This is a genomic window from Vibrio sp. 10N.222.47.A9, assembly GCF_963872585.1.
GTDB lineage: Bacteria > Pseudomonadota > Gammaproteobacteria > Enterobacterales > Vibrionaceae > Vibrio > Vibrio splendidus.
This window is the reverse complement of the sequence record NZ_CAWNBB010000030.1, coordinates 56907-103113: the sequence shown is the minus strand read 5'-3', so window position 1 is coordinate 103113 and position 46207 is coordinate 56907. Positions and strand designations below refer to the sequence as shown.

41 protein-coding genes and 3 pseudogenes (1 of these 44 running past the window's edge) are annotated in these 46207 nt (G+C 45.6%); all 44 read right to left on the bottom strand.

The genetic code is table 11. The features are described 5' to 3' along the window. Positions 1-168 (bottom strand): annotated as a pseudogene (locus AACT19_RS08860) (chemotaxis protein CheW); the annotation flags it as partial. Continuing rightward, positions 155-937 carry a ParA family protein gene (locus AACT19_RS08855; RefSeq protein WP_017076808.1) on the bottom strand — a complete coding sequence of 261 codons (783 nt, stop codon included), beginning with the start codon at positions 935-937 and terminating at the stop codon, positions 155-157. The pseudogene AACT19_RS08860 and the gene AACT19_RS08855, both read right to left, overlap by 14 nt. Before the next feature lie 10 nt (positions 938-947). Next, positions 948-2069 (bottom strand): protein-glutamate methylesterase/protein-glutamine glutaminase, encoded by a 1122-nt coding sequence (locus AACT19_RS08850; RefSeq protein WP_017076809.1) that lies wholly within the window; start codon positions 2067-2069, stop codon positions 948-950. 13 nt (positions 2070-2082) lie between these two features. Beyond that, positions 2083-4257, bottom strand: coding sequence for a chemotaxis protein CheA (locus tag AACT19_RS08845; protein ID WP_076646018.1), 2175 nt, complete (start codon positions 4255-4257; stop codon positions 2083-2085). A gap of 9 nt (positions 4258-4266) precedes the next feature. Next, complete coding sequence (locus AACT19_RS08840) at positions 4267-4998, bottom strand: protein phosphatase CheZ (RefSeq protein ID WP_004736219.1); 732 nt, start codon at positions 4996-4998, stop codon at positions 4267-4269. Positions 4999-5104: 106 nt separating this feature from the next. Continuing rightward, a complete protein-coding gene (cheY, locus tag AACT19_RS08835) occupies positions 5105-5473 on the bottom strand; it encodes a chemotaxis response regulator CheY (RefSeq protein WP_016767062.1) in 369 nt (122 codons plus the stop codon). A gap of 42 nt (positions 5474-5515) precedes the next feature. Continuing rightward, a complete protein-coding gene (locus AACT19_RS08830) occupies positions 5516-6250 on the bottom strand; it encodes an RNA polymerase sigma factor FliA (protein WP_017076812.1) in 735 nt (244 codons plus the stop codon). Continuing rightward, a complete protein-coding gene (locus tag AACT19_RS08825) occupies positions 6243-7130 on the bottom strand; it encodes a MinD/ParA family protein (protein WP_076646017.1) in 888 nt (295 codons plus the stop codon). Before AACT19_RS08825 ends, AACT19_RS08830 begins: the two co-directional genes overlap by 8 nt. Positions 7131-7143: 13 nt before the next feature. Further along, a complete protein-coding gene (flhF, locus tag AACT19_RS08820) occupies positions 7144-8745 on the bottom strand; it encodes a flagellar biosynthesis protein FlhF (protein WP_076646016.1) in 1602 nt (533 codons plus the stop codon). 27 nt (positions 8746-8772) lie between these two features. Continuing rightward, positions 8773-10872 (bottom strand): flagellar biosynthesis protein FlhA, encoded by a 2100-nt coding sequence (gene flhA / locus AACT19_RS08815; protein WP_076646015.1) that lies wholly within the window; start codon positions 10870-10872, stop codon positions 8773-8775. Positions 10873-11084: 212 nt separating this feature from the next. Continuing rightward, positions 11085-12215, bottom strand: a complete 1131-nt coding sequence (gene flhB / locus AACT19_RS08810) for a flagellar biosynthesis protein FlhB (protein WP_004736213.1) — start codon at positions 12213-12215, stop codon at positions 11085-11087. A 9-nt stretch (positions 12216-12224) separates the two neighbouring features. Beyond that, complete coding sequence (gene fliR / locus AACT19_RS08805; protein WP_054548160.1) at positions 12225-13007, bottom strand: flagellar biosynthetic protein FliR; 783 nt, start codon at positions 13005-13007, stop codon at positions 12225-12227. A gap of 6 nt (positions 13008-13013) precedes the next feature. Then, positions 13014-13283, bottom strand: coding sequence for a flagellar biosynthesis protein FliQ (fliQ, locus tag AACT19_RS08800; protein ID WP_004736211.1), 270 nt, complete (start codon positions 13281-13283; stop codon positions 13014-13016). Positions 13284-13294: 11 nt separating this feature from the next. Further along, entirely contained in the window at positions 13295-14224 is a 930-nt protein-coding gene (gene fliP / locus AACT19_RS08795) for a flagellar type III secretion system pore protein FliP (RefSeq protein ID WP_004736210.1), read from the bottom strand. Then, positions 14211-14627 carry a flagellar biosynthetic protein FliO gene (gene fliO / locus AACT19_RS08790; RefSeq protein ID WP_019350477.1) on the bottom strand — a complete coding sequence of 139 codons (417 nt, stop codon included), beginning with the start codon at positions 14625-14627 and terminating at the stop codon, positions 14211-14213. The genes fliP and fliO overlap by 14 nt, the downstream gene beginning before the upstream one ends. After that, positions 14627-15037, bottom strand: a complete 411-nt coding sequence (gene fliN / locus AACT19_RS08785) for a flagellar motor switch protein FliN (protein ID WP_004736208.1) — start codon at positions 15035-15037, stop codon at positions 14627-14629. The genes fliO and fliN overlap by 1 nt, the downstream gene beginning before the upstream one ends. 29 nt (positions 15038-15066) lie before the next feature. After that, positions 15067-16110, bottom strand: coding sequence for a flagellar motor switch protein FliM (gene fliM / locus AACT19_RS08780; RefSeq protein ID WP_004736207.1), 1044 nt, complete (start codon positions 16108-16110; stop codon positions 15067-15069). A 7-nt stretch (positions 16111-16117) separates the two neighbouring features. After that, on the bottom strand, positions 16118-16606 hold the full coding sequence (fliL, locus tag AACT19_RS08775) for a flagellar basal body-associated protein FliL (RefSeq protein WP_017090979.1): 489 nt from the start codon (positions 16604-16606) through the stop codon (positions 16118-16120). A 133-nt stretch (positions 16607-16739) separates the two neighbouring features. Continuing rightward, positions 16740-18356: pseudogene (locus AACT19_RS08770) on the bottom strand (flagellar hook-length control protein FliK); the annotation flags it as partial. 69 nt (positions 18357-18425) lie between these two features. Then, positions 18426-18839 (bottom strand): annotated as a pseudogene (locus tag AACT19_RS25515) (flagellar hook-length control protein FliK); the annotation flags it as partial. A 182-nt stretch (positions 18840-19021) separates the two neighbouring features. Continuing rightward, positions 19022-19459, bottom strand: a complete 438-nt coding sequence (gene fliJ / locus AACT19_RS08765) for a flagellar export protein FliJ (protein ID WP_017076818.1) — start codon at positions 19457-19459, stop codon at positions 19022-19024. Between the two features lie 19 nt (positions 19460-19478). Next, positions 19479-20798: a flagellar protein export ATPase FliI gene (gene fliI / locus AACT19_RS08760; protein WP_010439337.1), complete on the bottom strand. Its 1320-nt coding sequence runs from the start codon at positions 20796-20798 to the stop codon at positions 19479-19481. Next, entirely contained in the window at positions 20798-21598 is an 801-nt protein-coding gene (fliH, locus tag AACT19_RS08755; RefSeq protein ID WP_017084517.1) for a flagellar assembly protein FliH, read from the bottom strand. Before fliH ends, fliI begins: the two co-directional genes overlap by 1 nt. A 125-nt stretch (positions 21599-21723) precedes the next feature. After that, the gene (gene fliG, locus AACT19_RS08750) at positions 21724-22785 is read right to left on the bottom strand and encodes a flagellar motor switch protein FliG (protein ID WP_017076820.1); all 1062 of its coding nucleotides are present in this window, start codon (positions 22783-22785) and stop codon (positions 21724-21726) included. Continuing rightward, on the bottom strand, positions 22778-24520 hold the full coding sequence (gene fliF / locus AACT19_RS08745) for a flagellar basal-body MS-ring/collar protein FliF (protein ID WP_076646013.1): 1743 nt from the start codon (positions 24518-24520) through the stop codon (positions 22778-22780). Before fliF ends, fliG begins: the two co-directional genes overlap by 8 nt. 16 nt (positions 24521-24536) lie before the next feature. After that, the gene (fliE, locus tag AACT19_RS08740) at positions 24537-24848 is read right to left on the bottom strand and encodes a flagellar hook-basal body complex protein FliE (RefSeq protein WP_004736198.1); all 312 of its coding nucleotides are present in this window, start codon (positions 24846-24848) and stop codon (positions 24537-24539) included. 132 nt (positions 24849-24980) lie between these two features. Continuing rightward, positions 24981-26390: a sigma-54-dependent transcriptional regulator gene (locus tag AACT19_RS08735; protein WP_017095936.1), complete on the bottom strand. Its 1410-nt coding sequence runs from the start codon at positions 26388-26390 to the stop codon at positions 24981-24983. Positions 26391-26423: 33 nt separating this feature from the next. Continuing rightward, positions 26424-27464: a sensor histidine kinase gene (locus AACT19_RS08730; RefSeq protein ID WP_076646012.1), complete on the bottom strand. Its 1041-nt coding sequence runs from the start codon at positions 27462-27464 to the stop codon at positions 26424-26426. Between the two features lie 185 nt (positions 27465-27649). Next, positions 27650-29116, bottom strand: a complete 1467-nt coding sequence (locus AACT19_RS08725; protein WP_076646011.1) for a sigma-54 dependent transcriptional regulator — start codon at positions 29114-29116, stop codon at positions 27650-27652. Positions 29117-29344: 228 nt separating this feature from the next. Next, on the bottom strand, positions 29345-29755 hold the full coding sequence (gene fliS, locus AACT19_RS08720) for a flagellar export chaperone FliS (RefSeq protein ID WP_076646010.1): 411 nt from the start codon (positions 29753-29755) through the stop codon (positions 29345-29347). 12 nt (positions 29756-29767) lie between these two features. Continuing rightward, entirely contained in the window at positions 29768-30073 is a 306-nt protein-coding gene (locus AACT19_RS08715; protein WP_004736193.1) for a flagellar protein FliT, read from the bottom strand. A 3-nt stretch (positions 30074-30076) separates the two neighbouring features. Next, on the bottom strand, positions 30077-32104 hold the full coding sequence (fliD, locus tag AACT19_RS08710) for a flagellar filament capping protein FliD (RefSeq protein ID WP_076646009.1): 2028 nt from the start codon (positions 32102-32104) through the stop codon (positions 30077-30079). A gap of 22 nt (positions 32105-32126) precedes the next feature. Beyond that, positions 32127-32552, bottom strand: a complete 426-nt coding sequence (flaG, locus tag AACT19_RS08705; protein ID WP_076646008.1) for a flagellar protein FlaG — start codon at positions 32550-32552, stop codon at positions 32127-32129. Positions 32553-32633: 81 nt separating this feature from the next. Next, positions 32634-33764, bottom strand: a complete 1131-nt coding sequence (locus AACT19_RS08700) for a flagellin (RefSeq protein WP_004736190.1) — start codon at positions 33762-33764, stop codon at positions 32634-32636. 581 nt (positions 33765-34345) lie between these two features. Continuing rightward, the gene (locus tag AACT19_RS08695) at positions 34346-35479 is read right to left on the bottom strand and encodes a flagellin (protein ID WP_004736189.1); all 1134 of its coding nucleotides are present in this window, start codon (positions 35477-35479) and stop codon (positions 34346-34348) included. Positions 35480-36196: 717 nt separating this feature from the next. Beyond that, complete coding sequence (locus tag AACT19_RS08690) at positions 36197-37333, bottom strand: flagellin (RefSeq protein WP_017076826.1); 1137 nt, start codon at positions 37331-37333, stop codon at positions 36197-36199. A 423-nt stretch (positions 37334-37756) separates the two neighbouring features. Continuing rightward, the gene (gene flgL, locus AACT19_RS08685; RefSeq protein WP_004736186.1) at positions 37757-38947 is read right to left on the bottom strand and encodes a flagellar hook-associated protein FlgL; all 1191 of its coding nucleotides are present in this window, start codon (positions 38945-38947) and stop codon (positions 37757-37759) included. A 9-nt stretch (positions 38948-38956) separates the two neighbouring features. Beyond that, positions 38957-40837 carry a flagellar hook-associated protein FlgK gene (flgK, locus tag AACT19_RS08680; RefSeq protein WP_076646006.1) on the bottom strand — a complete coding sequence of 627 codons (1881 nt, stop codon included), beginning with the start codon at positions 40835-40837 and terminating at the stop codon, positions 38957-38959. Between the two features lie 221 nt (positions 40838-41058). Next, on the bottom strand, positions 41059-41976 hold the full coding sequence (gene flgJ / locus AACT19_RS08675; RefSeq protein WP_076646005.1) for a flagellar assembly peptidoglycan hydrolase FlgJ: 918 nt from the start codon (positions 41974-41976) through the stop codon (positions 41059-41061). A gap of 10 nt (positions 41977-41986) precedes the next feature. Continuing rightward, positions 41987-43078, bottom strand: a complete 1092-nt coding sequence (locus AACT19_RS08670; RefSeq protein ID WP_017076828.1) for a flagellar basal body P-ring protein FlgI — start codon at positions 43076-43078, stop codon at positions 41987-41989. Positions 43079-43172: 94 nt separating this feature from the next. After that, the gene (gene flgH, locus AACT19_RS08665; RefSeq protein ID WP_017076829.1) at positions 43173-43949 is read right to left on the bottom strand and encodes a flagellar basal body L-ring protein FlgH; all 777 of its coding nucleotides are present in this window, start codon (positions 43947-43949) and stop codon (positions 43173-43175) included. 107 nt (positions 43950-44056) lie between these two features. Further along, positions 44057-44845, bottom strand: a complete 789-nt coding sequence (gene flgG, locus AACT19_RS08660; protein ID WP_004736180.1) for a flagellar basal-body rod protein FlgG — start codon at positions 44843-44845, stop codon at positions 44057-44059. Between the two features lie 21 nt (positions 44846-44866). Further along, positions 44867-45616 (bottom strand): flagellar basal body rod protein FlgF, encoded by a 750-nt coding sequence (locus AACT19_RS08655; RefSeq protein ID WP_004736179.1) that lies wholly within the window; start codon positions 45614-45616, stop codon positions 44867-44869. A gap of 271 nt (positions 45617-45887) precedes the next feature. Beyond that, positions 45888-46207: the 3' end of a flagellar hook protein FlgE gene (flgE, locus tag AACT19_RS08650; RefSeq protein ID WP_017076830.1), read on the bottom strand. 985 nt of this gene lie beyond the right edge of the window; 320 of the gene's 1305 nt are visible here — the last part of the coding sequence; the start codon falls outside the window, past its right edge; the stop codon is at positions 45888-45890.

The window sequence follows — 46207 nt, the reverse complement described above, 5'->3', positions numbered from 1 at the left end:
TGGCTCTGGCTCTGGCTCTGCAGATGATGACTCATCGCTGGTCTCGTCAACAAAAAATTCGTCAGAATCCAGCATTTCATCACCTAACAGCGCAGTAAAGTAATCATCAAGTGCTTGTTCACTTGATAAACTTGATCGCGCCATTGTTGATTCTTTATTCGCGCTCATTTATCGCCAGCCTTTCGAGATAAATAAGCAGCTGTTTGTAAGCAAATACACCACGACTACCCGATGCAAAATGAGATGCTGGTAAGCGCTTTAGGCTAGCATCTCGAAACTTAGTGTCTATCGGCACAGCGGATGTCCAAACTTGATTTGGATAATCTTCTTTTAGCTGAGTTAATGTTTGCAGTGATGCTTTAGTTCGCTTGTCGTACATCGTCGGGACAATCGTCACCTTAAACGGTGTTTTGCGAGACTTCTGCATGATAGCCAAAGTGCGAATCATGCGCTCTAAGCCTTTCATTGCCAAAAACTCAGTCTGTACCGGAATCAAAATACGGTCACTGGCAGCCAATGCGTTGACCATCATCACACCCAAGATTGGCGGACAATCGATAAGCACATAGTCATAGTCGTCTTTCAAAGCGGCTAAAGCACGCTTCAAGATCAACCCCATACCGCTTCGATTTCCCATCACACGGTCTAATGTTGCCAAAGACATGTGCGCGGGAATAATATCGATACCTTCGACTTCCGTTTGTAAAATCAAAGGTCTTACTGTCGGCGCGTTAAACTCACGCAACTGAAATAGATCAAACAGACTCGATTCCACCGTATCTGAGTCGTAACCCAGATAGGTGGTTAGTGATGCATGCGGGTCAGTATCAACCAACAGAACACGGTGCCCCTTCAACGCAAGTAAACCTGCTAGGGTCACGGTCGAGGTCGTTTTACCAACACCACCTTTTTGGTTTGCAACACTCCAAACAATCATTTCGATTTACCTAAGCTAACCCAACTTCAACCAAAATCCTTTCCGCAATGCGGTCTAGAGGGAGGTCTTCAGTAGAAATGCCAGCTTTTGCTACAGCTTGAGGCATACCATATACAACACAGCTATCTTCGTCTTGCGCCCAGATTGTCGAGCCCGCAGTTTTTAACATACGCGAACCTTCTCGACCATCAGCGCCCATACCGGTCAGTATCATAGACAAGACTTTGTCACCGTAGATCTTCGCTGCAGAGCCGAAGGTTACATCCACACAAGGTTTGTAATTCATTCGGTCGCCGCCATCGATAATTCTTAAGCGAGCAGATCCTGCACGGCCGTCAACCATCATCTGTTTACCACCAGGAGCAAGATAAGCCACTCCAGGTTTCAACACATCTCCGTCTTGTGCTTCGCGAACCTCAATCTTGCATAAGGTATTCAGTCGGCTAGCAAAAGCGGCGGTGAACGTTGCTGGCATATGCTGAACTAACACAATCGGATGTGGGTAGTGTGCAGGGATGCGCGTCAAAATTTTCTGTAGTGCAACAGGGCCACCCGTAGAAGTACCAATTGCAGTTAATTGATACTTTTTACCCGAAGCTCTGAATTTCGCCGTTGATGCAACCGCTGGTTTCACTGCTGAAGCTGCTGCTGAAATCGGTTGGCGCAATGGTGTTGAAGTTGTTGCCGGTGTAGCTGTAGCTCGTGGCGCAATCGGAGCACGGCGCATAAACGCACGCTTTGCTGCAATCTGAATCACACGTTGTTGAAGCAATGCGACAGCATCATCACGGTTACGTGCGATGTCTTCAAACTTCTTAGGTAGGAAGTCTAGAGCACCAGCGTCTAACGCATCTAACGTTGCTCTCGCACCATCATGCGTTAGCGATGAAAACATTAAAATAGGCGTTGGCGACGCAGCCATGATTTCACGAACGGCGGTGATGCCGTCCATGACAGGCATTTCGATGTCCATCGTGATTACGTCAGGTCTCAGCTGTTTCGCTTTCTCAACCGCTTCTTTACCGTTTACTGCTACATCAATGACTTCTAGGCGAGCCTCTGAGTTGATGATCTCGCTAACGCGACGACGAAAAAAACTCGAATCATCAACGACTAATACTTTAATCGCCATATTTATCCTTAAATTAAATTCTTGACGCAGCTGCGTACTGCTTCAACAAGTCCGGCACATCTAGAATCAATGCAATGTGTCCATCACTTGTAATTGTCGCGCCTGCCATTCCTGGCGTGCCCTGTAGTAGTTTATCAAGTGGTTTGATAACAACTTCTTCTTGGCCAATAAGCGTATCAACAACAAAACCAACACGTTGGCTACCAAGTTGTACGATAACAACATGGCCGTGTCCTTTACGCAATTCCACAATACCCGCTTTAGGTGCCAGCCAGTTTTGCAAGTAGAACAACGGAATAGACTTATCGCGAACGATAATCGTCAGCTGGCCATCAACCACGTTTGTGCGGCTTAAATCTAGGTGGAAGATCTCGTTTACAGAAGCCAGTGGCAATGCAAATGGATGTCCGGCAACACCGACCATCAAGGTTGGTAGAATCGCCAGCGTCAATGGAACCTTGATCGTGATCTTGGTGCCTTGTCCCATCTCTGAATCAATATCAATCGAGCCATTCAGTGTGTTGATCGCTGTTTTCACAACGTCCATACCTACACCACGACCAGAGATATCCGAGATCTGCTCCTTGCTTGAAAAGCCAGGGGCAAAAATAAGATTGAAACACTCTTTGTTTGATAAGCGAGACGCTGCATCTTCATCCATCAGACCGCGTTTAACCGCAATAGCACGAAGCTTATCAGGATCCATACCACCACCGTCATCAACGATAGCCAGTTCAATATGGTCACCTTCTTGCGAGGCAGATAGAATCACTTTACCCGTTTGTGATTTGCCAGCCGCAATACGGGCTTCAGGCATTTCAATACCGTGATCCACAGAGTTTCTCACTAAGTGAATCAGTGGATCGGCAAGTGCTTCAACTAAATTCTTATCAAGATCCGTTTCTTCCCCGCGCATTTCAAGAACAATGTCTTTCTTCAAACTACGAGCAAGGTCGCGGACAACTCGTGGGAAACGACCAAAAACTTTCTTGATCGGCTGCATACGAGTCTTCATTACCGCACCTTGGAGGTCTGCGGTAACAACATCTAAATTCGAGACAGCTTTTGCCATCTCTTCATCGTTACTGTTTAAGCCAAGGCTTACAAGTCGATTACGAACCAACACCAGCTCACCCACCATATTCATGATGGTATCCAGTGTTGACGTGTCGACACGAACTGTAGCGTCGGCTTGTTGTTTCTTCGCTGGCGCTTTAACTTCAGCTTTCGCTGGTGCTTCTTTAACAGCGACCGGTGCAGATGGCTTAGGTGCTGCTTGTGGAGCCGGCACTGGAGCAATAGGCTTCGCTGCAGCAGGTTTAGTTGCTGCATCTAGCTCTTCAATAGTTGGTCCATTACCTGAACCATGTAACTGGTCTAGTAGCTTCTCAAACTCTTCGTCGCTCATCAGGTCATCACCTTCAGACATCGCCGAAACGGGTGCGGAAGAAGGCGCTGGCGGAGGCGGAGGCGCTGAACCTACTGCCGTCGGGCTCTTGCCCGCGCCATGCAGTTCATCTAATAACTTTTCGAATTCGTCATCCGTAATATCACCGCTCTCAGCAACCGGCTGAGGAGCGACAGGAGCTGGCGGCGGTGTTGGTACAGAAGAAGCTGTTGGTGAACCACCTTTACCATGAAGCTCATCAAGCAGACGCTCAAACTCATCTTCAGAGATATCATCCACTGAAGATGCACTAATGCTTGCGCTTTCGACGATCGGTTCAGCAGGCGCTTCAAAAACGGGGTCAGCGATTACTGGTACTGGGGCTTCTACTGGAGCAGCTTCATCGGTCGACTGTGGTTTACAGAGGCGGTGAAGTTCATCCAATAAAGCTTGATCAGCTGGCACTAAAGCTTCCTGATCTTGCACGGCTTGAAACTGTACATTAACTGTATCTAGAGCCTGCAGCATGGTATCCATCAAACCTGATGTTACGCTGCGCTGGCCGTTTCGTAGAATGTCGAACACATTCTCAGCACCATGACAAGTATCCACCAGCTCAGTCAATGCTAGGAAACCAGCACCACCTTTTACTGTATGGAAACCACGGAAAATAGCATTTAATAGGTCTTTGTCGTCAGGGTTATTCTCAAGCTCTACCAGTTGTTCTGATAGGAGTTCAAGGATCTCTCCTGCTTCGACTAAAAAGTCCTGAAGAATATCTTCGTCTAAATCGTAGCTCATACGTTACCTTTAAAATCCAAGACTGGATAACAAATCGTCGACTTCATCTTGAGATGCAACAGCATCTTCACGCTCTTCTGGGTTCAGAATTGGACCTTCAGGCGCAATAGATGCTTTCTTCTCTGACTCTGGAGTTGGCTCTGTTTGATTCGCACCGAATACGGTGAGAATCTCGACCAAACGTCCTTCAACCTCATTCACCAAGGTAATAACTTTGCTAATTATCTGCCCAGTTAAATCTTGGAAATCCTGAGCCATCAAGATTTCAGTCAATTGTCCACGTAGTTCAGTACTATCGCCTTCTACTTGGACAAGCAATCCATCAATGCGGTGACATAAAGCTTTAAATTGTGCCAGCTCAATGCGGCCATGCATCAGTTCATTCCATTGAGGCCTTACTTGAAGTAAACACTCGTGTAGGTTGTCTGCAATTGGCATACAACGATCGACAGCGTCCATCGTCTTATTTGCCGCAACTTCCGTTTTATCAATGACATACTGAAGGCGATCCCTTGCGTCAGGGATTTCATCATTTGCGATAACGCTGATGCGCTCATCGAAATTGAATTGAGTCAAAGAGTCATGGAGGTCGCGAGTCAAACTTCCTATTTCTTGAAGCATTGGATTGTCTTGAAGACTAAAATTGTCTTCATAAATGCTTCTAACAAGAGAATCAGCATCTTGCTGCTTATCGTTCTCAAGCAGCTCTACTAATTTTTTTGCTTGTTCTAATGAAATCATCCTGAGTTCGGCCTTACTCCGCATACTTTGTGCGCTTAGGCTATCGAGATAAACAGAGATCTTATCGGTCAGTGTTTGCCTAGAAGTGCCTAAAACTTATTGATGCTTATAAGCGATCAAAAATCTTATCAAGTTTCTCTTTCAGCGTTGCAGCAGTGAAAGGCTTCACAATGTAACCATTAACACCCGCTTGCGCTGCTTCGATGATCTGCTCACGCTTCGCTTCCGCAGTGATCATAAGCACTGGAAGGTGCTTAAGTTCTGCATCTGCGCGAATGTGTTTAAGCAGGTCAATACCTTGCATGCCTGGCATGTTCCAGTCAGTTACCACGAAATCAAATTCGCCTTTTTTCAGCATAGGTAACGCGGTTAAGCCATCGTCTGCTTCTTGAGTGTTGTTGAAACCTAAATCGCGAAGTAGGTTTTTAACAATTCGGCGCATCGTTGAAAAATCATCAACAATGAGAATTTTCATGTTTTTGTTCAAATTAGCCTCCACTGAATAGAATCAGTGTTGTTAGTCGTTCTGTGTCCAAGCACTTAACTTAGTGCGTAAACGCTGCATAGATTGGCTCAGTATTTGGCTGACACGAGATTCGCTGACACCTAGTACTTCCCCAATCTCTTTTAAATTGAGTTCTTCGTCGTAATAAAGCGAAAGCACGAGGCCTTCCCTTTCCGGAAGTTGTTTTATCGAATCGATCAAAGCTTGACGAAATGACTCATCAGCAACCCCTTGAAAAGGCGTGTTATCTTGAGAGTCTTCATTCGGAGATATTACATCATCTGAGACGCCTAAATCTTCGATCCCGACAAGTCTTGAGCAATTAATATCAGTTAAAGCGTTGTGGTACTGGTCTAAACTCAACCCCATGTGCTTTGCCACTTCGGCATCACTTGGGTCGCGATTGAGGGTACCCTCTAATTCCGCGATTGCACTGCTGATTTCTCGATTGTTTTTATGAACCGATCTCGGCACCCAGTCACCACGGCGAATGTCATCCAACATAGCTCCGCGAATCCGAATACCTGCATACGTCTCAAAGCTTGCGCCTTTGGTACCATCATAGTTTTGTTGCGCTTCAATCAAGCCAATCATGCCAGCTTGAATTAAGTCATCAACCAAGACATTAGGCGGTAATCGCCCCAACAAGTGATGAGCGATACGTTTAACCAACACAGAATACTTCTCAAAAAAAGCCTGTTGGCTATTGTGATTAGCATGTTGATCGTAAGTAAGCGCTTTATTCACCAAATGGTTCCTCTATAAATTCAGTACGATTCAGCAGCCTTTCAACAAAGAACTCCAAGTGTCCACTTGGCGTTTTTGGTATTGGCCAGGTCAATGCTTTATTAGCCAAAGAGCTGATTGCCAATGCAGCTGGGGAGCGAGGGTACGCATCTACTACGATTTTCTGTCTCTTGACTGATTGACGTACTTTATCATCTAAAGGAATACATGCTACGAGTTCGAGGCTCACATTCAAGAAGCGCTCTGTGACCAAAGTCAACTTTGCAAATAATTCTCGGCCTTCGCGGTAGCTTCTGACCATATTTGCAACAATTTTGAATCGCTGAACTTGGTGCTCTCGGCTCAAAAGCTTGATCAGTGCATATGCATCTGTGATTGAGGTAGGCTCATCACAGACCACAACAACCACGTCTTGCGCCGCTCTTGAGAAGCTAATTACCATGTCTGAAATACCCGCAGCGGTATCCACCAACAAGATATCCATCTCGTCTTCAAGCGAACCAAATGCACGAATCAACCCAGCGTGTTGAGCGTGTGAAAGTTCAGTCATGCTTTGCGTGCCAGATGTCGCTGGAATAATTCTAATTCCGTGCGGCCCTTCGACAATCGCATCCTTAAGTTCACATTCGCCAGCCAACACATGACCCAGGTTTCGTTTAGAACGAATGCCCAGCATGATGTCTACGTTAGCCAGTCCTAAGTCGGCGTCCAGTACCATGACTTTCTTGCCTTGGCGACCCATACAAATAGCCATACCTAACGTCACATTCGATTTACCGACGCCTCCCTTACCACCGGTTACAGCGATAACTTTTGTGAGTGAAGGCTTGGTTAAGCGACGGAGGCCGCTAGCTTGATCGTGTATCATATTCTCATTCATATTTATCCGCCGCCTAGAGCCCTTCAGAATCGCTATTCCAGTAATGAGGTTCATTCTCTGTAGATTTTTCTAATAACTCATTAGCCTTAGCAATCATATACTTTGGCTGAGCTATGACGATATCTTCAGGAACTCGTTGACCATTTGCTATGTAAGCAACTGGTAATGCATTTTGTATTACCACACTGATGAACTCACCCAAGCTAAGGGATTCATCCAGCTTAGTCAGGATACATCCCGACAACGGGATTCTTCTAAAGTGTTCAATGGTTTCTTGTAGTACTTTGCGTTGTGCGGTTGCAGGCAACACAAGGTAACTATTGATAACGGAACCACTCTCTTGCATCAATGTGTCTAACTGCTCGGATAGGCGAACATCTCGTTGTCCCATGCCTGCAGTATCGACCAGAATCAGGCGACGATTACGTAACTGATATATTACATCGGCCAATTCACTAGAATCTTTAGCAACTCTTACAGGACAACCCATAATTCGACCATAAATCGATAACTGCTCATGTGCACCTATACGATATGTGTCCGTTGTCACTAGTGCGACGTTGTCAGCACCATATTCCATGGCTGCGCGTGCTGCTAGCTTAGCAACCGTCGTTGTTTTACCTACGCCAGTCGGGCCCAACAAGGCCACAATACCACCGCGTTTTAAAATATCTTTTTGCGTGACAGAGATCTGGTCAGCAACCAGAGCTAACAAGGCCTTCCATGCACGTGCAGGCTTGGTATCTTCAGGAATGTAACAGGCCATTTGATCGGCAAGCTCGGCAGATACCCCCATACGCTCAAGGCGTTTGATAAGCATTGCTCTGAGCGGTTCACGACGCTCAACTTCTTGCCACATTAGCCCTGATACTTGATGCTCTAATAGACGACGAATTGAGGTCATCTCTTCACGCATCGTCTCCATTTCAGCATCTGAACCTTTTGACTGAGTGTTCTCACGACCACGATCATAACGGGTAGGATCCAAACGAGGTGCTGGACGCTCTACTCTGCGGTCTTCGGCAATCAATTTAGATAAGCCTGTTTCACGAGCAAATGCTGAATCGAGGCTCCCGTGAGATTGCTGGTTACCAGAAGACTGTTGGTTGCCAGAAGATTGTTGATTGCCAAGAGACGGCTGGTTGCCGAGAGACTGACGATTACTATGTGGCTGATGATTACTATGCGGCTTATGACCCGTGCTGGATTGGCGATTTAGCAATGCTGACAACGAGTCTTCGTTTTCTGCACGGTGTTGTGGCTCATCATCGGCGCCATGACTGTATTGCTTTAGCATATTCGCAAAGCGTTTGGTCATTGAGCGTCCACCTTCAGCATTCGTCTGCAGGCTAACCTTGTCATCGTCTAATTGACGACGCCCTGCCGGTGCTGCGGGCGCGGCCATTTGCGTATATTGGCTTTGCGCAGGCTGCTGAGGTTTATTTAATCTCTGGCTCGCTGTCGACGGGCTAGATTCGCCATCAATAGCGGCAACAATTTCCACGCCACCTGCGACCTTTTTGTTAGACATGATCACCGCTTCTGAGCCAAGTTCTTCTTTAACTTGGAGCAGTGCGGTTCGCATATCTTTTGCAAAAAATCGTTTAATTTTCAATTCGATCGTCCGTTCTAATTAGGCGGCTTAATTACCAACAGCTTGTACTATACGTATCTGCTTTTCGTCCGGTATCTCTTGGTAAGATAACACTCTCAAGCTTGGGATCGTGTTCTTCACGAACTTAGCCAGAGTTGAACGCAATACACCAGAGGTCAGTAGCACTGCTGGCTCACCTTTCAGCTCTTGCTCTTGTGTGGCATGGCTGAGTGAGGTCTGTAAACGTTCGGCTAAACCAGGTTCAATACCAGCAGATTCTCCGCCGGATGCCTGCATGGTTTGATGCAAGATTTGTTCCAGCTCCGGAATCAAGGTTATCACGGGTAGTTCTGGCTCTATACCATTGATTTCTTGAACAATTAGTCGTTTCAAAGAGATACGAACAGCCGCCGTAAGTATGTCAGGTTCTTGACTCTTACTTGAGTACTCCGACAAAGTTTGGACTATTGTTCGAATATCACGAATTGGAATGGCTTCATTCAATAGGTTCTGTAGCACTTTCACAACGACGCCAAGCTGTAACTGGTCCGGTACAAAGCCTTCCACCAGCTTAGGCGTTGAACGGCTAAGCATCTCAAGTAAGTTTTGTACTTCTTCGTGACCAATCAGTTGTGATGCGTTATTCGTTAGCTGTTGACTGAGGTGAGTGGCCAACACGGTTGATGAATCAACAACCGTGTAACCTAAGGCTTGCGCATGTTCACGCTGCTCTTCACGAATCCACACAGCTTCTAGACCAAAGGCAGGGTCAATCGTCGGCTCACCATCGATCATTCCATACACTTGGCCTGGGTTAATGGCTAATTCCATATCCGGCTTAATCTCAGCCTCACCAACCGCAACCCCCATTAAGGTGAGTCGGTAACTGTTTGGCGTCAACTCTAGGTTATCGCGGATGTGTACTGCTGGGATCAAGAAACCAAAATCTTGAGACAGCTTCTTACGCACCCCTTTAACGCGTTCAAGCAATTCGCCACCTTGGTCTCTGTCAACTAGAGGAATCAAGCGGTAGCCAACTTCTAAGCCAATAATATCAACAGGCTGAACATCATCCCACGAAAGTTCTTTCTGAGAACCCGTCTCCCCACTCGCTTCAACGGTAGCTGGAAGGTTGGGTTGTTCAGCTTTTTTCTTGTTCTTTTTATCAATGTAATAGGCACCTGCACCTGCAACGACAGCAAGGCTCAAGAACGAGAAATGAGGCATACCCGGCACAATACCCATGATGCCAAGGATAGCGGCGGTGATCATCAAGGATTTAGGATTGTCGAACAGTTGGAAGAAGAGCTGTTGCCCCATATCTTCATCAGTATTTTGACGCGTTACCATCATCGCAGCAGCGATAGAAAGTAATAACGATGGAATTTGAGCAACCAGACCATCACCGATAGTCAGTAGCGTGTAGATTTCGATCGCTTCACCAAAACCAAGGTCAAACTGAACCATACCAATACTCAAGCCACCAATAATGTTGATGAACAAGATCAAGATACCGGCGATCGCATCACCTTTAACAAACTTAGATGCACCGTCCATTGAACCGTAGAAATCGGCTTCTTTGGTCACTTCAAAACGTCGAGTACGAGCCTGATCTTGGTCGATCAAACCTGCATTTAAGTCGGCATCGATTGCCATCTGCTTACCCGGTAAAGCATCAAGGGTAAAACGTGCACTTACTTCCGAGATACGACCCGCACCTTTGGTGACAACCATGAAGTTGATGATCATCAGGATCAAGAACACCACCAAACCAACCGCATAGTTACCACCGATAACCACGTTACCAAAGGCTTCAATAACGTTACCGGCAGCATCACCACCCTCATGGCCATGGAGCAATACCACACGTGTCGAAGCAACGTTCAAGGCCAAGCGGAGCAGAGTCGCAATCAGGAGTACGGTCGGGAATGCAGCGAAGTCTAAAGGCCGACGGGTATAAACCGAAACCAATAGCACAACCATAGACAGTGCAATGTTGAAGGTGAAGAACATATCCAACAAGAAAGCTGGAATGGGCAACACCACCATAGCAAGCGTTGCAAGCACCATAACAGGCGCGCCAATCGCAGGCATGGCACGGTTAGGCATTTTAGGTAGCTTGTCCGCAAAAGGCAGGGTGAATTTCATAAATCTAGGCAGTTTCGCTATGTTGTAGCTATCTCACTAAGCAGATTGAGGCCTAGGTCTAAGCTATGTTGCTATGGGCTAATATGTTCGGAGTTGATATAGCAAACACTGTACCAACATCTCACGTCAAATTATCGCCATCACCTCGGAAACAAGAGGGGTAGCTAAGTTGCTATTATCAGGGTTCATCAAGCTGAGCTCAAGCAATTGATCTAATGTCGTAAATCAGGTGGGATCGGCATATTAGAATCTTGCAGTTTTGGCCTCTCTCCACCTTTTTTTCGGTATTGCTTAAGCTGGAAAACATATGCAAGCACTTGCGCAACTGCCGCGAACAGACCGTCAGGAATTTGTTGTTCTAGCTCTGTTGTGTGATAAAGCGCCCTAGCCAATGGCGGTGCAGGAATAATATAGATGTCATTTTCTCGTGCGATTTCACGGATCTTCATCGCCATGTGATCGACACCTTTAGCAACCACAATTGGTGCCTTATCTTGATTCTGCTTGTAGCGCAGCGCCACTGAAAAGTGTTCCGGGTTGGTCACAATCACATCCGCTTGAGGGACATCAGCCATCATACGACGTTGAGCGGCTTCTCGTTGCAGCATACGAATACGACCTTTCACTTCGGGCTTACCCTCAGTGTCTTTGAATTCATCTTTGACTTCTTGCTTGGTCATCTTCAGCTGATCGGCGTGTTGCCAGATCTGGAATGGGATATCAATGGCGACCACGATGAGTAGAGAACAACTGATCAACAGGATGAAGTTGAGCAAAATATCTAAGGCATGGAATATATTCTGTGGGTACACATCCATACTCAACTGCATCAAGTCATGTTGAGATGCTTGAATCAGATAAATGGCCATGCCCGATACCAAAGCCACTTTCAAGATAGATTTCAGCAGTTCAACCCAGCTTTGTAAGCCAAACATACGCTTGATACCACTCAAAGGGTTGAGCTTAGATGCTTTTGGCATAGCCGCTTGCATTGAGAAATTGACCCCACCAACACCCGCAGCGCCAATCACAGCAGCAACGAACAAAGTGATGAGAATCAAAAACAGTGGGAACAATAGGTTTACTAATGCGCCACCCGCTATTTCCAGTAGCTTGTTAGTATCGAAAATCTCGTCACGACTGAGTGAAAACAGGCGTTGCATGGCCTCGAACAAAGCCTTCGCCATCGATTCGCCAAACCACATTAAAGAAATCGCACCGACTATCAATACCGATGCTGACGCCAACTCTTTTGACCTTGCAACCTGCCCTTTCTCTTTGGCCTGTTGCAAGCGTTTGGGCGTGGCGTCTTCTGTGCGTTCTTGACCGTCTGACTCTGCCATTTCAGTCTCCTAGCAATCTAACCGGATTAGACGACATATCTGTTGCTCGCCTAGTATCCAAAATAGCTCATAGTGGCTAAACAAGCCGCCAAGGATGTACCAACAAAGTAACAAACCCACGAGTAGCGCAAATGCAAAACCCAAAGAAAATATGTTTAGCTGAGGTGCCGCACGTGTCATTACACCAAATGAAAGGTTAATCGTCAGCAGCGCAATAATACCCGATAACGACATCGCTAATGCTGTTTTGAACATGATGCCAAGCCACAATGCCAGCTCTCTGAAATCGACGGCGGTTAAAGACCCACTGCCAATCGGCAAAGTTTTAAAGCTGAACACTACCAGTTGCAACATTTTCAAGTGACCATCGGTCGCCAAGAAAAACATGGTCGCCAACAGCATGAACAGTTGGCCAAGTACTGGCGTATTTTGACCGTTCGCAGGGTCAACCATAGAGGCAAAACCCAAGCTCGATTGCATACCTAAAATCTGACCGAGCATAACAAAAGTTTGAATCAAAAACTGAGTAACAAACCCCATGGCGACACCAATCACGATTTGTTCAAATACAGTCAAGAATCCTTGGAAGGACAGCAGCTCAATCTCTTTAGGAACAGCAGGGATTGCGGGCATCACAGCAAAGGTGATCGCTAAACCTAAATACAGACGGATACGCGGCGACACAAAGCGTGCCCCTGTTACCGTCATCACCATCAGCATGGCTGAGATGCGAGTGTATGGCCAAAAATAATTGGCTAACCACTCTAGTACAAGGCTCGTTGGGTATTCCATATTGGTTTAATACAGAACTTGCGGCAAGCGTTCGATGAGTTCGAAAAAAAACTCCATCATCATCTGAGTCATCCAGTGAGCAAACATCATCAACGCCAATAACGTCACGATCAAACGCGGTAGGAAACTCAATGTTTGTTCGTTGATAGACGTCGCAGCTTGGAAAACCGCAACGACTAAACCAATCAATAGGCTAGGAATAATAATGGCACATACCATTATCAGTACCATCCAAAGTGCATCTCGGAACAACTCTACGAATATTTCAGGATTCATTATTCCCCCAGCTACAAGGCAAAACTGCCGGCGAGAGTGGAGAGTATCAAGTTCCAACCATCAACAAGAACGAACAGCATCAACTTAAATGGTAACGATACAATCATCGGTGACAACATCATCATACCCATAGCCATCAATACCGAGGCGACCACCAAGTCGATGATTAAGAAAGGTAAGAACAGCATGAAGCCGATTTGGAAAGCCGTTTTCAACTCCGACGTGATAAACGCTGGAATCAGAACCGCCATGGAAACATCTTCAGGGTTAGTCACTTCCGCACCCGAGATCTCAACAAAGGTTTCTAGATCTTTGATTCGGGTTTGTTTGAGCATGAAAGACTTGATCGGGCCTTGGGCAACGTCGAACGCCTGTCGTGCCGATATTTGTTCATTGAGATAAGGCTGAACCGCTTGCTCATTCACTTGATTGATCACTGGTGACATGATGAAAAAGGTCAAAAATATCGCGATACCAATAATCACTTGGTTTGAAGGCGTTTGTTGGAGACCCATTGCCTGACGCAAAATAGACATCACCACCACAATACGGGTGAACGACGTCATCAAAATTACCATTGCCGGCAAGAAGCCAAGCATGGTCATTAGGGCCAATATCTGTAAATTGATCGAGTAATCTTCACCGCCATTGGCGTTGGTGGTCATGGTAAAGGCAGGAATGCCACCACCATTACCCGTTAAACTACCAGTGGTCATGGTTTGCGATTTAGCTTGATCTTGTTCCATCGTGCTGATGGTAACCGACTCTGAGCCTGCTGTATTCGCTGGAATGACGGTGCCATCTTCAGCCTGTGCAAATACCGACACACTGAACACTAAAGAACAGAGGAGGATGAGCTGAACCAACAGCGCTTTTACCGCTCGAAAAGATCCGATTTGGCAAAGGTAAGATGAGGTGAAAAGTCCGTTACTTGTTTGCATCTTTTTTAATTAGCTGGGAAAGCTGACTTGAAAATGTACTTTTTTCCAGCATCTCCTGAGTAAGAGGTTTATCGAGCTTAGAGATCAGCTGAATCGACTGTGTGGTAATGCCTACTAAGAACTGTTCATCACCTGCTTGCACAATCGCAATGCGTTCTTTAGTACCAACAGGAATTTGCCTAACAATAGCCAAACCTTGTTGATTCGACATCGCAGGCACTTGCATTCGCTTGAGTAACCAAGCAATAAATAAGATGAAGGCGATAACGAAAATTAGCGACCCAAAAGTGGTAGCTAAATCAAGAGAAGGAGGCGCGGCAAAGGCAATAGAAGGCATAGACAACAGCCCTATTCCCAATATTCCGCGAGACGAACCCACCAATCTTTTTGGCGAAAAGCGCATTAACGTAGCTTCTTAATTCGTTCTGTTTGGCTAATTACGTCAGTCAGACGAATACCAAATTTGTCGTTCACCACAACCACCTCTCCGTGAGCAATCAGAGTACCGTTAACCATCACATCTAGTGACTCACCAGCAATTCTATCGAGCTCTACTACCGAACCTTGGTTCAATTGAAGTAAGTTACGGATACTGATCTGAGAACGGCCAACTTCCATCGAGATAGTCACTGGGATATCCATGATGGTATCCAGTTTACGACGCTCATCTTCAGAAATCGGAGACGATGAATCGGTTAGTTCATCAAGTGGTGCCGCAAGCACATCATCAACATCAATTGACGGTGCTAAAGGGTCTTCACCAAGTGCTGCAGCCCATTCGTCTGCTAGCTTTTGATCTTCACTAGGTTCCATTACCAATTCCTATACTTTTATCTATTTTGCTATTCGTCATCATCGCTATTTTCGAGCTCAGACATTAGGTCTTTGCCTAGAAAAGCGAGATCAGTTTTGACCACATGCGGTCTTTGAATTTTTTCCGAAATCTGTACCGCGAGCTTCTCACCAGAACGCCCCATTTTCACACGATAAGTCGGCAGTTCTTCGACAAACATCGTCGCGTGTTCAGGCATATTCATGGGAATGACATCCCCAGGGCGCAGCTCCATCAAATCACGCAGGGAAATATCTTGCTCTAACAAGTTCACGCGAAAATTGACTGGCACATCCATGATTTCATCACGCAGCGCGGTGCTCCAACGAACGTCAGTTTCCATTTTGTCTGATTGAACACCGGCATCAAGCAATTCACGAATCGGCTCAACCATGGAATAAGGCATCACGACGTGGAAATCACCACCACCGCCATCCACTTCAATGTGGAATGAACTCACAACAATCACTTCGGTTGGGCTCACAATGTTCGCCATGCTTGGGTTCACTTCAGAATCCAAGTATTCAAACTCAACCCCCATCACTGGAGACCAAGCTTCTTTGTAATCTTCAAAAACAATTTTCAGCAGTAACTGAATAATTCGTCTTTCTGTTGGCGTGAATTCACGACCTTCAATCTTGGCGTGGAAACGGCCGTCACCACCGAAAAAGTTTTCTACAAGAATAAATACAAGGCGTGCTTCCATAGTGATCAGCGCCGTACCTTTCAACGGACGGAAACGAACCATGTTTAAACTGGTGGGTACATACAATGTGTTTTGGTACTCACCAAACTTCATCATTTGTACGCCATTGATCGACACTTCAGCCGTTTTACGTAACATATTGAACAAACTGATCCGCATATGACGTGCGAAGCGCTCGTTAATAAGTTCAAGGGTCGGCATTCGACCACGGACGATTCGATCTTGAGATGAGAAGTCGAAATTGACCGCACTGTCATTCTCGGTTTCTAAGACATCTTCAACTTCTTCAACATCATCAACGCCATGTAATAGCGCATCAATTTCGTCTTGGCTTAATAAATCGGTCACAAATTACCTATTGAATTACGAAGTCAGTGAATAACACTTTTTCAATCACAGGCTGGCCAACAGCTTGAGCCAGACTTGCTTTAATATCTTCAGTTGCCTTGTCACGCAGTTCAATTCGCCCAGTAGGTGAGCGTAATTGATCGACCGTTGCCGAAGCGAACGTGGCCAGTAGCGTACTTTCTACGAGTGGAGAGTGGTAACGTGCGAGGTCTTCATTCTTACTGCCACGTACCATCAGCTGTGCTTTTATCTGAACTAGGCGATCTTTTTTATCCCCCGTCACATTAAACAAGAAAGGCTGAGGAATATTAACATACATGACAGGCTCTGCTGCGACCACTGCGGTGGCTGGCTGAGACTGAGATTCAGAGGCACTATCTTCGGAGCCTAAGAAAAAGAACAACGCACCACCTATGCCAAGCAGCAAAACGACTACCGCTATAATGATGATAAGGAGCTTGCTCTTCCCTTTAGGTGCATCTTGTTCTTCTGCCATACTTTACTCTAACTTCCTGTTCTTTCGATTAACTGACGGTTCTTTCTATTAACTAACAGTACTTTCTATTAACTGATGGTACTTTCTATTAACTGATGGTTCTTTCTATCAACCAAGCGTTCTTAGCCTGATATTAGGCATAATAACTAATTCCATCACGCTTTGATGCGACATTCAATTCAAGATTGCTGCCACTATCAAGGTTTTCATCACCTTGGCCATCATTTGTACGGTTAGTGCCGGATTGTTGCTCACCATTGTTGTATCTATCCTGTCCCTGACCAGAGCTCTGTTGCTGAACTGACGAATCGGCTAGTTGTAGGCCTTGTTGAGCAAGCATCTCCCTCAAGCGAGGTAAGGTTTGTTCAATCACCTCTCTTGCCTGTTGATTACTAACCGTAAAGTGCACGTTCGCCACATCATTATTCATGGTCATGCGGATTTTCATCTGACCCAATTCTGGTGGGTCGAGACGAATGTCCAAGTTCTTGAGGTTCTTAGACATCATCATTTGGACTTTTTCCGCGACCTGCTCATTGGCTAGCTCTTTGGTGAGCTGTAAAGGCGCTTGTTGAGCAGCTTGAATTTCAGCTCGCGTAGGTGCTGAACCAACCGTTGCAGTACCTTGTGCGCCAGCCGCAGAAGCGATCTGCTGGGCCAAGGTCGAGTCTTTAGAATCTTCTTTAGCACCCGCTTTACCCAAACCAGACAATGCAGCGGCACCAGCGCCCGCTTTAAGAAGCGCGTCAGTCGAACCTGCTTTTGTGGCCGCTGGCGTTGCAGTCATCGCTAGGCTTTGTGCCGTTAAGCTTGGGTCTAAAGCCGCTTGCTGCTGCATTGGAGCGGCATTCCCTTGTTGTAATTGTTGAGCCGCTGCCTGTTGAGCCGCATGCGCATTATTGGCGTGCAGCATTGCCGCCTTCTCCGTAAGAGCATTGTTTGCTGATTGAGAAGCGGCCTGCGCTGATACTTGTTGTGCAGCCGTCGCTACTGCCGTTGTTGATGCCACCGCGGCTAAGGCTTTGGCTTCATTTGAATCAGTGTTGTCCCAATCAATAGCGGCGGGTTCACCGGATGTGCTGTTCACGTTCGGAGCTTGATTTAGTAAAGCCGTTGCTTGCTGTTGAACATTGGTTAGTTGTTGATTCAATACTTCTAAGTTAGAGGTTGCTTGAGCCAGCGCAGCTTGCTCATCGACCGTCAACTTAGCGCCACTTTGTTGCTTTTGAACCAGACCATCGACAACAGACTGTTCTGATTCGATCTGTCCATTCAATTGGTTTAACGCTTTGGTATGGGCATCAACCTGTTTTGCAAGTTCCATATCCGCTGCTGAGAGTGCTTGACTCTGATCGGCAGCAACCGCACTGGCCGCGTTCTTTTGGCGCAACTCTCGGCTCATACTCGCTTCAATTTGTTCTGGGGTGACGCCTTTATCCATCAACTGTCGAATTTCATCATCAGTCAACTGTGAAACACCCTTACCTCCGGTAAGCACGGCAATTTCAGAATCGATCTCAAGACCGTTTACTTGATTTGTTGCATTGGTTTGTTGTGCTGATTTACCCACGGTGTCGGTCGCAAGAACGCCCACAGCAGTCGCACCTACAACCTTGCCTTGAGCTTCATCAGCCTTCACTTGCTGAGGCAAGCCTTTGCCGTTGTCAGGTTGATTCAGTGTTTTGTTTGCCTCGTCCAACTGACCAAGCAATTTATTGCCTTCACTCATCGCAGCACTAGCTTGAGATGCCCCCTGAGCATTCAGCTCTGCGGATTGTGTATCAGAATCACCTTTTGGCTGAGCCGCAGCCAAGGCATCGTCATCAGACGGTTTCGACGAGGCTTTATCGCTCGACTGTGAATTTAGTTCAGACGTCTGTTCAGTAGCTGTGTTGCTAGTGGCCGTATTTTCAACATCCGTCGCTGCTTTAGCTTGCTTGGTTTGAGCTTCGCTAGCCTCATCAGCGATCTTAGACTCAGTTGAATCACCTTTAGTCTTTTCAGCCGATACTTCGTCTTCCGCAGAGGTCTGTTTTTCGTCTGATTTTGGGGCGTCATCAGTGTCTTTTACTGCCGCTTTGCTGTCACTTTCTTCAAAGCCTAGCGCTTCTTTAAAAGACTCTAAGAAACCTTTAGAGTCGCCGGTCTCTTCTACCTTTGAAGAGGCAGAACCGGTGTCCAACAACGATGACGTTTTGTTGGTCGCTGAATTTGAGGAAAGGCTAACATTCATATATACAAGCTCTATCTACTAGCTTTGCTGCCTTAAATCGGACAACAAAAAGAAAGTCGGGTGCTTTTCATGCCTTTGCTGGGCATAACGCGCAATTTTATATAAAACGGAGCAAGAAACATGCCTATTAGTTCTGTTCTCACAATCTGAACGGCAACACCTTCGTCATTCAGGGCTTAGGATCACATCTTCTTTCGGCCATACATCAGCGTCGAAAACTCATCCATTTGCTTTTGTTCTCGTTGATCTTGCAGCTTTGCCTTCTCTTTCTGTTTTTTCTCCATCAACCACTCGTAGGATTTACGCTTTTTACGTAGCTCCATCCAGTAGTTTTGGCAGTTGTCGACTTGGTTTTTAAAATGATGCTCCGCTTCTCTCTGTTTAGATAATGTTTCATCTAGTTGAGTTAAAAAACGGTTCAAGTGACCATACTGACTCGCTGTGAGTCCAGCTTTTCCGCGATCAATAAGTTGCTGACAGTAATCAAGTCGGTACTTTTCAATCTGAGCGACCTGCTCATAGTAACCTTGAAGCTCCGAATTCGCTTTGTTGAGCGCCAATACGGCTTGGTTCTCTTGATCCTTGGCTTGATCGAGCAAAAATTCTAATGCGTTATCCATGACTAACCTTATTCACTCGTTAGCCACCCAATACATGTTTCAACATGTTGACACACATGTCATAGGGAACCGTTTCTTTCATTTTTTGCTGTAAGTACTCGTCCAACCTCGGTTTCAAGGTGAAGGCACTATCAATTGCAGGGTCAGTCCCCGGTTTGTAAGCACCAATCGATACCAAATCTTGGTTTTTACGACAGATAGAGAGTACTTGGCGCACCGCTTTCGACATCAATACATGTTCTTCGGTGGTGATTTGCGGCATAACACGACTAACGGATTTCTCGACATCAATCGCAGGATAATGTCCGGCATCGGCCATCTCACGCGATAAAACAATGTGACCATCAAGAATCGCTCGTGACGCATCGGCAATCGGGTCTTGTAAGTCATCACCTTCAGTTAAAACGGTAAAGAAAGCCGTGATAGAACCTTGTTCATCGTTGCCGTTACCCGCACGTTCCACCAGCGCAGGAAGCTTAGCGAAGACTGATGGCGGATAACCTTTGGTTGCTGGCGGCTCACCCACAGACAGAGCAATTTCACGCTGAGCCTGAGCAAAACGGGTCAATGAATCCATTAATAAAAGAACATCTAAACCTTGGTCGCGGAAGTACTCAGCTACAGCCAGTGCAGTTTGACAACCTTTCAATCGCATCAGTGGCGATGAATCCGCAGGAGCAGCGACCACCACAGATCGTTTGCGTCCATCTTCGCCAAGAATCTCTTCAATAAATTCTTTAACTTCTCGTCCACGCTCACCAATTAGACCTACCACCACCACTTGCGCGGTTGTGCCTCGAGTCATCATCCCGAGCGTGACCGACTTACCGACACCGGAACCAGCAAACAGACCAATACGCTGACCTTTACCTACCGTCAGCAAGCCGTTTATGGCCTTCAAGCCGACATCGAGCGGTTCAGAAATCGGTTTTCGAGCTAAAGGGTTGATTGGCTCAGCATTAAATGAAGCGCGTTGTTCGGTATAGATTGGGCCTAGCCCATCAAGTGGATTACCCACCCCGTCGATCACTCGGCCAAGCAATTCCATTCCGACAGGGATACCGCTTTCAGTGGTCACGGGGGTCACACGAGCGCCAGGTAGTATCCCAGTGATTTGTTCACTCGGCATCAAAAATAAGTTATCGCCAGAGAAGCCGACAACTTCGGCTTCCATCTGACCAGACATGGTTTCGACTAAACACAGGCTGCCGATGGGTGCTTTACAGCCGGTCGCTTCAAGCGTTAAGCCAACAACGCGTACTAACTTACCAGAGGCAATTGGTCGCGATTTTAGCCCCTCGACTTTGTATTGGCTAAGACGATTTGCTAATTCAAGCATTACTCATGACCCTGATGACGGTTTGCGCCACAGAAGTTTTGAATGACGTTTTTCACACGGTCTTCCATGCGGTAGTTAACGCTCGACTCACCCGCTTCGATTTGCACGTCCCCACGGTTTAGTGCGGGCTCTGCAACTAACGTCCAATTGCGGCAATCCAATTCAGTTTCGCCATACGCAGAGCGAATAATCGCGACGTCTTCGGGATTAAGCTTCAATGTGATCGCATGACCTGAGATCGGCAACGACTCGACCGACTCTTTGACGGTATCTAATATGATTTGTGGGTTGGTTTGCACTTCAACATGAACCACTTCTTTGACCATGGTCAGTACCATGTCCACCAATTGCTTCTCTACCTGAGCGTTCATCAACTCTAACGGTTGAGCAAACTGGTTGGCTAGCCCCATAAAGATGGCAACTTGCTGCTGAATATACTCTTGACCAGCAGTGACGCCTTCAAGCTTGCCGGCTTGGTTGCCTTCTTCGTGACCTGCAGCCAGCCCTTCTTCTTTACCTTTTTCGTAACCTTGTTTAAAGCCAGCTTCTTGGCCTTGATGAAGCCCTTCCTGATAAGCACCTTGCTTAATCAGTTCGATTTGCTCTTCAGTCAGAACAAGCTCTTCGTCTTCAATGGCTTCTTCAACCGTCGGCATCCAACTAGGATCGTAATTAAAGGCCGTTTCTTTGGCTTGTTTATTCACATCAGAGGTGTAGTCAGGCAACCCCCATTTCTGAGGTTGGGCAACCGTATTATCTTCTTCAGGGCGAAGGAAGCCGCGTTTTCTATCACCTGACATATCAGTACCTATCTATGAATGCGTCCAGCTGCATTGTAAATTCAAGCCGTTGAACGGAGTTAATCTTGGGTTCGAGATTGGATAAAGAAAAGCCCCAACAGTGTGGGGCTCTTGAGGTTTCTGTATTAAAGGAACTCGTCGGCGCCACCAGACAGCATAATCTCGCCACTGTCCGCCATCTTCCTCGCAATACCCAATATCTCTTTTTGAGCCGCTTCCACGTCGGAGACTTTTACTGGCGGCATCGCCTCAATGTCGTCTCTCATCATATCGGCAGCACGTTTAGACATGTTCTTGAAGATCTTCTCACGTAGACCGTCATCAGCACCTTTAAGCGCTTTTTGTAGAACGTCTTGTGGAACATCACGCAGCAGTCGTTGAACACCTTGGTCATCAACTTCAATAAGGTTTTCAAAGACAAACATAAGATCTTGAATCTGCGTTGCCATATCTTCGTCTTGATCACGGATTTGATCCATCAAGACGCCTTCCACATTATTGTCCATGTAGTTCATGATCTCAGCCGCGGCTTTCAGGCCACCAATTTTGGCAGCTTGAGCACCTGCTTGACCCGCAAACTGTTTCTCCATGATTTCATTCAATTCAGCAAGAGCCGAAGGTTGAACTTCTTCAAGGTTAGCGATACGCATCATCAGATCCAGACGAACTCTTTCTGGGAATTGAGACAGAATCTCAGCCGACTGATCAGAATCGAGGTACGACAACACAATGGTTTGAATCTGAGGGTGCTCGTTGATGATGATACTCGCCACCTGACGAGGATCCATCCACTTAAGTGAGTCCAAACCTTTCGAGCCAGTACCAAGAAGAATTTGATCAACAAGGTTATTTGCCTTGTCTTCACCCAAGGCAGCGACCAGCGCATTACGCATGAAGTCTTCACTGCCCATACCAATGTTGGTGTACTTCTGAATATCATCTAAGAAAGCACGGTGAACCGCTCCCACTTTTTCTTGGGATAGATCAGTAGCTCGCGCCATTGCACTACCCACACGCTGAACCTGCTTTGGCTCTAGGTGACGAATAATACCAGCAGCGTCTTCTTCATTTAGACTTAGCAACAAGATCGCAGCGCGTTCATCGCCTGAGATTGAACCGATATCCACGCCAGAGACATCAAGTACTTCACCACCTTCAGTTTGTTGTGGAACTATTTCGTTAGCCATCTACCATCCAATTCTTAACTACTTGAGCTGCTAGCTCTGGTTCATTCGCTACAAGAGCACGTACTGCTTTCAGCACATCTTCGTCTTTATGAAGGTTTGGTAAGTCGATGCTTGAACCAAATTCAAACAACTCGCCACCTTCAATATCACCACCAATTAAGCTGGTTTCGCCGTCGGCGCCAATTGGCATACCATCAGGGCCGTACATTTGATCATCATCGTCAGCTGCTGGGTTAAGCAGTTTCTTCATTGCAGGGCGAACAAGTACCAATACCACGACGATAATAACCAACGCGCTCGCAAACCAACGTACCCAATCATTGAAGTTTGGATGTTCCCAAATTGGTACATCAGCGACAACATCCGTCACTTGTGGTGCGAACTGCATGCTTAACACATTGAGTAAATCGCCACGATTTTCATCAAAGCCGACAGTACCAATCAGTACCTGACGAATCGCATTAATTTCACTGGCAGGGATTGGCGTATGAACCACTTCGCCCGTATCAGGGTTCAGTGATTGACGGTCTTTGATCGCTACCGATACCGTCTGACGGTTAACCGTGCCGCTCTGTTTACGTTCATGGCTGATGGTTGTGTCTAGCTCAAAGTTTCGGGTCGCTTCTTTGTGAACCGAGCCTTGCCCCGTCATCGCACCGTCTTTCATCTGAGCGACATCTTGAGGAATTGAAGCATCTGCTGGGGGCTGGTTACTCAAAGCACCAGGAATACCAGCCACAGTGTTGCCGTTGTTATAATCTTCTAACGTGTATTCACTTCGAGTCGCTGGCGTATTCGGATCAAAACGTTTTCTCGTTTGCTCCACAGCACTAAAATCAAGCTGAATATCAACCTGAGCGGTATAGTTACCAAACCCAAGAATAGGAATTAGGATAGAGTCAATTTTTTCACGCAGCGCTTGCTCTTGATTGCGCTCTAACTCATGTTCTTTACGACGCGCAGCTGACATCGGGTCTTGAGAACCTGAGTTCAACAGTCGGCCATGCTGATCGGTCACCGTGATACGTGAGGTTTTCATTCCCGGAACGGCACTTGCCACCATGTCGACAACAGAATCAACTTCTTGCTGCTTGAGGTTACTGCCAGTTTTCAGAGTCAGAAATACGGAAGCTGAGGCTTCTTGATTGTGACGAACAAAGACACTCTGCTTTGGCAAGGCCAATAAAACCTGAGCTTTACGTACCTGTTTCATCTGCTCAATGGCTTTCGCAAGCTGTCTTTCACGACTTAATTTAAGGCGCTCTTGCTCGACACGTTGTGATACACCAAAACCCATGTCTTGCATGAGGATGTCATCACCTGCGTTTCGCTCTTGATTCAAACCCGCTCGTACCATATTAAGCTTTAATGAGTTGTACTCACTGGCGGGTACCGAGATAGTGTTACCTTCAAGAGTGTATTCGATCTTTTGTAGATCCAAGTAATCAAGTACGGGAATCAACTCTTCTGTTTCATAAGCCCCTAATGGACGCATTTCTGGCTCTTTCACCCAGAAAAACAGCATCACAATCAGCGCTACACAGATAGAAATAGATAGGACTAAGACGACCTGACGAAGTAAATCGAGATCACCGACGGCCATATCGAACTTAGAGGAACTGCGTTCACCTAGATCGGGATTTTGCCCTTCTCCGTCAAGCTCAGAACCTGCAATGAGTGCATGGTCATTGCTGTCGCTTACGGTTAAATCTGTTGTTTGACTATTATCTGCCACTATTTAATTACCCAACTTATACCGGCATATTCATCAGCTCTTTGTACGATTCGACCAATCTATTTCTAATTTGGATCGTCGCCTCAAAAGCCACACTAGATTTATTACGAGCAATCATCACGTCCGATAGAGACACGCTTTGGTCACCACTATCAAAACGAGCTTGAAGATCACCTGAGGTCTTTTGTAATGAGTTCACGTTATTAATGGCCTGCGTCAGCATGTTGCCAAAATCTGCACCGACCGCTTGCCCCGTTGCAGCAGGACGCGCGCTAGCAGCTTCAACCATCATTGCCTGCATTTCGCCTTGTAAACCATCTATTCTCATCTACTACCTCAGGAGTCAAAATTATGACTATCTATTTAGCTGTATTATTGACAGAGCAATTAGCGTGCCACACATTAAATTGACTAGACATCGTATTACACTAGTCAGAAAGCTGACACTACTAATCTATCCTCAGTTTGGGATATCTATTCCAGCATCGCGCATTTTCGCCAACTTATAACGCAATGTGCGAGGGCTAATGCCCAACTTTTCTGCCATTTCTTTGCGTCGGCCATTACAAGCGATCAGCGTCTCAAGAATAATCGCATACTCTTGATCTCGAAGCTCATTTCCAAGCCCTTCGCTGGCAGCCGAGACTTTACCAATAGGGTTCGCTTCAGCAATCGGCTTGATATCTGGCGCTGCAACACTGTTGCCTTCAACAATTTGCTGTAGGCCACTTGCGTCTTGCCAATCGACACCTTCAAGCAAGATGTGCTCACCTGAAATATTTTCTTGCTCACTCAGAATTAGAGCGCGCTGCACGACATTATCCAGTTCACGCACATTACCTGGCCACGGATAATTGACGAGCTTACTGAGGGCTTGCTCGGACAGAACAGGAACAGGCATACCAAGTTTGGTACAATGGCGCTCAACTAAGTGCTTCGCAAGCGGCTCAATATCGCCTTTACGTTCACACAGTGCTGGCCAAGTAATTGGAAATACATTCAGGCGGTAGTATAAATCTTCACGGAAATTCCCTTCAGAAACATACTGCTTTAGGTCGCGGTTACTGGTTGCCAGAACACGAACATCCAGTTTGATACTCTTACGGCTACCAAGACGTTCAACTTCGCGCTCTTGCAACACGCGCAGTAGTTTTGCTTGTAGGCTAAGATCCATTTCACTGATCTCATCCAACAAAATAGTACCACCTTGAGCTTGCTCAAATTTACCAGGACAAGCTTGAATAGCACCAGTAAATGCGCCTTTATCGTAGCCAAACAGTGTTGCTTCCAACATGTTATCTGGAATCGCGGCACAGTTAATCGCAACAAACGGACCGTCTTTACGGCTCGAAGCGTTGTGAATATAGCGAGACATGACCTCTTTACCAGAGCCACTTGGCCCCAACACCATGACGTTAGCATCGGTTTTAGCCACCTTATCAGCCAACATCATTAGCTTGATACTTTTCTCATCGGCAACGATGGCATCGCCATTATCATCCGATTTTACCGGAGCATAACGGCTCACCATATTGAGCAGTACTTCAGGCGCAAATGGCTTTGCCATATAGTCTATAGCGCCCTCTTTCATTGCGGCAACGGCGTCTTCAATGTTGGCATACGCTGTCATCAACAATACTGGTAGATTTGGCCAATGCTGCTTGATATTTCTTAGCAGTGCTAAGCCGCCCATACCTGCCATCTGCACATCAGAGACAACAATATCAACGGAGTTCGATTTCAATTTTACCAGAGCATCTTCCGCACAATCCGCTTCCAGCCATTCATAGCCAGCAAGCGCGAGAGTGTCGACAAGGGCTTCGCGTAGACCTTCATCATCTTCGACGATTAACACTTTGCTTTGAGCCATAGGATTCTCCAGTGTAAATTCAGTTAAAACTTATTAGTCTTCAGAAGAAGCTCTTCTTTCCAGCGGTAGACACATAGTAAAGCATGCACCGTCCCCTTCTTCTGATATCAATTCCAGTCGGCCTTCATGTGCTCGACAGACCATTTGTACAACGGCTAAGCCTAGACCTGTACCTTGCGAACGAGTGGTAAAGAAGGGTTCCATAATTTTACCTTGAAGCTCTTTCGGTACGCCGGGGCCACTGTCTTGCACTGATATCTTAAGCTCGCCGTTTACGGGCCTAAAAAAAACATCAATCTGCGATTCTTTACCCGCAATTTGCACTGCGTTCAAAACTAGGTTGCTCAGAGCAGAAGCGATAGCATTAGCATTGCCAAACATCTGAGTCTCTTCACCCTCAACTTCCTGGCAATAATCAATCTGGTTCGATTTTAATGCCGCTTCCACCATTGGGTGAAATTCAGTGATCAGTTCAGCAACGGTAAATGGCTTCACAACCTTGTTGTCGCCACCTTTAGCAAACAACAGCATGTCATTCACTTGCTTCTCTAAGTCATGGAGCCTATCCATAAGCTTAGATTGAAAGCGCGTTTTTGTTGCTGGCGGCAGGTTCGGCGCGGCAAGGTTTGATGCATACAGCATCGCACTAGAGAGTGGCGTACGAACCTGATGTGCCAACGAGGCTACCATTCTGCCTAGCGACGACAAACGCTGAAGATCACTCACGCGAGACTGTAGAAGACGAGTTTCTGTCAGGTCGGTAATCAAGATAAGTTGACCCGTGGTAGAAGCTGAAATAGCCAAACGAACCTTACGCCCATTCTTCAGTGAGATCTCATGTCCATCATCGTCTTTAGGGTCAAAGGCACTTTGAATCACCGAAAACCACTTCTCGCCCACCAGTTCCACACCTAAAATTCGGTGCGCTTCTGGGTTCGCTTCCCTTACTTCACCATGAGTATCTAACAAGATGACACCTGCTGGCATCACATCAAGCACTTGCTTATAGCGCTCAACCTGCTGTTCAACTGAATCTAGGTGTGACTGATTTTCTGATTCGTTAGATCCGTGCATGTCAAAAATTTGCCTCAAATACTAAAACAGCCTGACACGTAAAACACGCGTCAGGCTATTTGCTATATTTATCACATAGTTAAGCAAGCAACAACTCGACTATGCCCTCTCTATTCTCTCAACCAAAACGATGCTTTAACTCAACACCCGTCTTAATTTGATATCGCTGAACACGAATCTGAGCTCTATCGCTGTAGATTATACTTACGCATTTTTTCAACCAGAGTGGTTCTGCGCATTCCAAGCATGTCTGCAGCACGGGCAACAATGCCACCCTGCGCTTCCAAAGCTTGGTTAATCATGTTCACTTCCATATCCGCCAACAGCTCTTTCAAATTAACACCTTCTGGTGGTAACTCTTGAGGCGCATTCGCGTTATCGGCAAGATCATCTTGCTGGTCAAAGCTGAAATCTTCTGAGAACAAATCAGAAAGTGCATCACGTTCTTGCTCTTCTTCTGACACAAAGCGATTAAATTCAGGCTGGAACTCAGGGATATCACTGTATCTATATTTAGTGGGTAGATGATTCACATCAACCAAGCTATTCGGATACAGGATAACCATTCGCTCAACGAGGTTCGCTAGCTCACGAACGTTACCTGGCCAGTAGTGCTCCATCAAAGAATTGATAGCACGAGCCGTGAAGCAGATAGGCATACTGCCTTCCGCTTCCATTCGAGTCATTAGTTCTTGAAGCAACAGTGGAATATCTTCTTTACGATCTTGAAGCGCCGGCATTTCAATCGGGAATACATTCAAGCGGTAATAAAGATCTTCACGGAACGAGTCATCGTCGATCATGTCTTCAAGATTGCGGTGTGTTGCTGCAATCACACGAACGTCAGCTTTAATGGTGCTGTTACCACCTACGCGTTCAAAACAGCGCTCTTGCAGTACACGCAACAACTTAACTTGCATTGCCATTGGCATATCGCCAATTTCATCAAGAAACAGTGTGCCACCTTCAGCCAATTCAAAGCGACCTTTTCGTGCAGTAATCGCACCAGTAAATGCGCCCTTCTCATGACCAAACAACTCACTTTCGAGTAAGTCTGGTGGAATAGCACCACAATTCACAGGCACGAAAGGCCCAGAACGGCGCTTAGAGTGATAGTGAATATTACGCGCTACGACTTCTTTGCCGGTACCAGATTCACCAAGAATCAGCACGTTCGCTTCCGTAGAAGAGACTTGTTCAATTAAGTGACGTACTTCTTGAATACCAGCACTTTGCCCTACTAGGCTGCGAAACAGTGTGTTCTTGCGTGCCGAAGACACCACTTGAACGCCCTTGCGGCCTAAGAAATCTTTACAGTGCCTTAATGCATCACTTAATTGCGGGTAGTTAAGAGGAAGTTCAAGCTCGCCAACATAGTTAGTTAGCTCGTCAACCGGGTGATTGTTTTTACCAATCACCAGTAAAGGGATGTGATTGGCGTGAACAAGCTTTTCATTCAGTAATGCGTTGAAGCCTTTACCTTTAATGGTACCAATAATGCAGCCGGCCCACTGTAGTGACCAGTCAACTTTACGTGCTTGTTCAGAGCTGATTACTTCGCAGCTCTCTCCTACAAACTCTAATATTGTGCTTAAATTGTGACGATCTTGAGCGCTATCGTCGACGACAAGCAGTTTTGCCAAACTTTGCATAAGTAGGAATTATTGCCTTTATTTTGGTGCGATGCAGAAAAACGGTGAGCGACGTAATCGATAAAACAGAGAAAAGTATCAATGATTATGGTCTACGTGGACAAATTTAGGAAATCAGCAACGAAAAAAGCCATTAGGCTATCTAATGGCTTCTATTTTATTTGATTAAAAAAATAAGGCAACCAACCAATTAAGGGATATGAGATTGGTTAAAACTGCAGTTTTTCTTTAAATACCTACGTCAGCAGACGTCAAGTTGTGATATTCGTTCGGAATTTGGTCCCAAGCGCTCTTAATTTCGCGGATAATATCGACAACATCATCAATAGGCTGTGGGTCATTTTTGTGATTTGCCGCAGAAATTTGCGTGATCATGAACTCATAAAGTTGATCTAGGTTTTTCGCAATATCGCCACCATCGTCCATAGACAGGCAACTACGTAGGCTAATAATGATATCCAGAGCCTTACCAAGTCGCTCGCCTTTCACTGGGATGTTGCCCGCTTGCATTGCCGCTTTACCTTGAATCAAGCGCTCGATAGCACCTGCCATTAGCATTTGTACAATCTTATGCGGTGAGGCAGCTGTTAGCTGACTATCCACTGATACCTTTTTATATGCCTGTAAAGAACCGCGCATAGTAAACCTCTTTTATAAAAACTTTTTGTATTGTTGAACTGATTTAGCGCCGTGACGGTATTTGTGTAGGGTCTTACCTACTCGACTCGTCTCTGACTGCATCAATTCGACTAATTTTCTGGTTCTGGTAATGGCTTCAAACCACTCAGAACTTTGCTTAACGTCGGGGTGTGAGTCGATTATTTGAAGCACGTTTTGCAATAACTGTTCTCTGTTATCGACAAGCCGCGTTATTTCTTCAGCATTAATTTCACTAAATTCAAGCTTAGAGATAATTAATTGATCGAGTTCACAAAGCTCTTGCAGCTGACTGTTCATCTATTAGCCCAACGCATTCATCATACTGCCCAGCTGGGATTGCATCTTGCTAGTCGCATCTTGCATGGCAGTAAACTTAGAATGTGTGCGGTTTTCTAGGCTGTCCATGCGGCGATCGAGTGCGCTTTGATCATCAACCAAGCGGTAGTTTTGCTCGACTAAGCTCTTTTCTCTAGTACGAATCGAACCTGTGATACCAGTGATACCTTGAATCGCATCTTCCACTTTTTTGGCGAAACCATTGTTGCCGCCAAAGAACTCACCCAACTTATCGAAGTTATTATTAAGTTGACGATCAAGCATGTCGTAGTTAATTTCTAGCGAGCCTTGCCTTGTGGTCGTGATACCAAATTCAGTCAATGACTTGAGATTAGCAGGCGCGCCTTCAATACTTGATGAGAACACCCCTTTCAATCGCGAGTCGGCATTACGTACAGTACTGTCGCCAGAAAGCGGCCCTTTTTGGCCAGTCGTTGGATCAACACCCGCCAAGTTCTTAGACACTTGATAAAACTGATTGTAAGAGTTAACGAAAGATTCAATGTCTTGGCGCACACTATTACGGTCGTACTCAACACCGATTTCGGCCGGTGGCTTATCTTTTGGCGTTTTGCCTTTCACCGTAATATCGATACCTTCTACGGCATCTTCAATCACATTGTTATTACTCGAAAGCTGTGCAACGCCGTCTAGAACGACCATTGAATCTTGCCCTGCCTGAACTTCAGCCATACCGCTATAGGTATCAAAAGACTGTTGTGCCTGTTCGAGCTCAGCTTGCGCTTTATCGACTTTCTCTAAAAGCTCACGCTCTTCGGGTTCTAATTTCGCACGCTCAATTTCTTTGGCTTGTTCCGCGGTCAATTCGCCTTTTTGAACTTTCTCAGCCAAATCGGCTTTTTCTTGTGAAATTTTATCTTCGATTCGCGCTTGTTCAGCTTCCAGCTTTTGCTGAGCTTCTTTCGGCGTCACGTAGGAATCGGTCAGAGTACCCGAGGCAGCATTTGACCACCCCGGCACGTCAGGCGCCTTCTCTATCGCTTTTTCATCAAGCTCAAGTTCTGGTGTGTAGTAAGAATCTAAAAGAGTTCCTGAGGCTGTCTCAGTCCAACCTGGGATATTGTCTTCGGGCATCACAGACTTTGACGCCTGAGCTGCGTCTAGCGCAGCTTGACCATCGGCTGCGGCTTGCTCGCCGTAGCTAAGACTTTGAGAGTCTCCGTCAACATCTGAGGCAGAATCGGTTTGGGTTGCTGGGATAACATTTCCGTCTTCATCGAGTTTTTCACTCGCATTTGGGTCATCGTTAGCGATCGCTTCATCGATGAGTTCAACGGCTTTTCCTGCAGGGGTTAGAGCAAGAACATCTTGTGCAGCAAGGCGCGCTTTCTCAAGCGCCTTCACACGCTCTTCTAGAGTTTTGTATTCGAGTTTTTTTAGAGGATTAGCAGCATCAGACTCTACATTAATGCTGATCTGCTGATCTGAACCAGACTGGTTCGAGGCGACAATAAGTCGTGGGCCTTCGACATCATTGATAATAGATGCACGAACGCCTGGATTGCTATCTGCGCCGTTTATACTGCGAACGACATTGATAAGTTTCGATCTGTCGCCAACTTGCACATCAAAGCTGTCATCACCAAGCGAAACCTGCAGCTTACCTGGGCCAAATTTCATGTCCTCTGACAGTACATCAGAAGCCACTTTATGACTCTGGGCAAGCTGCAACACATCGATGGCATATTTGCCAGCGATCGCTTCGGTAGTCGCGGTTGCAGAGACAAGACCTTCATCGGTACTTTCAACTGTTCGCACAGCAAAAGCTTTTTCCTGACGAAAGTTTGTCATCAGGTTTTTCATCGAATCAAGGGATTCTCTGAGTCTTCCATAGGCACTAATGCTGGTATCGATTCGCGTTCGTTCATTATCAATTCGTTGCTGTTTAGGTACACGCTCCGAATCAACAATTTTGCTGACCATGGAATTGATATCCATGCCAGACGAAATCCCCATTGGGCCAAAACTCATTAAACCACCTCAATAATACGACTTAAACCTTCACCTCAAATATTCTACTATTTGAATTTTGGGCTGCTAGGCGTCTTAGAATTTCAAGCATTTCTTCGTCAGGGATCTGGCGAATAATATCACCGGTTGTGGTCTCATAAATGGTAACCACATCTCTCCCCGACTCTTCATCGACTTTAAAGGCAACACCCTTGTTGAGAGAGGAGATAAACTCGTTTACCTTCTCTACCATCTTGACTCGCTCTTCATCGTTTAACTCTTGTCGATGTTGAGCTAATTGAATCACCGCTTCGGTAGCTTGCTCTTTCGATTTTTCTACCTTGCCATAAGATGTTGCTTCTTTCAGTCGTGAAGTGCTCGACGCACTACTACCTTCATCGCTTGCAAATTTAATGCCATTAGGTGAGCCATAAGGCTGGATGTTCGATGCATTGGATGGTATTTCCATAACAGTCTCCCTCCCTCCTTTGTGAGCCATACAGTAAAACTCTACCCAGAGTAGAGTTTACCGCTACTTACCGAGGTAAGTTTAGCCCAATAAGCTTAGAGCTGCTGATGGTGATTGTTTTGCTTGAGCTAGGATAGAAGTACTCGCCTGTTGTAGGATTTGAGACTTCGTCATTGCTGTCGTTTCTTTCGCGTAATCGGTATCTTTGATACGGCTCTTAGACGCATTAACGTTTTCGTTGATGTTATCTAAGTTGCTGATTGCGTGGTCAAAACGGTTTTGGAAAGCACCAAGAGAAGCACGGTTACTATCTACAGATTTTAGTGCGCCATCAATGATAGATACCGCTTCGTTCGCGCCAGCAACCGAAGTTACATCGATATCGTTAACAGTCACGTCTTTAGCGGCACCGATACCTAGCTCACCAGCAAGGCTGCCACCGAACTCAACATCACCTTCAACTTTTTGGCTTGAAGCGAAAAGTTGCAGTTTGCCGCCTTCACCAACTGACGCTTTAACGTCTTGGCTCTGACCATTAATGTAAGTTGCTAGCTCTTCCATATCGTTGCCTTCCTTCGCAGAAATAGACAACTCTTGTGCTTCACCAAACTTATCGTTGTATTTGATAGTCAGATCAGAACCTGCAGCTACACGCCAAGAAGCATCTTTGCCTTCTGTAACGCCGTAGCTCTTGCCACCCATGTCTTGAGTGTCAGTACGCATGTTATTCATAGTCAGCATTACTGCTTCACCAGAATCTGCACCGATTTGGAAAGATTGACTGCCGTAAGTACCGTTAAGAAGCTTGTTACCACCAAAAGAGGTCGTTTCAGCAATACGGTTAAGTTCTGTGTTTAGAGCAGAGACTTCTTCTTGGATCGCAACACGTTCAGATTTGCTGTTTGAACCATTTGAAGATTGAAGAGAAAGGTCACGCATACGTTGCAGAATGTTAGTTGACTCATTCATTGCACCTTCAGCTGTCTGTGCAATAGAGATACCATCATTCGCGTTTTTCACAGCCATATCTAGGCCACGGCTTTGCGACGTTAAGCGGTTAGAGATTTGTAGGCCTGCAGCATCATCTTTTGCGCTATTGATTTTATAGCCAGAAGACAAACGCTCCATTGATTTTTGAGTACCTTCAGCCGCGCTATTTAGGTAGCGCTGAGCCGTCATTGCAGACACATTAGTGCTTACATTAATCGCCATAGTTGATCTCCTTTAGGCATTTTTTAATGTACTTATATGACTCTCACCTCACACAAATACATGTCAATTTTGTTTATGCACCAGTGTCTCTCTCACCTTACATTGGTACATATCATTTCTCTCAATCCCTTTAACGGCCCCTTAATTAGAAGCTTTAATAAAAATTGCGAGTTTTTTCGTATTATTTTCAACAACAAGGAAAAGTGTGATCGGGCTTCAATTAATAGGGCGACATTCGCTAAAGTTTCCATTCAGCTCGAATTAATGGGCGTGGTGTTGAATATAAAAACCAAAAAAGATTCCTGATATCTCGTTCTACTCGATTCTGGGGTGACGAGAGACTGCTTCGATGTAGTAAGCGAGGGAATCTCGCTTTTGCTCCTGCTTACCAACATGGCACTTTTCCAAATACACCTTCGCCAAATTACAGGCAATAAAAAACCCAGCCGAAGCTGGGTCTGTTTAGCGCTCATCTCTCACCACGAGCTAATTTGTGGAAGCCTAACGTTAACGTTTATGATCAACAACACTTATGATCAACAGCGCTTATAACCAACATTGCAACGTGGCTTTTTAATCGATTAACCTAGTAGGCTAAGTGCCGAGTTCGGAGCTTGCTTCGCTTGAGCAAGGATCGAGCTTGAAGCTTGAGAAAGGATCTGAGACTTAGTCATCTGAGTCGTTTCTTTCGCGAAATCGGTATCTTTAATACGGCTCTTAGATGCATTAACATTTTCGTTAATGTTGTCTAAGTTGCTGATAGCGTGGTCGAAACGGTTTTGGAAAGCACCCAGTTCAGCACGGTGGCTATCTACATACTTAAGTGCCGCATCGATAACTGCAACAGATTCTTGTGCGCCGCCAACTGATGTTACGTCGATAGTATCAACCGTTACATCTTTGCCAGGTTGCATGCCTAGTTCGCCAGCAAGGCTGCCAGAGAATGCTACTTCGCCTTCAACTTTATTGTTGCCAGTAAACATTTGCAGCTTACCGTCTTCAGTTACAGACGCTTTAACAGAATCTTGTTGACCGTTGATGTACGTTGCTAGCTCTTCAATGTCGTCGCCCGCTTTCGCAGACACATCGATTTCTTGTGCTTGGCCGAAGTTATCAGTGAACGACATTTTTAGGTCGTTTGCGCCAGCTTGAACGTTCCAGTCTTTGTCTTTCGCGTTCTCAGTTTGGTAGCTCTTACCACCCATTTGAGCGTTATCAGAGCGCATGTCTTTCAGTTGAAGCATTACCGCTTCACCGTTATCCGCACCGATTTGGAATGATTTAGTACCGTGAGTACCGTTAAGCAGCTTGTTACCACCAAAAGACGTCGTTTCCGCGATACGGTTTAGTTCGTCGTTCAGTGCTGTTACTTCTTCTTGAATCGCTACACGCTCTGATTTTGAGTTTGAGCCGTTTGAAGATTGTAGAGACAAATCACGCATACGTTGCAGGATGTTGGTTGTCTCGTTCATTGCACCTTCAGCAGTTTGTGCAATAGAGATACCGTCATTCGCGTTACGAACAGCAACATCAAGGCCGCGGCTCTGAACGTTCAAACGGTTAGAGATTTGTAGGCCCGCAGCGTCATCTTTTGCGCTGTTGATTTTAGAGCCTGAAGCTAGACGCTCCATTGATGTTTGTTGTGCGCTGTTTGCGTTGTTTAGGTAACGTTGCGCTGTCATCGCTGAAACGTTTGTATTTACATTCACTGCCATGGTGATTTCTCCAATTGATTTTCCGGTATAGCGGTTTCCGACGTCTCGGAAAACCAAGTAGTTCTCTCAAAGTTACATTTAATAACGGCTCAAAATCCCGAAGCTTTAGAAAAACTTTAAAAAAACCACAAATAAAATATTAAATCATTACTTATCAGTAAGTTAAATTTCACACTTTTCTAAAAAGGCGATGGGGTTTAATCGGGTATAAATCTTAATTTGTTCAAAAAACACGCTAACTACCGTTCAAGTTGGTCAACGCTCAGAAATGATCAATCACCAAAGATCATTGATGGGCATAAAAATTGTGCAATTCATCTAGCCAAGTGGACCATTTTTAGCGACGAAAATGGAGCGAATTGAAGCGTTAAGGGTTAGAAAACTAAAAGTTAGAAACCAGTGGGAAACGCAAAAGACAAGAAAACAAAAAGGTAAAAAGCAAAAAGATAGAAATAAGAAAGATAGGAAACAGAGAAATAAATAACAGAAAGGAAAAAGCCCCTTTTCCTTTGAGAGAACCGGGGCTAGTTGGCAGGTCAGAGCCTGTGTGGAGATCATCGAGAAATGAACACATTTCTGACTCGCCGTTGCATTCTTACCGTAAAAATGAATAGCAGGTGAGAGATGAGAGAGCTAAACACTCATAGTAAGTATGCTTGCCAGTTTCCCTTGCTGCATGGCTCACGTCTGAACACGAGCAGCAAGTTCAACCAATAACTATTGCAATAGTGTCATTGCAGAGTTAGGCAACTGTTTTGCTTGAGCAAGTATCGAAGTACCTGCTTGTTGCAGAATTTGTGATTTGGTCATTTGCGTCGTCTCTTTCGCAAAGTCCGTATCTTTGATTCGGCTGTTAGAAGCATCTACGTTCTCTTGAACGTTTGCCAAGTTATTAATACTGTGGCTTAGACGGTTCTGTTTAGCACCCAAATCAGCACGCTGTGAATCTACGTACTTCATTGCAGAATCAATTACGCTGATTGCGTTTTGTGAACCTGCAACGCTAGTCAGGCTGATATCTTGAACCGATGTTGCACGGCCTTCACTCTTAATACCTAGCTCAGAGGCTAAACCACCAGAGATCGACATTGCACCTTCAAGGTCAGGTTCAGCAACAAATAGTTGAATGCGACCATCATCGGTAACCGATGCGTTCACAAGATCAGATTGACCATTAATGTAAGTAGCAAGCTCTTCGATATCATCACCCGCTTTGGTATTGATATCTAAAACGATGTCTTCACCTGCTTTGGTTCTGAATTCAAACTTAAGATCGCTCGCCGTTGGCGGCACTTCCCAGCTTTTATCTTTACCATTTTCAGAATCGAACGTAGTACCGCCCATACGGAAATCATCAGCACGAACACTAGTGAGTCCCATAATCATTGCTTCACCAGAGCTAGAACCTATCTGGAAAGATGCTTCACCAAATGAACCATTCAACAGACGACGGCCACCAAAAGAGGTCGTTTCCGCGATACGGTTTAGCTCATCTTGAAGTGCCGAAGACTCTTCATTAAGCGCTGTACGTTCCGCTGCCGAGTTCGTACCGTTTGATGATTGAATCGCCAGATCACGCATACGTTGTAATACGTTAGTTGATTCGTTCATCGCGCCTTCAGCGGTTTGTGCAATAGAAATACCATCATTGGCATTACGCATTGCCACGTCTAAACCACGTGATTGCGCCGTTAAACGGTTAGAGATTTGCAGACCAGCTGCATCATCTTTCGCGCTGTTGATTTTATGCCCTGACGACAAACGCTCCATAGAGGTCGCTAAATCATTAGACGCTTTATTCAGGTAACGCTGTGCTGTCATAGCAGAAACGTTAGTGCTTACATTAATAGCCATTTTGCTCTCCTTATGAGTTCGCAAACTTTCTGCGAAGCGGCCAGCTTTACTCTCATATGGATAAGCACTGACCGTGTATTACTCGCTAAACCCTATGCAGGGTTTAAGATCTGTATAAATCATTTAATGACCAATACAGATACAAGTTATATGCCAAGTTTAATACTGTTTCGATTAATTTTTAATATATATAAAATCAATCACTTAAATTAAAACTTAACTCGATTTGGTTTAACTGGCTTGGGGAACAAAAAGTACCTTCGTTGACCCATTGCCGCTTTTTGCCGCTATTTTCAGACAGATGACATCTTGTATAAAAAACCGGCAAAGGTTGAAGTGATTCGCTCATACGGCATAGCACATACGGCAAAGAATCTAACTTCAATGGTGAGCGTTAGTTCACCACTAAATATCGATTGATCATTAAATATAGTTAAACAAGGTCAGGTCTTTGGTTTTACCAAACGCTTGTTGAGAAGCTTGCAATGCTCGAGAGTTTTCATTGAACTCAATGATGGCTTTCGAGTAGTCCAAATCTTCAAAGTTGCTTTTCGCTTTGGCTAAAGACAACTTAAAATCTTCATGCTGTTGCTCTTGAATATCCAGCGTACTTAAACGCGCACCAACATCGGTTCTCGCCTTGGTCAAATGGATAAACGCGGCGTGGAACTCTTCGGTTACTTGGTGCAATTTCGCTGTTGCTGATGCATCCGATACCGGGTTTTCAGCCTGCTCAGCAGCTTCTTTGAACGTATCAAAGATAGAGAAAGTCTCTCGCGGTTCTAAGGTGATCGAATCACCTTTAGTGATTTGGCCTTTGATTTGGATATTCAGCCCTTCATAGACAATGCCAGTCGAAGGATCAAAGTCTTCTGCGGCCACCACTGCGCCATCTTTTTCAAGTTGATAAGCATAATTTCCTGTCTGCATATCAACGAACGTCACTTTATACGTTGACCCATCTTCAGCTGAGTTCGTCGCACGTTCCAAAAGTAATTCAGAAGCGGGTTCGAGTTCGTACTGCGGTTCGTAATCACCAAACGGGTTATCTATTTCCATAAATAACTTACTGCCTGGATCATTCATCGCCATCTCGAAGCTACTCGCTACACGCATCTTTCGCTGATAGTCATCGCCCTGATAGCTGACGTTACCTTGGTTATCTCTAAAGAAGGGTTGATTCTTCGGCTTAGTACCCGCAAACGTGTAGTTACCCGACTCATCTTGAGAGTTAGCTAGATGCAGAAAATTATTTGATAGCTCTTGGATCTCGCGTTTCTTCGCTAAACGGTCCTCTGGAGAAAGCGCACCGTTAATCATTTCCATCACGGTTCGTTTTGCTTCATCAGCAAAGCCTTCGGTGTTGGAGACCAATACCTCATGATGCTCTAATCGATTACGAACCAAGACGATTGCGTCACTATATTGCTTAAGCTGCTCTGATTGCTGACCAATATTCTGTAAATAGTGAGTCGCAAGAGGATCATCACTTGGCGACTGCAACTTCTTACCAGAAGCAAGTTGCGCTTGGTTGTGATGTATCTTGTTCTCTTGACGACGCAAGTCGTTCTGAACAGATTGGTAGTTGTGGAAGCTAGAAATACGATTCAACATTTATACTTCCTACCTCAGAGCCAAAATAGTATTGAACGTATCATTGGCTGCTTGCATGATGCGTGAAGAAGCCATGTACGCTTGCTGAAATTTCATCATATTTGCCGCTTCTTCATCGAGGTTAACCCCCGAAACTGAAGCAATACGTTCCTGAGCGGATTCCTTTTCTAAGGTGGCAATGTCGCTTAACCGATTTGCCGTCGACGCTTTCAGGCCCGTGTTGGTATTCAAGTTGTGGTAAAGGTCCAAAATCGTAGACTCACCATCATTCAAGATCTTTCCAGTTTGGAGATCTTGCAGCTTACGCAAGTTACCGTTGTCACCCTCTGATGGGACAAGGTTTGCCGTAAATTTATCGTTTGCCACAGCCCCAGCGGTCAACTCGAAAGTCGTGCCATTAATCGTAACCGGGCCTTCAGGTGGGTACGGCTGCGGCTGCATTAAAATATTGCCTTTCGGGTCAGTCACAGCAAACTGATCACCTTTTGGTGAAACAATCACTTCAAACTCACGCAATTGACCGGCCGCTAGGATTTTGAACCCCGCCGAGCCTTTCGCGAACGTGGTCGATGCCTCATAACTTTGTGCGGCAATATCTCTAGGGTCTTTGGTTTCCATCTGAATCTGAGCCGCAAAGTTACGCGTTGGACGCAGTAACAGCTTCTCACCCAATTCAGGCGGGTTTCGAACTTCGACTCGCATCCCATCTAGATAAAAAGCATTGCCTGCTGAATTCGTGCTGACTTTTACCGTTTCGCCGTCAGGTTTGGTCACGACATAGTCACTGCCGTCATACTTAAGACCATACTCGCCACCTTTCAAGGCAGAGGTGTCATCAATATATACGGCAACATCAGCCTTTGATTGGCTGCCAGCCGTCACGCGTGATTTCGCCACGCGCTCAGAGTTCACATCGGTGAAGATGTCTTGGCCAACATTGCCATTGAGATCCAAACCCTGTGATTGAAGTGAGTTTACTTTCTCCGAGAAAGCCGTCGCCAAACGCCCAAGCTCATCCATGATGTCAGGAATGTGTTCGTCTCGCATATCGAGCATGGCACCGATTTTCCCATCGATATCATTACTGGTAATCGGCTTCAGAGACTTACCTTCAACAATCGCTAGTCTACGCTGATGCGTATCAGGCAAACCATCAACCAGCTTCAGTTGACTTGCTTCACTACCAGAAACCAAGGTATGACCATTACCAATATGGACGTTAAATCCTTCCGCATTAGAGCGCGGCGTTACCGTCACTTTGGTGTAGCCAGATAGCTCATTGATCAACTTTTCGTGCTGATCTCGTAAATCATTGTGAGGCCCTGGTGTTCGCATCATCAGACGCTGAACGTCACGAATCTCAACCGCAATTTGGTTTACTCGTTCAATGCCGACTTCTAATTTTTTGTTCGTAGAATCAGACTGTTGACGTACCGTTTCATGAAATTCATTCAAGGTTTTAGTTACAAGCCCTGCTTTTTCTAAAACGACTTTACGCGCACCCACATCATTCGGGGTATCGGCGAGAGTCTTAACAGAATCAAACCATTCGTTGAGGTTTTCTGGAATCTTCTTTGAAGCGACCGACGACAACATGCTCGACAGCATATCGAGGTTGGCTTCGGTATCGCCTTTGTTGGCGGCATTGGTTGTCGATAAGTTAAGTTCTTTGACGGCAAACTGATCCCAAGAGCGGCGAACATTTTCCACATGCACACCCATACCGTAGGATTGCCCACCGTACTGGCGCGGGTCATTCACACCTTGAATCACAGACTGGCGGCTATAGCCCTCTGTGTTGGCGTTAGAAATGTTATGACCTGTGGTGTTGAGCTGTCTCTGAGCCGTAAGAACACTTTGTGCCCCTACATTCAGAAGATCCGACGCCATAATGCCCCCAAAAAAACTTAACAAAACCAGAATGAACTGATTAACTACAACCGCATACTACCAAGATAAAAGCAATATATGTGCCAATACAAATGATGGAGAGTTAAAAGACAATAATTTATTGAAGTGTAAGGAGATAACTATGGATTACGCGTAAGAACTGAAGGGACGGAGAAGAAAAGAGCCTGCCAGTAGCAAGCTCTCTATGTTGATTTATGACGCTAGTTCATCTCATCAATCTTGGCTTTAACTCGTAAAACCTTGTCTGCATAGTTAGGGTCAGTTGCGTAACCAGCCTGATGAATACCTTTGATAAAATTCTCTGAATTGCCTTGATGCTGTAGCGCCGTTTCGTATCTTGGATTTTCATTCAAGAACTTCACGTAATCATTAAAGCTCTCTTCGAAATTAGAGTAAGAACGGAAAGAAGCAGACTCTTTAACGGCGGTTTTGCCATGGAACTCAAGAGTTTGAGTCGCGACCTTATCGCCCTTCCAACTTCTATCTGCTTTGATGTTGAATAGGTTATTACTGTTGCCCAAAGAGTTCTTAATCATCTTAGAGCCCCAACCTGTTTCAAGTGCCGCTTGCGCCAGTAGCAGTGACGAATCAACACCGAGTGCACTCGCCGCTTTTTCAGCGTAAGGCTTCATTGAGGTAACAAACGATTCTGGGGAATCGAAAGATGCTGGTTGTTTAACAGCGGAAGCAGATTGAACTTCAGATGCTCTCTCTTCTGAACGACCTGAATATTGAGGTCTTTCCAACGAGGTATCAAAACCTTCACTGCGAACCTTATCTTCTGTCGCGTCGCTTGCTTGACCAGCGCTTAACTGAGCTACAATCATGTCCGCAAGGCCTAATGAACCTGAAGCACTCAACTCACTCGCCATTTGGTCATCTTGCATCTGACGATAAAACTGCTCGTTCTGGCTGTTCAGCATATCCGACTTAAAGCTTGAGTTAGCATCGCGCATTGACTTAAACAACATCGAGGTGAAAATCGATTCAAACTGTTTTGCCGCCGCGGTTAGTGCCTCTTTTTCGCTGCCTTCTTCACCGTTTACGGCTTGTTGACGAAGGCGGTCTAAACTGCCGATGTCGTGAATAAAGCCGATGTCATTGTTATTCTTAATCATGCGTTATTCCCTAGATAATGATCAATTGACCTTCAATTGCACCCGCTTGTTTCAGTGCTTGAAGGATTGCCATTAAATCAGAAGGTGCAGCGCCCACTTCATTGACTGCTCGGACCAAATCATCCAGCGTTAGGCCAGGTTCAAATTTGAACATCTTGCCATCGCCTTCCGTGATTTCGATATCAGAATCAGGAACCACTACCGTTTGGCCGCCAGAGAATGCATTCGGTTGGCTTACGTTGAGATTTTCTTTGATTGCAACCGTCATACCACCGTGGGTAACCGCCGCCGCTCTTAGGCGAACGTGCTTACCAACCACAATAGTACCGGTACGAGAGTTAACAATAATTTTTGCAGAACCCTCTGCAGGATCAAATTCGATGTTTTCGATTGCCGATAAGAAAGCCACGCGTTGGCTGATTTCTCGAGGAGCGCGAACTTTTACTGACGTCGCGTCAACCGCAGACGCCATTTGTGGACCTAGGAAGTTGTTAACCGCATCAGCCAAACGCTGAGCCGTTGTGAAATCAGATTGAATTAGGTTAAAGGTTATGTAGTCACCACGACCGAATGGGGTCGGGATCTCTTGTTCAACCGTCGCACCGCTAGATATGATGCCGACATTAGGGTTGTTACCGACAATCTTAGAACCGTCGTTACCTTGTGCACTAAAGCCACTTACTACCAAGTTACCTTGAGCCACAGCATACACTTGACCGTCTAGACCTTTCAGGAAAGTCTGCAGTAAGGTACCACCACGAAGGCTTTTTGCTGATCCGATAGAAGACACCGTTACGTCAACTTCCTGGCCCTGCTTAGAGAATGCCGGGAGTTCAGCGGTAACAATTACCGCGGCGACGTTTTTAGTTTTTGGCTTGGTGCCGGGCGGCAATTGGATGCCAAAGTTTTGCAGCATTGCGTTAAACGTTTGATCGGTAAAGGGAGTTGTCTCACCTGTCCCCGGCAAACCCGTAACCAAACCATAACCGACAAGTTGGTTACTACGAACACCCGCCACTTTTGCCACGTCTTTAATACGCGCAGCATGGGCACTGGTGGCAAGAAATAGCATGCCGAATAGTACGAGTGTGAGTTTTTTCATTGAGTAACCTGTCTGTATTGCTTTAGTTTATAATAACTTAGCGAAATATTTGTGATTAATGAGAGCTGTCAGTATCTCGACGCCCTATCAAGCTCTACAGAGATACATTAAAGAATCGTGCCAAGAATCCAGGCTCTTGCATATCTTTCTGCACGCCCGTACCTGAATACTGAATTCGTGCGTTAGAAACACGGTTTGAAGCGATGGTATTTTCGAAGTCTATATCATCAGGACGGATGGTGCCGCTTAGGCGGATGTACTCATCGCCCGTGTTCAGTGTCATCCACTTTTCACCACGGACCACTAGGTTACCATTGGCTAAGACTTCGATAACTTCAACGGTAATGTAGCCGCTGATGCTGTTACTTTGGTTGGCTGACGCGTCACCCGCAAAGGTGTTGGTGTTGCTCAGATCATAAGAGAAGTTGTACTTGTCGATCGTCAGCTCTTGACCACCAACTGCAAGCGGCTCCATCGTTGCATCATTCGACTTAGACATGTCTGCGTTGGCTTTCTTGGTCGCTCGAGTATTCTCGTCTAACGCCACGGTAATGATGTCACCAATACCACGAGGTTTTGAGTCGTCATACATGCTGCCAATGTGATTAACATTGAACAATGAGCCCGTTGCTGCTGCGTAGTGTTCTGGTTTTTCTTTTGGATTGATTGGCGCCCATGCTGGGTCACCAGCAACTGGATCGGTTCGACCACGAAGTGTATCAATAATGCCTGAGCTCTCTTGAGCCGACTTATCACCTTCCACGGCATCAACCACTGTGGTTGCGTTTTCTTCTGCCGGAGTCTCAATAGGATCCAAAACAGAACACCCCGTCATAGACATAAACAGAGCTAAACAAAAAATACGTTTCATGGCGATATACTCTCAGCAGGCAATGGTAAATAGATCAATTGGTAGAAACACGTCAGTTAATTGGAAAAATCAATTAATTATCAATAAGTAAATGGCTAATAAACCAATTACAGCTGTTGGTTAACAAAGCTCATCATCTTGTCTACCGACGAGATAACTTTCGAATTCATTTCGTAGACACGTTGAGCTTCAATCATATTCACCAGCTCTTCGGTTACGTTGACGTTCGATGTCTCGAGCATCGACTGACGAATATTACCTAAGCCATCAAAGCCAGGAACACCCTCTTGCGGGTCGCCACTAGCACCGGTTGGTAAGTAAAGGTTTTGACCTACAGGCTCTAAACCACCTGGGTTTACGAAGTCAGTGATGGTGATTTGGCCAACCACGACGTTGTTTTGCTCACCACGTAGACGTACTGATACTTCGCCGTCGTTACCAACCGTCACCGAAATCGCATCTTCAGGAATCACGATTTCTGGTTGCAGAGCATAACCTTGACCTGATGTAACGATCGCGCCGTCACCGTTCAGAGTGAACTGACCATTTCGGCTGTAACCTGTTTCACCGTCTGGCATTTCAACTTGGAAGAAGCCGTCGCCTTCAATCATCATATCTAAGCTGTTCGACGTTGTTTGCGCGTTACCGTGAGTGTGCACTTTTTGAGTTGCGACTACTTTTGAACCTGCACCTAACATCAAGCCACTAGGCAGCTCAGTATTTTGAGACGATTGGCCACCTGGCTGGTTGATATTCTGATAGAACAGATCTTCAAACACCGCACGGCTCTTTTTAAAACCAATGGTCGAGGCGTTGGCAAGGTTGTTCGAAATCGTTGAGATATTGGTTTGTTGTGCGTCTAAACCTGTTTTACTTACCCATAATGCTGGATGCATAGTAAATTCCTTTAAATTCTATTAGCTCATACGAAGCAGTGAATCAGACGACTTGTCCATTTCCTCTGCCGTGCTCATCATCTTGACCTGCATTTCAAACTGACGTTGCAAGTCAATTAGGCTGGTCATTTCACCTACAGCATTTACGTTACTGCCTTCGATAGCACCTTTAAGCAACGTTACCGCTGCATCCGCTTCGTATGCCTGATCTGGGTTTTTCGAACGGAATAGACCATTCGTATCTTTAAACAAACTTTGGTTGTCTGGGCGTACAAGTTTAATACGGTCAACAATCGCTAATTCTTCAGCTGGAGCGCCTTGAGGAATCACCGAAATCGTACCATCTGTACCAATTTCTACTTTGCTGATCGGGATTGGGAGCGTGATTGGCGCGTCATTCTCACCTAACACCAAGTGACCGCTTGCGTTGGTTAACAAACCGTTTTGGTCAACCTTTAGATTACCATTACGCGTTAAACCTTCACGGCCTGTGTTATCCATCACTGAAATCCAACCATCACCTTGAATAGTGACATCGAGATCGCGGCCAGTGGTGACCACGCTACCTTGTGCAAAATTATGACCCGGACGTTCTGTCATGCTGAAAACACGAGTAGGCATGCCTTCACCGTACGCTTGCATTGAACGTGCTTGTGCTAAATCAGCACGGAAACCCGTTGTACTTACGTTGGCAAGGTTGTTAGCACGTAGCTGCAAAGCTTGCATATTTTGCTTAGCGCCACTCATGGCAAGAAACAGTGCGCGATCCATAATTTTGCTCCAAAAAATCATCTTCTGGGGCTAATAAAGCAAACACTGTGCCAATATTTTTAACTGTTATTTATCAATAATTTAAATAGAAAAAGAACGAAGAGGGGTGATCGTCAAAGGATCATTGAGGAATAATTGTTGCCAGAGGCATTACCGGGCGGCAATAGGGGCGGCAAATAGAAAAGCAAACAGCCATATCAAATTCAGCAACAATACCCAATTCAATAACATTGAATTGGGTATTCGCAGATGATTCAAACGCTCGAAACGATTAACGAATCTGAAGAATATTCTGTTGCAGTTGGTTGTGTACTTCTAGAGAACGCGAGTTCGCTTGGAAGTTACGTTGAGCAGAAATCAAATCAACCAGTTCTTGAGTCATATCGATGTTCGACTGCTCTAGCGAACCGTTGTTGATGCTACCAAATGAACCTTTATTCGATTCACCCCAGATTTTAGAACCTGAGTCATTAGTAGAATCCCACTGAGTGCCGCCTTTCTTATCTAGGCCTTGCTCATTGGGTACACGAACCAAGCCTACACGGCCAAGCATTACGTTTTCACCATTTGAGTAAGTACCTAAAACACTGC

What these genes read in the sequence shown, in the direction of transcription:
- fliS (WP_076646010.1), bottom strand. Translation starts at nt 29,755, where the DNA reads ATGCGCGGTTCTTTACAGGCATATAAAAAGGTATCAGTGGATAGTCAG.
- fliI (WP_010439337.1), bottom strand. Translation starts at nt 20,798, where the DNA reads ATGCTTGAATTAGCAAATCGTCTTAGCCAATACAAAGTCGAGGGGCTA.
- cheY (WP_016767062.1), bottom strand. Translation starts at nt 5,473, where the DNA reads ATGAAAATTCTCATTGTTGATGATTTTTCAACGATGCGCCGAATTGTT.
- flgG (WP_004736180.1), bottom strand. Translation starts at nt 44,845, where the DNA reads ATGCATCCAGCATTATGGGTAAGTAAAACAGGTTTAGACGCACAACAA.
- AACT19_RS08670 (WP_017076828.1), bottom strand. Translation starts at nt 43,078, where the DNA reads ATGAAAAAACTCACACTCGTACTATTCGGCATGCTATTTCTTGCCACC.
- flgJ (WP_076646005.1), bottom strand. Translation starts at nt 41,976, where the DNA reads ATGATTAAGAATAACAATGACATCGGCTTTATTCACGACATCGGCAGT.
- flaG (WP_076646008.1), bottom strand. Translation starts at nt 32,552, where the DNA reads ATGGAAATACCATCCAATGCATCGAACATCCAGCCTTATGGCTCACCT.
- fliD (WP_076646009.1), bottom strand. Translation starts at nt 32,104, where the DNA reads ATGAGTTTTGGCCCAATGGGGATTTCGTCTGGCATGGATATCAATTCC.
- AACT19_RS08690 (WP_017076826.1), bottom strand. Translation starts at nt 37,333, where the DNA reads ATGGCTATTAATGTAAGCACTAACGTTTCTGCTATGACAGCACAGCGT.
- fliR (WP_054548160.1), bottom strand. Translation starts at nt 13,007, where the DNA reads ATGGAATACCCAACGAGCCTTGTACTAGAGTGGTTAGCCAATTATTTT.
- fliH (WP_017084517.1), bottom strand. Translation starts at nt 21,598, where the DNA reads ATGTCAGGTGATAGAAAACGCGGCTTCCTTCGCCCTGAAGAAGATAAT.
- AACT19_RS08730 (WP_076646012.1), bottom strand. Translation starts at nt 27,464, where the DNA reads ATGCACGGATCTAACGAATCAGAAAATCAGTCACACCTAGATTCAGTT.
- AACT19_RS08850 (WP_017076809.1), bottom strand. Translation starts at nt 2,069, where the DNA reads ATGGCGATTAAAGTATTAGTCGTTGATGATTCGAGTTTTTTTCGTCGT.
- AACT19_RS08715 (WP_004736193.1), bottom strand. Translation starts at nt 30,073, where the DNA reads ATGAACAGTCAGCTGCAAGAGCTTTGTGAACTCGATCAATTAATTATC.
- flhA (WP_076646015.1), bottom strand. Translation starts at nt 10,872, where the DNA reads ATGAAATTCACCCTGCCTTTTGCGGACAAGCTACCTAAAATGCCTAAC.
- fliG (WP_017076820.1), bottom strand. Translation starts at nt 22,785, where the DNA reads ATGGCTAACGAAATAGTTCCACAACAAACTGAAGGTGGTGAAGTACTT.
- fliJ (WP_017076818.1), bottom strand. Translation starts at nt 19,459, where the DNA reads ATGGATAACGCATTAGAATTTTTGCTCGATCAAGCCAAGGATCAAGAG.
- AACT19_RS08655 (WP_004736179.1), bottom strand. Translation starts at nt 45,616, where the DNA reads ATGGATCGCGCACTGTTTCTTGCCATGAGTGGCGCTAAGCAAAATATG.
- AACT19_RS08855 (WP_017076808.1), bottom strand. Translation starts at nt 937, where the DNA reads ATGATTGTTTGGAGTGTTGCAAACCAAAAAGGTGGTGTTGGTAAAACG.
- AACT19_RS08845 (WP_076646018.1), bottom strand. Translation starts at nt 4,257, where the DNA reads ATGAGCTACGATTTAGACGAAGATATTCTTCAGGACTTTTTAGTCGAA.
- fliP (WP_004736210.1), bottom strand. Translation starts at nt 14,224, where the DNA reads ATGCAAACAAGTAACGGACTTTTCACCTCATCTTACCTTTGCCAAATC.
- AACT19_RS08825 (WP_076646017.1), bottom strand. Translation starts at nt 7,130, where the DNA reads ATGAATGAGAATATGATACACGATCAAGCTAGCGGCCTCCGTCGCTTA.
- fliL (WP_017090979.1), bottom strand. Translation starts at nt 16,606, where the DNA reads ATGGCAGAAGAACAAGATGCACCTAAAGGGAAGAGCAAGCTCCTTATC.
- flgH (WP_017076829.1), bottom strand. Translation starts at nt 43,949, where the DNA reads ATGAAACGTATTTTTTGTTTAGCTCTGTTTATGTCTATGACGGGGTGT.
- AACT19_RS08840 (WP_004736219.1), bottom strand. Translation starts at nt 4,998, where the DNA reads ATGATTTCATTAGAACAAGCAAAAAAATTAGTAGAGCTGCTTGAGAAC.
- flgK (WP_076646006.1), bottom strand. Translation starts at nt 40,837, where the DNA reads ATGGCGTCGGATCTTCTGAATGTAGGGGCACAAAGTGTTCTTACGGCT.
- flgL (WP_004736186.1), bottom strand. Translation starts at nt 38,947, where the DNA reads ATGTTGAATCGTATTTCTAGCTTCCACAACTACCAATCTGTTCAGAAC.
- AACT19_RS08700 (WP_004736190.1), bottom strand. Translation starts at nt 33,764, where the DNA reads ATGGCGATTAATGTAAGCACTAATGTGTCTGCAATGACGGCTCAGCGC.
- flhB (WP_004736213.1), bottom strand. Translation starts at nt 12,215, where the DNA reads ATGGCAGAGTCAGACGGTCAAGAACGCACAGAAGACGCCACGCCCAAA.
- AACT19_RS08725 (WP_076646011.1), bottom strand. Translation starts at nt 29,116, where the DNA reads ATGCAAAGTTTGGCAAAACTGCTTGTCGTCGACGATAGCGCTCAAGAT.
- fliN (WP_004736208.1), bottom strand. Translation starts at nt 15,037, where the DNA reads ATGGAACCTAGTGAAGATCAAAAGCTAGCAGACGAATGGGCTGCAGCA.
- fliO (WP_019350477.1), bottom strand. Translation starts at nt 14,627, where the DNA reads ATGCGCTTTTCGCCAAAAAGATTGGTGGGTTCGTCTCGCGGAATATTG.
- AACT19_RS08735 (WP_017095936.1), bottom strand. Translation starts at nt 26,390, where the DNA reads ATGGCTCAAAGCAAAGTGTTAATCGTCGAAGATGATGAAGGTCTACGC.
- fliQ (WP_004736211.1), bottom strand. Translation starts at nt 13,283, where the DNA reads ATGAATCCTGAAATATTCGTAGAGTTGTTCCGAGATGCACTTTGGATG.
- fliE (WP_004736198.1), bottom strand. Translation starts at nt 24,848, where the DNA reads ATGAGAATAGATGGTTTACAAGGCGAAATGCAGGCAATGATGGTTGAA.
- AACT19_RS08695 (WP_004736189.1), bottom strand. Translation starts at nt 35,479, where the DNA reads ATGGCAGTGAATGTAAATACAAACGTTTCAGCGATGACAGCGCAACGT.